57 protein-coding genes and 1 pseudogene (2 of these 58 cut by a window edge) are annotated in these 55,211 nt (G+C 64.9%); 30 read left to right on the plus strand and 28 right to left on the minus strand.

Translation table 11 applies throughout. From position 1 onward, the window contains the following. Together EO99_RS0101685 and EO99_RS0101690 are read left to right on the plus strand one after the other, a co-directional pair. Positions 1 to 839, plus strand: the 3' portion of a protein-coding gene (locus tag EO99_RS0101685) for an ROK family transcriptional regulator (RefSeq protein ID WP_029616914.1). 379 nt of this gene lie to the left of the window's left edge; the window shows 839 of its 1,218 coding nt (coding positions 380–1,218); the start codon falls outside the window, past its left edge; its stop codon occupies positions 837 to 839. A gap of 4 nt (positions 840 to 843) precedes the next feature. Further along, a complete protein-coding gene (locus EO99_RS0101690; RefSeq protein ID WP_029616915.1) occupies positions 844 to 1,077 on the plus strand; it encodes a hypothetical protein in 234 nt (77 codons plus the stop codon). Here the strand turns inward: EO99_RS0101690 and EO99_RS0101695 are convergent. Beyond that, entirely contained in the window at positions 1,059 to 1,547 is a 489-nt protein-coding gene (locus EO99_RS0101695) for a hypothetical protein (RefSeq protein ID WP_029616916.1), read from the minus strand. The genes EO99_RS0101690 and EO99_RS0101695 overlap by 19 nt on opposite strands. A 182-nt stretch (positions 1,548 to 1,729) precedes the next feature. Here EO99_RS0101695 and EO99_RS0101700 point away from each other — a divergent pair, with 182 nt between their 5' ends. Further along, a complete protein-coding gene (locus tag EO99_RS0101700; RefSeq protein ID WP_051679648.1) occupies positions 1,730 to 2,056 on the plus strand; it encodes a hypothetical protein in 327 nt (108 codons plus the stop codon). A 37-nt stretch (positions 2,057 to 2,093) separates the two neighbouring features. Here EO99_RS0101700 and EO99_RS0101705 read toward each other — a convergent pair whose 3' ends face one another. From EO99_RS0101705 to EO99_RS0101715, 3 genes are read right to left on the minus strand one after another with little or no spacing between them, the layout of a single operon-like run. After that, positions 2,094 to 2,915 carry a transglutaminase family protein gene (locus EO99_RS0101705; RefSeq protein ID WP_029616918.1) on the minus strand — a complete coding sequence of 274 codons (822 nt, stop codon included), beginning with the start codon at positions 2,913 to 2,915 and terminating at the stop codon, positions 2,094 to 2,096. Between the two features lie 11 nt (positions 2,916 to 2,926). Beyond that, positions 2,927 to 3,871: an alpha-E domain-containing protein gene (locus EO99_RS0101710; RefSeq protein ID WP_029616919.1), complete on the minus strand. Its 945-nt coding sequence runs from the start codon at positions 3,869 to 3,871 to the stop codon at positions 2,927 to 2,929. A gap of 4 nt (positions 3,872 to 3,875) precedes the next feature. Next, on the minus strand, positions 3,876 to 5,345 hold the full coding sequence (locus tag EO99_RS0101715) for a circularly permuted type 2 ATP-grasp protein (protein WP_102248562.1): 1,470 nt from the start codon (positions 5,343 to 5,345) through the stop codon (positions 3,876 to 3,878). 260 nt (positions 5,346 to 5,605) lie between these two features. On the opposite strand from EO99_RS0101715, the gene EO99_RS0101720 reads away from it, so the two are divergent. The 4 genes from EO99_RS0101720 (at position 5,606) to EO99_RS0101735 (ending at position 10,437) form a co-directional block, all read left to right on the plus strand. Continuing rightward, complete coding sequence (locus tag EO99_RS0101720) at positions 5,606 to 6,511, plus strand: DMT family transporter (RefSeq protein ID WP_029616921.1); 906 nt, start codon at positions 5,606 to 5,608, stop codon at positions 6,509 to 6,511. A 188-nt stretch (positions 6,512 to 6,699) separates the two neighbouring features. Beyond that, positions 6,700 to 7,452, plus strand: coding sequence for a gluconate 2-dehydrogenase subunit 3 family protein (locus EO99_RS0101725; RefSeq protein ID WP_029616922.1), 753 nt, complete (start codon positions 6,700 to 6,702; stop codon positions 7,450 to 7,452). Positions 7,453 to 7,462: 10 nt separating this feature from the next. After that, positions 7,463 to 9,229 (plus strand): GMC family oxidoreductase, encoded by a 1,767-nt coding sequence (locus EO99_RS0101730; RefSeq protein ID WP_029616923.1) that lies wholly within the window; start codon positions 7,463 to 7,465, stop codon positions 9,227 to 9,229. After that, entirely contained in the window at positions 9,226 to 10,437 is a 1,212-nt protein-coding gene (locus EO99_RS0101735) for a cytochrome c (protein ID WP_029616924.1), read from the plus strand. Before EO99_RS0101730 ends, EO99_RS0101735 begins: the two co-directional genes overlap by 4 nt. A 78-nt stretch (positions 10,438 to 10,515) precedes the next feature. On the opposite strand, the gene EO99_RS0101740 is transcribed toward EO99_RS0101735, so the two are convergent. Both EO99_RS0101740 and EO99_RS0101745 read right to left on the minus strand, forming a co-directional pair. After that, positions 10,516 to 12,156, minus strand: a complete 1,641-nt coding sequence (locus tag EO99_RS0101740) for a DEAD/DEAH box helicase (protein ID WP_029616925.1) — start codon at positions 12,154 to 12,156, stop codon at positions 10,516 to 10,518. Between the two features lie 344 nt (positions 12,157 to 12,500). After that, the gene (locus EO99_RS0101745; protein ID WP_029616926.1) at positions 12,501 to 12,815 is read right to left on the minus strand and encodes a hypothetical protein; all 315 of its coding nucleotides are present in this window, start codon (positions 12,813 to 12,815) and stop codon (positions 12,501 to 12,503) included. A gap of 381 nt (positions 12,816 to 13,196) precedes the next feature. Between EO99_RS0101745 and EO99_RS0101755 the strand changes: the two genes are divergently transcribed. Together EO99_RS0101755 and EO99_RS0101760 are read left to right on the plus strand one after the other, a co-directional pair. Beyond that, positions 13,197 to 16,856 (plus strand): PAS-domain containing protein, encoded by a 3,660-nt coding sequence (locus EO99_RS0101755; protein ID WP_029616927.1) that lies wholly within the window; start codon positions 13,197 to 13,199, stop codon positions 16,854 to 16,856. A 12-nt stretch (positions 16,857 to 16,868) separates the two neighbouring features. Next, positions 16,869 to 17,099, plus strand: a complete 231-nt coding sequence (locus tag EO99_RS0101760; protein WP_029616928.1) for a hypothetical protein — start codon at positions 16,869 to 16,871, stop codon at positions 17,097 to 17,099. Between the two features lie 123 nt (positions 17,100 to 17,222). Here EO99_RS0101760 and mnmD read toward each other — a convergent pair whose 3' ends face one another. Further along, entirely contained in the window at positions 17,223 to 17,927 is a 705-nt protein-coding gene (mnmD, locus tag EO99_RS0101770) for a tRNA (5-methylaminomethyl-2-thiouridine)(34)-methyltransferase MnmD (protein ID WP_051679650.1), read from the minus strand. Here mnmD and EO99_RS0101775 point away from each other — a divergent pair. The 14 genes from EO99_RS0101775 to arcC all read left to right on the plus strand — a co-directional run bounded on the left by EO99_RS0101775 (position 17,926) and on the right by arcC (position 29,281). Beyond that, positions 17,926 to 19,113, plus strand: a complete 1,188-nt coding sequence (locus tag EO99_RS0101775) for an NAD(P)/FAD-dependent oxidoreductase (protein ID WP_029616930.1) — start codon at positions 17,926 to 17,928, stop codon at positions 19,111 to 19,113. The genes mnmD and EO99_RS0101775 overlap by 2 nt on opposite strands. An 81-nt stretch (positions 19,114 to 19,194) precedes the next feature. After that, complete coding sequence (gene puuE / locus EO99_RS0101780; RefSeq protein ID WP_029616931.1) at positions 19,195 to 20,121, plus strand: allantoinase PuuE; 927 nt, start codon at positions 19,195 to 19,197, stop codon at positions 20,119 to 20,121. After that, positions 20,118 to 20,615, plus strand: coding sequence for a 2-oxo-4-hydroxy-4-carboxy-5-ureidoimidazoline decarboxylase (uraD, locus tag EO99_RS0101785; protein ID WP_029616932.1), 498 nt, complete (start codon positions 20,118 to 20,120; stop codon positions 20,613 to 20,615). Before puuE ends, uraD begins: the two co-directional genes overlap by 4 nt. A 64-nt stretch (positions 20,616 to 20,679) precedes the next feature. Then, on the plus strand, positions 20,680 to 20,973 hold the full coding sequence (locus EO99_RS0101790) for a nucleotidyltransferase family protein (RefSeq protein WP_029616933.1): 294 nt from the start codon (positions 20,680 to 20,682) through the stop codon (positions 20,971 to 20,973). Further along, positions 20,970 to 21,329: a HepT-like ribonuclease domain-containing protein gene (locus EO99_RS0101795; RefSeq protein WP_029616934.1), complete on the plus strand. Its 360-nt coding sequence runs from the start codon at positions 20,970 to 20,972 to the stop codon at positions 21,327 to 21,329. The genes EO99_RS0101790 and EO99_RS0101795 overlap by 4 nt, the downstream gene beginning before the upstream one ends. A 2-nt stretch (positions 21,330 to 21,331) precedes the next feature. Beyond that, complete coding sequence (locus EO99_RS0101800; RefSeq protein WP_029616935.1) at positions 21,332 to 21,826, plus strand: ureidoglycolate lyase; 495 nt, start codon at positions 21,332 to 21,334, stop codon at positions 21,824 to 21,826. Continuing rightward, entirely contained in the window at positions 21,823 to 22,179 is a 357-nt protein-coding gene (gene uraH / locus EO99_RS0101805) for a hydroxyisourate hydrolase (protein ID WP_029616936.1), read from the plus strand. The genes EO99_RS0101800 and uraH overlap by 4 nt, the downstream gene beginning before the upstream one ends. Before the next feature lie 78 nt (positions 22,180 to 22,257). Then, positions 22,258 to 23,040: a hypothetical protein gene (locus EO99_RS26190; RefSeq protein WP_051679651.1), complete on the plus strand. Its 783-nt coding sequence runs from the start codon at positions 22,258 to 22,260 to the stop codon at positions 23,038 to 23,040. A gap of 90 nt (positions 23,041 to 23,130) precedes the next feature. Continuing rightward, on the plus strand, positions 23,131 to 23,508 hold the full coding sequence (locus EO99_RS0101815; protein WP_029616938.1) for a DUF1622 domain-containing protein: 378 nt from the start codon (positions 23,131 to 23,133) through the stop codon (positions 23,506 to 23,508). Between the two features lie 157 nt (positions 23,509 to 23,665). Continuing rightward, a complete protein-coding gene (locus EO99_RS0101820; RefSeq protein ID WP_029616939.1) occupies positions 23,666 to 24,211 on the plus strand; it encodes an iron transporter in 546 nt (181 codons plus the stop codon). A 407-nt stretch (positions 24,212 to 24,618) separates the two neighbouring features. Continuing rightward, entirely contained in the window at positions 24,619 to 26,088 is a 1,470-nt protein-coding gene (arcD, locus tag EO99_RS0101825) for an arginine-ornithine antiporter (RefSeq protein WP_051679652.1), read from the plus strand. Between the two features lie 33 nt (positions 26,089 to 26,121). Beyond that, complete coding sequence (locus tag EO99_RS0101830; protein WP_029616941.1) at positions 26,122 to 27,345, plus strand: arginine deiminase; 1,224 nt, start codon at positions 26,122 to 26,124, stop codon at positions 27,343 to 27,345. 17 nt (positions 27,346 to 27,362) lie between these two features. After that, positions 27,363 to 28,364: an ornithine carbamoyltransferase gene (locus tag EO99_RS0101835; RefSeq protein ID WP_029616942.1), complete on the plus strand. Its 1,002-nt coding sequence runs from the start codon at positions 27,363 to 27,365 to the stop codon at positions 28,362 to 28,364. Between the two features lie 2 nt (positions 28,365 to 28,366). Next, on the plus strand, positions 28,367 to 29,281 hold the full coding sequence (gene arcC, locus EO99_RS0101840) for a carbamate kinase (protein ID WP_029616943.1): 915 nt from the start codon (positions 28,367 to 28,369) through the stop codon (positions 29,279 to 29,281). 215 nt (positions 29,282 to 29,496) lie between these two features. Here arcC and EO99_RS0101845 read toward each other — a convergent pair whose 3' ends face one another. Beyond that, on the minus strand, positions 29,497 to 30,642 hold the full coding sequence (locus tag EO99_RS0101845; protein ID WP_029616944.1) for an alpha-hydroxy acid oxidase: 1,146 nt from the start codon (positions 30,640 to 30,642) through the stop codon (positions 29,497 to 29,499). 176 nt (positions 30,643 to 30,818) lie between these two features. Here EO99_RS0101845 and EO99_RS0101850 point away from each other — a divergent pair, with 176 nt between their 5' ends. Then, a complete protein-coding gene (locus tag EO99_RS0101850; RefSeq protein WP_029616945.1) occupies positions 30,819 to 31,064 on the plus strand; it encodes a type II toxin-antitoxin system Phd/YefM family antitoxin in 246 nt (81 codons plus the stop codon). After that, entirely contained in the window at positions 31,054 to 31,335 is a 282-nt protein-coding gene (locus EO99_RS0101855) for a type II toxin-antitoxin system RelE family toxin (RefSeq protein WP_029616946.1), read from the plus strand. Before EO99_RS0101850 ends, EO99_RS0101855 begins: the two co-directional genes overlap by 11 nt. A 41-nt stretch (positions 31,336 to 31,376) precedes the next feature. Here the strand turns inward: EO99_RS0101855 and guaD are convergent, their stop codons facing one another. Both guaD and puuD read right to left on the minus strand, forming a co-directional pair. Next, a complete protein-coding gene (gene guaD / locus EO99_RS0101860) occupies positions 31,377 to 32,684 on the minus strand; it encodes a guanine deaminase (RefSeq protein WP_029616947.1) in 1,308 nt (435 codons plus the stop codon). Continuing rightward, positions 32,681 to 33,910, minus strand: coding sequence for a urate hydroxylase PuuD (puuD, locus tag EO99_RS0101865; protein WP_029616948.1), 1,230 nt, complete (start codon positions 33,908 to 33,910; stop codon positions 32,681 to 32,683). The genes guaD and puuD overlap by 4 nt, the downstream gene beginning before the upstream one ends. A gap of 285 nt (positions 33,911 to 34,195) precedes the next feature. Between puuD and EO99_RS0101870 the strand changes: the two genes are divergently transcribed. Then, positions 34,196 to 34,543: a hypothetical protein gene (locus tag EO99_RS0101870; RefSeq protein WP_029616949.1), complete on the plus strand. Its 348-nt coding sequence runs from the start codon at positions 34,196 to 34,198 to the stop codon at positions 34,541 to 34,543. A gap of 35 nt (positions 34,544 to 34,578) precedes the next feature. Here the strand turns inward: EO99_RS0101870 and EO99_RS0101875 are convergent, their stop codons facing one another. Together EO99_RS0101875 and xdhC are read right to left on the minus strand one after the other, a co-directional pair. After that, positions 34,579 to 35,475, minus strand: a complete 897-nt coding sequence (locus EO99_RS0101875; protein ID WP_235776732.1) for a LysR substrate-binding domain-containing protein — start codon at positions 35,473 to 35,475, stop codon at positions 34,579 to 34,581. Between the two features lie 322 nt (positions 35,476 to 35,797). Continuing rightward, positions 35,798 to 36,619 (minus strand): xanthine dehydrogenase accessory protein XdhC, encoded by an 822-nt coding sequence (xdhC, locus tag EO99_RS0101885; protein ID WP_029616952.1) that lies wholly within the window; start codon positions 36,617 to 36,619, stop codon positions 35,798 to 35,800. Positions 36,620 to 36,743: 124 nt separating this feature from the next. On the opposite strand from xdhC, the gene EO99_RS0101890 reads away from it, so the two are divergent. Beyond that, positions 36,744 to 37,670, plus strand: coding sequence for a hypothetical protein (locus EO99_RS0101890; RefSeq protein ID WP_029616953.1), 927 nt, complete (start codon positions 36,744 to 36,746; stop codon positions 37,668 to 37,670). A gap of 108 nt (positions 37,671 to 37,778) precedes the next feature. Then, positions 37,779 to 38,978 (plus strand): GAF domain-containing sensor histidine kinase, encoded by a 1,200-nt coding sequence (locus tag EO99_RS0101895; RefSeq protein ID WP_029616954.1) that lies wholly within the window; start codon positions 37,779 to 37,781, stop codon positions 38,976 to 38,978. Position 38,979: 1 nt separating this feature from the next. On the opposite strand, the gene xdhB is transcribed toward EO99_RS0101895, so the two are convergent. The 5 genes from xdhB to EO99_RS0101925 all read right to left on the minus strand — a co-directional run bounded on the left by xdhB (position 38,980) and on the right by EO99_RS0101925 (position 44,965). Beyond that, positions 38,980 to 41,316, minus strand: coding sequence for a xanthine dehydrogenase molybdopterin binding subunit (gene xdhB / locus EO99_RS0101900; RefSeq protein ID WP_029616955.1), 2,337 nt, complete (start codon positions 41,314 to 41,316; stop codon positions 38,980 to 38,982). Positions 41,317 to 41,578: 262 nt separating this feature from the next. Continuing rightward, the gene (xdhA, locus tag EO99_RS0101910; RefSeq protein ID WP_029616957.1) at positions 41,579 to 43,051 is read right to left on the minus strand and encodes a xanthine dehydrogenase small subunit; all 1,473 of its coding nucleotides are present in this window, start codon (positions 43,049 to 43,051) and stop codon (positions 41,579 to 41,581) included. A gap of 32 nt (positions 43,052 to 43,083) precedes the next feature. Then, a complete protein-coding gene (locus tag EO99_RS0101915; protein WP_029616958.1) occupies positions 43,084 to 43,860 on the minus strand; it encodes a 3-hydroxybutyrate dehydrogenase in 777 nt (258 codons plus the stop codon). A gap of 108 nt (positions 43,861 to 43,968) precedes the next feature. After that, a complete protein-coding gene (locus EO99_RS26535; RefSeq protein ID WP_077067023.1) occupies positions 43,969 to 44,454 on the minus strand; it encodes an NUDIX domain-containing protein in 486 nt (161 codons plus the stop codon). A 112-nt stretch (positions 44,455 to 44,566) separates the two neighbouring features. Further along, positions 44,567 to 44,965, minus strand: a complete 399-nt coding sequence (locus tag EO99_RS0101925; protein WP_029616960.1) for a RidA family protein — start codon at positions 44,963 to 44,965, stop codon at positions 44,567 to 44,569. A 153-nt stretch (positions 44,966 to 45,118) separates the two neighbouring features. Here EO99_RS0101925 and EO99_RS0101930 point away from each other — a divergent pair, with 153 nt between their 5' ends. Next, complete coding sequence (locus EO99_RS0101930; RefSeq protein ID WP_029616961.1) at positions 45,119 to 45,712, plus strand: TetR/AcrR family transcriptional regulator; 594 nt, start codon at positions 45,119 to 45,121, stop codon at positions 45,710 to 45,712. 10 nt (positions 45,713 to 45,722) lie between these two features. On the opposite strand, the gene EO99_RS0101935 is transcribed toward EO99_RS0101930, so the two are convergent. The 6 genes and pseudogenes from EO99_RS0101935 to EO99_RS0101955 form a co-directional block, all read right to left on the minus strand. Continuing rightward, entirely contained in the window at positions 45,723 to 46,547 is an 825-nt protein-coding gene (locus tag EO99_RS0101935) for a metallophosphoesterase family protein (protein WP_029616962.1), read from the minus strand. A gap of 13 nt (positions 46,548 to 46,560) precedes the next feature. After that, positions 46,561 to 47,160, minus strand: a complete 600-nt coding sequence (locus EO99_RS28165) for a diacylglycerol/lipid kinase family protein (RefSeq protein ID WP_051679654.1) — start codon at positions 47,158 to 47,160, stop codon at positions 46,561 to 46,563. 27 nt (positions 47,161 to 47,187) lie between these two features. Next, positions 47,188 to 47,535 (minus strand): annotated as a pseudogene (locus EO99_RS28620) (diacylglycerol/lipid kinase family protein); the annotation flags it as partial. 84 nt (positions 47,536 to 47,619) lie between these two features. Beyond that, on the minus strand, positions 47,620 to 48,630 hold the full coding sequence (locus EO99_RS0101945; RefSeq protein WP_029616964.1) for a 2-hydroxyacid dehydrogenase: 1,011 nt from the start codon (positions 48,628 to 48,630) through the stop codon (positions 47,620 to 47,622). Between the two features lie 107 nt (positions 48,631 to 48,737). Then, positions 48,738 to 50,396 (minus strand): PQQ-dependent sugar dehydrogenase, encoded by a 1,659-nt coding sequence (locus EO99_RS0101950; RefSeq protein ID WP_029616965.1) that lies wholly within the window; start codon positions 50,394 to 50,396, stop codon positions 48,738 to 48,740. Next, complete coding sequence (locus EO99_RS0101955; protein ID WP_029616966.1) at positions 50,393 to 50,839, minus strand: DUF2231 domain-containing protein; 447 nt, start codon at positions 50,837 to 50,839, stop codon at positions 50,393 to 50,395. Before EO99_RS0101955 ends, EO99_RS0101950 begins: the two co-directional genes overlap by 4 nt. A gap of 160 nt (positions 50,840 to 50,999) precedes the next feature. Between EO99_RS0101955 and glpK the strand changes: the two genes are divergently transcribed. Next, positions 51,000 to 52,493, plus strand: coding sequence for a glycerol kinase GlpK (glpK, locus tag EO99_RS0101960; RefSeq protein ID WP_029616967.1), 1,494 nt, complete (start codon positions 51,000 to 51,002; stop codon positions 52,491 to 52,493). Positions 52,494 to 52,518: 25 nt separating this feature from the next. On the opposite strand, the gene EO99_RS0101965 is transcribed toward glpK, so the two are convergent. The 5 genes from EO99_RS0101965 to EO99_RS0101985 all read right to left on the minus strand — a co-directional run. Continuing rightward, positions 52,519 to 53,130: an SH3 domain-containing protein gene (locus tag EO99_RS0101965; RefSeq protein WP_235776733.1), complete on the minus strand. Its 612-nt coding sequence runs from the start codon at positions 53,128 to 53,130 to the stop codon at positions 52,519 to 52,521. Between the two features lies 1 nt (position 53,131). Continuing rightward, entirely contained in the window at positions 53,132 to 53,626 is a 495-nt protein-coding gene (locus EO99_RS0101970; RefSeq protein WP_029616969.1) for an invasion associated locus B family protein, read from the minus strand. A gap of 421 nt (positions 53,627 to 54,047) precedes the next feature. Then, positions 54,048 to 54,371 carry a type II toxin-antitoxin system RelE/ParE family toxin gene (locus tag EO99_RS0101975; protein WP_081851955.1) on the minus strand — a complete coding sequence of 108 codons (324 nt, stop codon included), beginning with the start codon at positions 54,369 to 54,371 and terminating at the stop codon, positions 54,048 to 54,050. Next, on the minus strand, positions 54,368 to 54,625 hold the full coding sequence (locus EO99_RS0101980) for a type II toxin-antitoxin system ParD family antitoxin (RefSeq protein ID WP_029616971.1): 258 nt from the start codon (positions 54,623 to 54,625) through the stop codon (positions 54,368 to 54,370). The genes EO99_RS0101975 and EO99_RS0101980 overlap by 4 nt, the downstream gene beginning before the upstream one ends. A 76-nt stretch (positions 54,626 to 54,701) precedes the next feature. After that, positions 54,702 to 55,211: the 3' portion of a glutathione S-transferase N-terminal domain-containing protein gene (locus EO99_RS0101985; protein WP_029616972.1), read on the minus strand. It continues 195 nt past the right edge of the window; the window shows 510 of its 705 coding nt (coding positions 196–705); its start codon lies off the right edge, out of view; its stop codon occupies positions 54,702 to 54,704.

Genomic DNA, 55,211 nt, shown 5'->3' on the forward strand with positions numbered 1-55,211 from the left:
CCGGGCTCGAGCGGGTGGTCGCGCGGTCCGGCATCGGCAAGGATCAGGTGCTGCTCGTCTCCTTCAGCAGCAAGGGGCTGGTCAGCCCGACCGAGCCGAAGCTCGTCTGGTCGCCGATGCTGGGCACGGAGCCCGTCGATGTCCGGACCGTTCTGGGGGAGGGGTGGCGCGCCAGGGCGATCCTCAACAACGAGACGCTGCTGGTCGCGCAGGCCTTGCAGCAGCGGCAGCCGCAGGCGGTGCCGGCGCTTGCGGCCGTATCGCTCGGCCACAGCATCGGGCTCGGCATCGCCAAGGCAAGGCCGGGCAGCGAGCCGGAGATCTCGGCGCCAAACTTCGGGCACATGCTGCATATTCCGGGCGGTGCGCTCTGTCGCTGCGGCGCGCGCGGCTGCATCGAGGCCTATGCCGGCTTCTATGCGGTGCTGCGGACGGCCTTCGAGGTGCCGCTCGATACGATTCCCGCCAAGATCGTGCCGCTGCCGGAGGTGGACAAGATCGCCGCCCAGGCCCGCCAGGGTCAGCGCATGGCGGGCTTTGCGTTCCGACAGGCGGGCGTCGCGCTCGGCAACGGTCTGTCGCGGCTGCTCAGCCTGCATGGTCACATGCCCGTCTTCATCACGGGACCGGGCATGCGCTACTACGACCTGCTCGCCCGAGGGGTGGAGGAGGGGCTGGCGCAAACGCATGTGGTGCGGCTGTCGGGCATGCCGCGGCTCGAGGTCGTGGCGGACGAGCCCACGCTCGTCTTCGAAGGCCATCTCGGGCTTGCATTTTCGATCGTCGACCAGGATATCATCGCCCAGCGTGCGCCAGTCCAGGCGGCGGCGGGAGAATAGCAGCATGATCGACATCGACCACCCCATGTACAAGCCGCTCTGGGCGCGACTGCTGATCGTCGGCGTCTGCTTCGCCTGGGCCGGCTTCGAGTTCTACAATGGCGCGGCCTTCTGGGGCATGCTGGTCGGGGCGATGGGGGTCTATGCCGGCTACAAGCTGTTCTACGAATTCGGCCGCAAGCGTCCGGCTCCCCCTGCGGCTCCGGTGGAACCGGACGGTCAGGACGATCGCCAGTAGAGATCCTTGATCGCCCGGTCGATAAGGAGGTTTGCCGTCATCATCCGCAGCGTGGCATTGTCGCGGAAGGCGGCGGCGATTGTATCGGGATGGTTGTCCTTGGCAAACCGGCGCCGCTTTTCCGCCAGCGTCTCGGCGCTGTCTTCCGGACCGATCGCCAGGTCCTCGGCGATCTCCGCCTCGGTGAGCCGCAGGAGGTGCGCGGGAATGACCGGTTCTTCCGGAGGTTCGGGCACGGGTGCCGGCGCGTCTGCCACCTCCGTCGCCGCGGGCTCCGAAGGGGCGCTGTCGGCCTGGACGTCGAAATAGGCGCCTGCCGCGCTCGCCGGACTGCCGGTGGCCGTCTCCACCACGAAACTCGTGTTGAGGCCGGACACGCGAAAGGCCTGCGGATCGGCCTCCGCCTTTGCCGCGTCCTCTTGGTTCAGCCGGGTCAGAACCGACTGGAATACCGATTGCCCGAACAGCATCACTCTACCTCTCGGGTGCAGATGATCACCTCAAGGTGGCGCCGGGCTTGCGGTGCACGCGCAATGCACTTCCGCCAGTCAAGCTTTTCACTCACGAGTTCTCGCAGGCGTGGTTTTTACTTTTCGCAAAGGATCGCCGCTAGGGTCACGATCCCCGCCAACGACATGGAATCCGTGCTGCCATGAGTGAACTCCAGAACCGCGCCGTCGAACTGTTGAACCAGCAGTCCGGTTCTCCTCCAATGACGGATGCGGCCCTGCGCCATCACTTGCTGACCGTCTCGCTGGGGCTCTATCGGGCCATGGGCGGTTCCGAGCCGCATGCCCGGGATCTCCTCCAGCAGAGCTTTGCCATGCCGCCCGCCGATGTGCCGACGTCCGTGGGCGATCTGATGATGGCTGTGGCCGGGCTCAGCCACCTGCAGGACATCGACATGGTGCAGGCAGCCTACAATACGCTCGACCGCGGCTATCTGCACCAGCCTGCGACCGCCAGCGCGGCGGAATAGGATCAAGCTTCTCCGCTGACGCCGGTCCGGCCCGCCGTCAGCTCTGGCTCTGCTGCTGGCTGCCCGATTCCGCGACCGTCAGCGCGACGTTCAGGTTCTCGCCGGCGGGGCCGATGCGCATGCCCGACACGGGCGCGCCCTCGCGGTAGCTGAGGCCGGTGGCGAGCCGCACGTAGCGCTCGTCGGGGCAGACGTCGTTGGCGGCGTCGAAGCCGACCCAGCCGAGACCGGCCAGATGTACTTCTGCCCAGGCATGGGTCGCCACCTGCTCGGTGATACCCTCCATCAGCAGATAGCCCGACACGTAGCGGGCCGGAATGTTCAGGAGCCGCGCCGCGCTGATGAAGATATGCGTGTGGTCCTGGCAGACGCCGCGTCCGGCTGCGAGCGCCTGCTCCGCCGTCGTCTGGTTGTCGGTGGAACCGGGCAGATAGGCAACGGCCCGGTGGATCTCGCCCATCAGCGCGTGCATGCGTGACAGTTCGCTGCCCGCAGGAAGGTTCTTGATGAGCTCGCGGACCAGTTTGCCGGGCTTGGTCAGCGGCGTCTCGCGCAGGAAAAGCCACAGCGGCGCAAAACCATGGTGCGGGCCCACGACGCCCGCCTTGTCGATAGTCTCCACCTCGCCATGGGCGACGATGCGGATCCGGTGCTCGCTGCCTTCCACCGAGACCAGTTCGACCCGGTTGCCGTGGTGGTCGGCATAGCCGGTCTCGACGGTGGCGCCGTCGACCTCGATCGTCCAGTTGAGCACCTTCTGCGTCGGGCCATCGACGGGCGTCAGCCGCAGCCGCTGCAGGATGTAGGAGACCGGCTGATCGTAGAGATACTCGGTCGTGTGAGTTATGGTCAGCCTCATGGGCATTCGTCCTACTCGTTGAAGCGATAGCCCTGGGAGATTTCCATGCTGAGACGGTTGTTGCGGCTGATGAACTCCTCCAGGAACTCATGCAATCCGGTATCCATGATGTCGCCGATCGAGCCGTTCGTCAGCATCGCGTTGATTCTCTCGGCGGTATCGATTGCCGCCGGGCGCATTTCGTATTCCCGCTCGAGGTAGTGGAGGTTGCTGACGATCTTGCCGTAGCTGTAGGCGAGCGACCGCGGCATGCGACCGTTGAGGATGAGGAAGTCGGCGATGTTGGAGGGGCGGTATTCGCCGTCGTAGACCCAGCTGTAGGAACGGTGGGCTGAGACGGAGCGCAGGATCGATTCCCACTGCATGTTGTCCAGCGACGAGCCCACCTGGCTGACGGCGGGCAGCAGGACGTAATATTTCACGTCCAGGATGCGGCTGGTGTTGTCGGCGCGCTCGATGAAGGTGCCGATGCGGGAGAAGTTGTAGATGTCGTTGCGCAGCATCGAGCCGTGGAAGGCGCCGCGAATGAGGCCGCAGCGGTGCTTGACCACGTCGATCAGTTCCGGAAGATCGGCGGGCTTCACCTTCTTGGTCAGTCGGGTCGTCAGGTCGATCCAGCATTCGTTGGTCGCTTCCCAGGTTTCGCGGGTCAGCGCCGTGCGCACCATGCGGGCATTGTTGCGTCCCGACTCGAAGCAGGACATCACGCTTGAGGGGTTGTGCTGGTCGCGCAGCAGGTAGTCGATGGCATCGGCGGATGTCACCTTGTCATGCACTTGCGCATAACCCTTGCGGGCGCCGGCACTCAGCAGCACGCCTTCCCAGTCGTCATCGCCGCTGTCGGGGCGGGTGAGGGAGACGCGCATGCCGGCGTCCACCAGGCGGGCGATGTTTTCGGCGCGCTCGATGTAACGGAACATCCAGTAGAGGCCGTTGGCGGTTCTTCCAAGGAGCATCGGTTTAGTCCTCCAGAACCCAGGTGTCCTTGGTGCCGCCGCCCTGGCTGGAATTGACCACCAGCGAGCCCTGCTTCAGCGCCACGCGTGTCAATCCGCCGGGAATGATCTTCACCTTGTCGGACACCAGCACATAGGGACGCAGATCGACATGGCGAGGGGCGATGCCCTTGTTGACGAAGATCGGCACCGTGGAGAGCGACAGCGTCGGCTGGGCGATGTAGTTCGACGGCCGCGCCTTCAGCTTCTCGGCAAACAGCGTGCGTTCCTTCTTGGTGGCGGCCGGGCCGACAAGCATGCCGTAGCCGCCGGAGCCGTGGACTTCCTTGACGACCAGTTCGTGCAGGTGCTCCAGCACATAGGCAAGGCTCGTCGGCTCGGAGCAGCGCCAGGTCGGGACGTTCTCCAGCATGGCCTTGCGGCCGGTGTAGAACTCGATGATTTCCGGCATGTAGGAGTAGATCGCCTTGTCGTCGGCGATGCCGGTTCCGGGCGCATTGGCAATGGTGATCTTGCCGGCGCGGTAGACGTCCATGATGCCCGGAACACCGAGCGTGGAGTCCGCCCTGAAGGTCATCGGGTCCAGGTAATCGTCATCGACGCGGCGGTAGAGCACGTCGATCGCCTCGTAGCCGCGGGTGGTGCGCATCTTCACCCGGCCGTCGATGACGCGGAGGTCTGATCCTTCGACCAGTTCGACACCCATGGTGTCGGCCAGGAAGGCGTGCTCGAAGTAGGCGGAGTTGTAGATCCCCGGCGTCAGGACCGCGACGCGCGGCTTGCCCTGGCAGCCGGGAGGCGCCATAGCGGCCAGCGACTGGCGCAGCAGGTAGGGGTAATCCTCGACGCGGCGAACCTTGTTCTGCGTGAACAGCTCCGGGAACATCTGCATCATCGTCTCGCGGTTCTCCAGCATGTAGCTGACCCCGGACGGCGTGCGGGCATTGTCTTCCAGCACGTAGAACTCGTTTTCGCCGGTCCTGACGATGTCGGTGCCGACGATATGGGTGTAGACGCCGCCGGGCGGGCGGAAGCCGATCATCTCGGGAAGAAAGGCGTCGTTTCTTTCGATCAGCTCGCGCGGGATGCGGCCGGCCTTGATGATCTCCTGCTTGTGGTAGATGTCCTCGAGAAAGGCGTTGAGCGCCAGCACCCGCTGTTCGATCCCGGCCGCAAGCCGGCGCCACTCGGATGCGGAGATGATGCGCGGGATGATGTCGAAGGGGATCAGTTTTTCCGAGGAATCCGCATGGCCGTAAACGGCGAAGGTGATGCCCGTCCTGCGGAAGATCGTCTCCGCGTCCCGGGTTTTCTGGATGAGGTGAGCCGGATCCTGGCTCGCGTGCCATGCGTGGTAATTCTGGTAGGGCGGTCGCGGACGGTTGTCCGCAGTCAACATTTCATCGAATGCCAATGGCGCGTTCCCCTTTTTGCAGCCATTTGAATACAGACCCTGTGGTAATGCAAGAAGCATGCTAGATGCCGATGGCTGGCCGAGGAGATCGGGGCTGCGTGACGTGCAGTCAGATCATCCCCGCGGGTGCCGTCGAAACTGCCCCTTTTTGAAACAGAAGGCCTATGCGCTGGGCGTTTCAGCACCGTTTCCGGTGCGGGAGGCGACGGCGGTTCGGCGAGCGTCAGCCGTGCTGATGCAACCTGTAAGTTTTTCTGCTTTGACCGATGGGGGATGGCTGTCTAGGAAGCAGATGCCTCTTTCCTGCTCGCCGGAACCCCCTGATGCTGTATCGACTGGCTCCGGCCGTATTCGTCCTTCTCTGGTCCACCGGCTGGCTCGTGGCAAAATTCGCGGTGGCGCACGCCGATCCGCTGACCTTCATGGCCGCGCGGCATGCGCTGGCGGCCATTGCCTTCACGGCGCTCTGCCTCGCCGCGGGTGCGACCTGGCCGCGGTCGAAGCGGGCGATCGGCCACGCTCTGGTCTCGGGCATCTTCCTGCACGGGCTCTATCTTGCCGGCGTCTGGTGGGCGATCGGGCAGGGTGTGCCGGCGGGGCTGTCGGGCATCATCGCAGGGCTGCAGCCGCTTCTGACGGCGCTGGCCGCTCCCTTCTTGATCGGCGAGCGCCTGCGTCCGCTGCAGAAGGTCGGCATCGTGATCGGCTTTGCCGGCATCCTGATCGCCATCTCGCCGCAGCTTCTCGACACGCTGGAGCAGGGGCTCGTGGGACTCGGCTTGCCGATCATGGTCAATCTGGTGGCGATGTTTTCCGTCACCTACGGCACGCTCTACCAGAAGCGCCACCTGCAGCAGGGCGATCTGCTCTCGATCGCGGTGCTGCAGTTCGTCGGCGCCTTCATCGTTACCGTGCCGCTGGCGCTGATCTTCGAGGACCTGCGCTTCGACTGGACGGGCGAGGCGGTCTTCGCCATGGCATGGTCGGTGTTCGGGATCTCGATGGGCGCCGTCGGCCTGCTGCTCTACCTGATCCGGCGCGGCCAGGTCTCGCGGGCCGCCTCGCTCATCTACCTGATGCCGCCGGTGGTCGCCATCGAGGCGTTCTTCCTGTTCGGCGAGCCGCTGACCCTGCCGATGATCGTCGGCACGGCCATCGTCGTCGCCGGGGTCTATATGGTGAACCGGACCGGCACGTCCCGGCCTCCTGGCCCTTTGGCGACATGATCAATGAGAAGAATTCTGTTTAGAATCATTCGGATAGGCTTTGAAATAAAAAGTTCCCGGCTGTCGGCGCCTGCAGGCTTGTAACCATCCGTCATTGAGTTAGGGTTTGGCGAACCGTTCGGTTCGATCAACTCGGCGCACGTCTTCTGACGCGTCACCGACCTTTTCTCGATGGGGGAGGTCTTTCTATGGAAAGCCACTGTCTGAAGCGCCCGACCCGGCGCCAATTCCTTTCTTCAGTTGCATTTGCAGCCCTGGCCGGCAGCGCCGGAGGTGCCGTCGCCCGCAGCATCTCGGGCGAACTGCCCTGGCAGTCCGGGGCAGCCGATCCGCCCATTCAGGTGCGACCCGGGGGGTGGATGTTCTTCACCGCAGACGAGGTTTCGACCATGGAGGCCGTGGTGGACCGACTGATCCCGGCCGACGAGCTCTCGATCGGCGGCAGGGAGGCCGGTTGTGTCCTCTATCTCGACCGCCAGTTGGCCGGCTCCTACGGGGCGTCCGCCCGCCTCTATACCGCCGGGCCTTTCCTGCCCGGTCTGCCGACCCAGGGCTACCAGAAATCCGAACGGCCCGACCAGCGCTACCGCCTGGGGATCGCGTCCCTCAATGCCTGGACCCGCGACAACAGGGGCGGCCAGCGCTTTGCCGATCTGCCCGGCGATGACCAGGATGCCGTTCTGAAGGATCTGGAGGCCGGCAAGATCGAGCTCCCCAACAAGGTGGATGGCAAGGCCTTTTTCAATCTCATGCTGAGCGGCGCCATGGAGGGCTTCTTCGCCGATCCGATCTATGGCGGCAACAAGGACATGGCCTCGTGGAGGATGCTGGGCTTTCCCGGCGCCCGTTACGACTACCGCGACCATGTCTCCAAACACAATCAACCCTATCCTCTGCCGCCGGTCTCCATCGCCGGTTCGACGGAATGGATGAGCAGGTAGGATTTCAGCCATGACAACAATTCTGCCCCGCAAGGACGTCGTCATCGTCGGCCTCGGCTGGACCGGTTCCATTCTGGCTCACGAACTGACCGATGAAGGCCTGGACGTGGTGGCCATCGAGCGCGGACCCTGGCGCGATACGGCCACCGACTTCAACATCGGCTATGTGCAGGACGAACTCCGCTACGCGATCCGCAAGGACCTGTTCCTGCAGCCGGTCACGGAAGCGATGACGATGCGCAACAACACGTCGCAGACGGCGCTGCCGATGCGCGACTACGGCTCGTTTCTGCTGGGCAATGGCGTCGGCGGCGCCGGCGTGCACTGGAACGGGCATACCTGGCGCTTCTGGGACACCGATTTCCAGATCGCCGATCACCTGACCCGGCGCTACGGCGCCGAAAAGTTCGCCGAACTGCAGTTGCAGAACTGGGGTGTCACCGGCGCCGAACTCGAGAACGCCTACGATCGCTTCGAATACCTCTGCGGCATCTCGGGCAAGGCGGGCAACGTCAACGGCGAGATCCGCGAGGGCGGCAATCCTTTCGAGGATCCTCGCGCGCGCGACTATCCTCTGCCGCCGATGCAGATGACCTATGCGCCCACGCTGTTTGCCGAAGCGGCCCGCGCTCTCGGCTATCACCCGTTTCCGACGCCGGCGGCCAACATGTCGGAGGATTACATCAACCCGCTGGGGATCGCCATGGGCCAATGCACCATGTGCGGCTTCTGCGAACGCTTCGGCTGCGCCAACTATTCGAAGTCGAGCGCCCAGACGACCGTGCTCCCGGTGCTGATGAAGAAGAAGAACTTCGAGCTGCGCACCCATTCGGAGGTTCTTCATGTCGATCTCGATGCGTCCAGGACCCACGCCCGCGGCGTCACCTATGTCGACACCTCAGGCGAGGAATTCTTCCAGCCCGCCGACATGGTGCTGTTGTGCGCCTACGGCCTGCACAATGTCCGGCTGATGATGCTGTCGGGAATCGGTGAAGCCTATGACCCGAACACCGGGGAGGGGACCGTCGGCCGGAACTACTGCTACCAGACCAATTCCGGGGCGCAGGTGTTCTTCGACGACAAGAACTTCAATCCCTTCGTCGCAGCCGGCGCGCTCGGCCAGACGATGGACGATTTCAACGGCGACGCCTTCGACCACGGCGGCCTCGACTTCGTCGGCGGCGCGGGAATCAACTGCATCCCCACCAACGGCCGTCCGATCCAGACGCGGCCGACGCCTCCGGGGACGCCGCGCTGGGGCAAGGACTGGAAGCAGGCGACGGTGGATTCCTACAAGAGCACGCTCTCGTTCTCCGCCCAGGGCTCCAGTTACCCGACCCGCGGCAATTATCTCGACCTCGACCCCACCTACAAGGACCGCTTCGGCCGGCCGCTGCTGCGGGTGACCTTCGACTTTCCCGACAATGACATCCGCATGGCAAGCTGGGTCGCGGGCAAGATGGAGGGGATCGCCAAGGAGCTCGGGGGGCGCCAGTACACGGTCTCACCCCGCAAGAAGGGCTGGGACTCGGTGCCTTACCAGAGCACCCACAACACGGGCGGCGCGACCATGGGAACGGATCCGCGCACCAGCGCCGTCAACAAGTACCTGCAGAGCTGGGACGTCCCGAACGTCTTCGTCGTCGGTGCCTCGGCCTTCGCCCACAATGCCGGCAAGAACCCGACCGGCACGGTCGGCGCGCTTGCCTATCATGCGGCCGATGCCATCCGTCAGCAGTATCTCCGCAACCCCGGTCAATCCCTGGTGTCGGCATGAGGACGATCGCTCTTTCCCTGTCCGTCGCCGCTTCGGCATTTGTCGTGTCCGCTGTGCTGGCGCAGGCACCTGACGATGATTCCAAGATCATCCGCGGACGCTATCAAGCGGTCCTTGCGGACTGTGCCGCCTGTCACACCAAGCCGGGCGGTGCATCACTGGCGGGTGGCGCGCCTCTCCAGACGCCCTTTGGCGAACTCATCCCACCCAACATCACCCCCGACGAGGAGACCGGCATCGGTGACTGGACCGCGGCCGATTTCCGCCGGGCGATGAAGGAGGGCATCGGCCACGATGGCAAGCGCCTCTATCCGGCCATGCCCTATCCCGCCTACACGAAGATGAGCGATCAGGACATCGATGCCCTGTGGTCCTACATCCGGACGGTGGAGCCCGTCCACAACCCGGTCGAGGCCAACCAGTTGCCGTTCCCGTTCAACATCCGTCTCGTGATGCTGGGCTGGAACTTGGTGAACTTCGAAGCGGGAGACTTCCGGCCGGATCCGAACCGGTCGGAGGAGTGGAACCGCGGCGCCTATATCGTCCAGGCGGCGGGGCACTGCGGAACCTGCCATTCGCCCAAGTCCCTGCTCGGCGCCGACAAGGGGGACGAGGCCCTGCAGGGAGCATCGCTGCAGGGTTGGTATGCCCCCAACATCACCGGCAACAGCTATCTTGGTATAGGCAACTGGAGCGAGGATGAAATCGTCGCGTATCTGAAGACCGGGCAGAACGCCCATTCCATCGCTTCGGGCCCGATGCGGGAAGCCGTGCAGGAATCGACCTCGCGGATGAACGACGCCGACCTCAAGGCGATCGCGGTCTATCTGAAGAGCACCGAGGGCGGCGAGACGCAGAAGCCGCAGCCGATTGCCGCCGAGGATCCGCACATGCGGGCAGGCGCTATGATCTACCACGACACCTGCTCGGCCTGCCATCGCGCCGACGGCACGGGGGGCAGGCAGCTCTTCCCGGCACTGGCTGGAAGCCCGCTCGTGCAGCAGCCGAGTGCCGAGACGCTGACGCATGTCGTCCTCAACGGCTCGCAGGGTGCAGCCACGCCGGAGGCAAGGACGACGCCGGCCATGCCGTCGTTTGCCTGGCGTCTCAACGACCAGCAGGTCGCGGACGTCCTGACTTATATCCGCAACAGCTGGGGCAACGCGGCCCCGCCGGTGACGGCGGATGACGTCAAGGCGCAGCGATAGGCGTCAACGCCGTCTCGAAATGAAGAAAGCCGCCCCGTTTCCGGGGCGGCTTTCCTGTTTTTCGAACCGATGGACCGCTTACGCGGGGCGGCGCGTGCGGCCCTGGCCGCCGCCGGTGTTCTCGCCGCCGAACTTGACGGGACCGCCGTTGGCGCTGCCCTTGGAGGCAGGACGGCCGTGGCCGCTGCGGGTGCGCTGGTTGGCGGCTTCATGGGCACCATGGGCTGCCGGAGCGGCACCCTTGCGGTGTTCCTTGCGGGCCGGACGACCTTCGGCACCGTTCGGGCCGCCGAAGGCCTTCTTGGCAGGACGGAAGTCGGAGGTCGAGGTCAGGTCGTTGTCGGCCTGGGGCGCGCCTTCGCCGCGACGCTGGCCGCGGAAGTCGTCGTTGCGACGGTTGTCGCGCTGCGGACGCGCACCGCGCTCCTCGGAGCCTTCAGCCTGCGAGAAGGGCTTGCGGGCCGGGCGTTCGCGACGTTCCGGACGGCCTTCGCCGCCGGGACGACCGCCGCCGTTGCCACGGGCCTGGCGTGGAGCCGAAGCACCGCGCTTGTTGCCGCCGCCGCGCGCCGGGCGAGCCATGCCCACCGGGCGTTCGCCCGATGCGGTGGTGATCTCGATGTTCATCAGGCGCTCGATGTCACGCAGCAGACCGGCTTCGTCGGGTGCGCAGAAGGCGATGGCGATGCCGTCCTTACCTGCACGCGCCGTGCGTCCGATGCGGTGGACATAGGCATCCGGCACTTCCGGAAGGTCGTAGTTGAAGACGTGGGTGACGCCCGGAATGTCGATGCCGCGGGCCGCGACGTCGGTGGCCACCAGCACGCGGATTTCGCCGTCGCGGAAGGCCTTCAGAGCCCGTTCGCGCTGGCCCTGGCTCTTGTTGCCGTGGATGGAGGCAACCTTGAACTCGACCTGCTCGAGGTGCTTGGAGAGCTTTTCGGCGCTGTGCTTGGTGCGCAGGAAGACCATGGCGCGGCCGTCCGGGTTTTCCGTCAGGGACTTCTTCAGGAGATCCGTCTTGTCGTTCTTGCCGTTCACGAAGTGGACGAACTGCTCGACCTTGTCGGCAGCCTTGCCCGGAGGCGTCACGGACACCTGGACCGGATCCTTCAGGAAGTCGGAGGCCAGATCGGCAATTGCCTTCGGCATGGTGGCCGAGAACAGCAGCGTCTGGCGCTTGGCCGGAACCATCTTGGAGATCTTGCGCAGGTCGTGGATGAAGCCCAGGTCGAGCATCTGGTCGGCTTCGTCGAGCACCAGGTAGCGCACCGTCGTCAGGCCGATGGCGCGGCGCGAGATCAGGTCGAGCAGGCGGCCGGGCGTTGCGACGAGAATGTCGGTGCCCTTTTCAAGCTGCTGCTGCTGCTTGTTGATCGAGGCGCCGCCGACGACCGCGTTGATCTTCAGGGGCGTATTGCGGATGTAGCTCTTCAGGCTGACGGCGATCTGGTTGACCAGCTCGCGGGTCGGCGCCAGGATCAGCGCACGGGTGGTGCGGTTGTCAGGACGCTTCTGGTCCTTGGAAAGCATTTCGATCAGCGGCAGGCCGAAGGCGGCTGTCTTGCCGGTGCCGGTCTGTGCCAGGCCGACCATGTCGCGGCCCTGGAGAAGCTGGGGAATGGACTTTTCCTGGATCGGGGTCGGGGTGTCGTAGCCGAGGGCGGAAAGCGCGTCTACGAGCTGCTTGGACAGGCCAAGCTCTTGGAAATTCGTCAAGTCGAATACCTTTTCGGGGCGCCAAAAGCGCGCAACCGGCTACAGCACCATGCTGTCCGGCTTGCCCTTGGCGTCAAGAACCCCGCGTGAAGTGGGAACTTGTGTGTTGGAAATTGCTCTCCAGCGCGTAAACCCTCGGGAAATGAGGGCGATCTATCTGTGCGCCTTGTTCCTTCTTCGCGACTATCGTGTCACAGGGCCAACTCACGCGGCGGCCGGAAGGTGAAAGCTGTGCTTCATTTGGTGGAAGGACAGCTCAAAGTCAAGTGACGTTTTTGCGGCTGTAATGCGAAAGCCCGCCTCCAGGCGTGGAGGCGGGCTTCGATTTGTCCAATGGATTCCGCTTAGTAGCAGACACGGGCGCGATAGGCTTCGCCCCACTCGTTCTCAACCCATTCGAAATGGCACCGCGGCGCGGGCCGGTAATAGGTGCGGCGATAGACCGGCGGCGGCGGCGCATAGTCGTATTCGGGCTCCACATAGACCCGGCGCGGCTGCGAGGCGATGGCTCCGCCGATGATGCCGCCGGCAAGCCCTGCCGCAACGCCGGCCCAGACGTCGTCGTGACGATCGCGAGCCTGCGCGTTCGGAACCGCAAGAGCCCCCATCGCCGTCAACGCCATCATGCCCGCAGTCACAGTCTTCTTAAGTGTTCGCATGATCCTCATCCTTTCCCTCTCCAGGGTATGGGGAAGAGTGTCGCCATCAATCCCGGCGGATTGAAGGACGTGCAGAAGCTCCAGTCTGAACGGCTGTTCAGCCAGATGCGGCCTGCGGTTGAAGAAGCGCTCGATCACCATTCGAAAAGCGCGAATTGCGGCACGATTGTGGCCTGAACTTGGCGAATCCCGGGCGGCATCGAAAGTGCAGAAGTTGGGGTCAGGCGGGGTAGAAAACTGACAAATGTAAGCTTTCGGGACGGCTGAACGCGCTTTGCAAGGAATCGTTAACGCTCGCTATGGTGTTATCTCCGAATCGGAGCACAACAGAAACGCTGTGGGACGCCGCTGTCCAAGCGGCTGGAGCGGAAGACGGTGGGTATGCAGGGCCAACTCCTGACAACGGCTTGCGCGCGGATCGGGGATCTGCGCGAACCTGCGTTCATCAAGGACAGCACCCTCAACTACGTTGCTGTCAACGGCGCCTATGCGGCGCTGTTTGGCGGTGTGCCGGCGGATTTCGTCGGCCAGTCCACCCGCGATCTTCTTCAGACAGAGCATGACGGTGACCGCCGGGAGAAGGAGTGCCGCGCGCTGATCTTCGGCAGTGAGGAAACGGCACGCGTTCTCGACGAGTCCGGCACGCCGGCCTTTGAGATCGCCATCGAGCGCTTCGTCACGGAAGACGACCGGACATTTCTGTTCGGGCGCTTCGTGCCGGTGGAGGAGGCCCGCGAGGTGCCGCGGCATGTTGTAACGGACGGGGGAGGGAAGACCATGCGCGACGACGCCGACGGCAGCTACCAGGACCTGCAGCTCGAGAATGCTCTCGACCTCCTCGACGTCGGCATCGGCATCTACGATGAGGACAATAGGCTCATCTACTACAATGCTCAGCTGGATGAATTCTACGATACCTTCGGCGTTTCGCTTCGGCACGGCATCCGCTACGAGCAACTCGTTCAGGAGATCTACGAAAGGCGCGTCAAGAACAATCCCAGCCTGCAGGGGCGGGAGCCGCCGGAACGGGTGGCCTGGATTCAGGAACGCTTAAAGTCCTTCGGGCTTGCCTATTCGGAAACGGTCGAGCAGCTGAAGGACGGGCGCTGGCTGAAGAGCGTCAACAAGCGGCTGGACAATGGTCTCGTCATCGCGTTGCGCTCCGACGTCACCGACTTCAAGGAGCAGGAGCATGACCTGCGCAAGAACATCGGCGAGGCCGAGCTCCTGCGGGCGGTGCTGGAGGACCTGCCGGTCGCCGTCTTCATGCGTGACAGCGAGCAAAGGCTCGAATTCGTCAACGCCGCCTACGAGGAGATGTTCGGCGACAAGCGCGCCAACATCCTCGGCAAGACCGATGCGGAAATGTTCCCCTGGAAGGCGGAGCGCAGCCAGAGCGAAAACGACCGGATCCTCGATGATGGCGAGGCGATCGAGAAGGCCGAGGACAAGACCTTTCCGGACGGCCGCACCATTCCTGTCCTCACCCGGCAGATGCGCGTCCTCGATGCCGAGGGCGAGCCGCATCTCGTCGGCTCGATCACCGACATCACGCCCTACAAGCAGGCCATGGAGCATGCCGAAAAGCTGCGACAGGACATGCAGACCATCCTCGGCGGCGTTCCGGTGGGCATCGGCATTCTCGACCGCGACTTCACCTTCGAATATGCCAACCCGGCCTTCTACGGCTTCTGGGATGCCGGCGAGCAGTTCGAGCTGATCGGTCGACCCTACCGCGATTTCCTGAAGGTCAATTTCGACAACGGCATCTACAGCGATACCGGCAAGAGCTTCGAGGAGATCTACAGCAAGCGGATCGCCGACCTGACCCAGGAGGGCGATCAGCCGCCGATCGAGGTCCGCAGCGCGCAGGGGCGGGTGATCCTGATCTCCGGCACCCGCCTGACGGGCGAAAAGCTGCTGCTGAGCTACACCGACATCACCGCAATCCGTAAACGCGACGAGGAGGTGCGGGCCGCCCAGCAGGCGCTCGACCGACAGGGCGCGCTGATGCGCGACGCCACCAGTGCCATGTCGCAAGGTTTGCTCATCCTGCACGACGGGATGATCGTCTTTTCCAACAACGCCCTGCCGGCGATGCTGGAGATCCCGGAGGCGCTCGGAAGCCCCGGCGCCCTGTGGCGCGAGGTCTTCCGCTTCTGCGTCAGGCGCGGCGATCTGGGGCCTGCGGACGACGCGATGGAAACGCTCCGCGCCTGGGAGGAAAACGTCAGCCAGGGCGACTCCGTCGAGGTGACCTTCAAGGTCGACGGTCGCAAATGGATCCACGTCGAGGCCAATCTCAGCGGCAATGATCACTGGCTTGCCGTCTTCACCGACGTCACCGATATCAAGGAGCGCGAGGCGGAGCTGACGCGCCTGGTGCAGCGCGCCGAGGCGGCGGACAAGGCGAAGTCGGAATTCCTCGCCAACATGAGCCACGAGATCCGCACGCCCATGAACGGCGTGCTCGGCATGGCGGAACTGCTGGCCAAGTCCAGCCTCGATACCCGCCAGAAGACCTTCATCGACATCATCGTCAAGTCGGGCAATGCGCTGCTGACGATCATCAACGACATCCTCGACTTCTCCAAGATCGACGCCGGCCAGATGAAGCTCAGGAAGGCGCCCTTCGATCCCGTCGAGGCGATCGAGGACGTGGCGACGCTGCTGTCGTCTTCGGCCGCGGAGAAGGACATCGAGCTGATTGTCCGCGGCGATGCCTCGGTCAAGGAAACGGTGCTCGGCGACGCCGGGCGCTTCCGCCAGATCATCACCAATCTCGTCGGCAATGCGGTCAAGTTCACCGAGAAGGGCCATGTCTTCATCGACTTGCATTCGGAGGCAATCGCCCAGGGGGAAATGATGCTTTCTGTGCGGATCGAGGACACGGGCCTCGGCATTCCGGACGAGAAGCTGAAGTCGGTCTTCGAGAAATTCTCCCAGGTCGATACCTCCTCGACGCGGCGCCACGAGGGCACCGGTCTTGGCCTCGCCATCACTGCCGGCCTCGTCGACCTCTTCGGCGGCTACATCGAGGTCGAGAGCGAGGTCGGCAAGGGGTCGGTCTTCACCGTCAGGCTGCCCTTCCATGTGGTCAGTGAACGCACCACCAACACTGCGTTGCCGGTCAATACGGCCGGTGCGCGGGTTCTCGTCATCGACGACAATGCCGTCAACCGACGCATCCTCACCGAACAGCTGAGCATGTGGGGCTTCGACACGGTCGCCGCCGACGGAGGAGCCGAGGGGCTTGCGGTCATGGCAGAGGTCTTCCGGCTCGGCATGACCATCGACGCCCTCGTGCTCGACTATCACATGCCCGAGATGAACGGGCTCGACGTTGCCGCGCGCATTCGCAGCGACGGCCGCTTCGATGATGTCGGTATCGTCTTTCTAACGTCGATGGACATGGCGGGCGACGACAGCGCATTTGCCAAGCTCAATATCCAGGCGCATCTGATGAAGCCGGCACGCGCCAACCTTCTGCGCGCGACCGTCGTCGAGGTGGTGCGGTCGGTTCGTCTGAACCGCCGTACGGAAGTGCCGACACAGACACTTCCTGCTGCACAGATGCTTTCCCCGCGACCGGTGGCGCAGTGGACGGATGGCAGGGGGGCGACGCCGGCGGCGCGATCCGCACCGGTGATCGACGTACTGGTTGCGGAAGACAATGAGGTCAACCAGATCGTCTTCACGCAGATCCTGCAGGGCACCCCCTGGCGCTTCGAGATCGTCGAGAACGGCGCAAAGGCGGTCGACGCCTGGCAGGCCATGGCTCCTTCGCTGATCCTGATGGACGTGTCGATGCCGGTGATGAACGGGCATCAGGCGACGCAGAAGATCCGGGAGCTGGAGAGACAGACGGGCGGCCATGTGCCGATCATCGGCGTCACGGCGCACGCGCTGGAAAGCGACAAGGAACTCTGCCTTGCCGCGGGCATGGACGACTACATGTCGAAGCCGATCAGCCCGGAGCTTCTGGAGCAGAAGATCCGGCAGTGGCTCGGGGCGGCATCAGCCTCGCTCAGGTTGAACTGACGAGCGAGCGCCATGAGCGCGATCCACAACGAGCGCACGAAGCTGACTGCCAACTGGCTGAACGCCATGGCGTCAGGCGTCATTATCACCGGGGTGGTGGCCCCCTCGATCGCAGTGCTTTTTCAGTTCAGCATCGGGATAGGCTTTAGTCCGCTGCTGCTGACTGCTGCCAGCTGTGTTTGGCTTTCCTGCGGAATTGCACTACATTTGCTGGCAAGAAAAGTTCTTGGGAGGCTGCTGTGAGCTGGTTCACGATCTATGCCCTCTTCGGCATGCCACTTGTCGCCTTGGCGATCGGCGCGGGCGTCTACTATTTTACCGCGCCCGGTCGTCGCCATCCCATGCACCCGGGCGAATAGCGGCCTTCTACTTTCTGCCGCACAACATTTCGCGCTTGCCGGCAAAGCCCGGCCGGCGTTCCACGGCAAATCCTGCCGCCTGCAGGTTGCGCCGCACGAAGCCAGCTGCCGCATAGGTGGCGAAGCTGCCGCCGGGAAGGGTACTGTCGAAGATCGCCTGCATCAGGTCCGGCGACCACATGTCGGGGTTGCGCGAGGGGGCGAAACCGTCGAGGAACCAGGCGTCGAAACCGGCGGGCTCTGCCGTCACGCCGTCCAGCGCCGGACCGACGACGACGGTGAGCCGCGTCTGCGCGTCCGCCACGATCTCCACGCGACCCTGCGGATGCGCGGGCCAGGCAGCGACGAGCGCCGTCCGTTCCTCGGTAATCTCCGGCCATTGCGACAGGGCGCGGCCGATCTCCTCGGCGGCCATCGGATAGAGCTCGAAGGAGGTGAAATGCAGCTGCGCGCCCGGTTGCCGCACGAGCTTCCACTGCCGCCAGGTCTCGCAGAAGTTCAGCCCGGTGCCGAAGCCCAGTTCGCCGATCCGGAATTGCGACGTATCATGCCACCGCTCCGGCAGGCCGTTGCCGGCCAGGAAGACATGGCCGCACTCGAGCCGACCGTCGTTGCGGCAATAAAAATGGTCGCCAAACTGGGGCGAGTAGGGCATATCGCCCTCGTGCCACTCGAGGCTCCCGCCATCACTCTCGGAAATATCGTTGTTCATGACCACAGCCGATAGTCCCGCCGGCCGGGCCGGTCAATCGCTTCCGTCGTCACCGGATCTCGTCATCCTCGGTGGCGGCATCATGGGGCTGTGGGCAGCGCTCAAGGCGGACCGGCTCGGCATCCCGACGCTGCTGCTGGACGCCGGGACGCTGGCAAGCGGCGCCTCCGGCGGCCTCCTCGGCGCGCTGATGGCGCATGTGCCGGATCGCTGGTCGGAGAAGAAGCAGTTCCAGTTTACCGCGCTCGTTTCGCTCGAAACCGAGATCGCCCGCCTGGAATCCGAAACAGGCCTCTCCAGCGGCTATCGCCGCTCCGGCCGGCTGATCCCGCTGCCGAAGCCGCATTTGCGCGACATCGCGCTGCGCCATCAGCAGGATGCCAGGGAGAACTGGGCGTCCGCCGGACATGATTTCGCCTGGGACGTGCTCGAGCCTGACGCCGTTCCGGCGCTCGATCCCGCCTTCACCGGTGCCGGGGTGATCCACGAGACGCTCGCCGGGCGGGTGTCGCCGCGCGCCCTGATGGCGGTGCTGGCCGCACGGCTGCGAGCATCGCCCACCGTCCGGATCGTCGAGGGCGTGCCGGCACGGCGCATCGACGCGGCAGAGAACCGCGTGGTGCTCGCGGACGGCACAACGATCGCCTTCGGCCACTGCATCGTCGCGGCGGGGCCGTCGTCCTTTCCGCTTCTGGATGAGCTCGGCGGTGGCGCTCCCCGGTCGCTCGGGCGCCCGGTGAAGGGACAGGCGGCGCTTTTGAAGGCGGACATCGATCCGGCGCATCCGATCGTCTTCCTCAACGGCCTCTATGTCGTGCCCCATGACGACGGGCTGGTGGCGATCGGCAGCACCAGCGAGGAGGAGTTCGACGCGCCGTTCGCGACCGACGCCAAGCTCGACGACCTTCTGGAGCGGGCGCGGCAGCTGGTCCCGGCGTTGCGGCAGGCGGAGGTGGTCGAGCGCTGGGCAGGCTTGCGCCCCAAGGCGATCGGCCGCGATCCGATGGTCGGGCCGCATCTCGGCCATCCGTCGATCATTGCGCTCACCGGCGGCTTCAAGGTGAGCTTCGGCATCGCCCACCGGCTGGCCGATGCGGCCCTTTGCGCCATGGCAGGTCAGGCGATGGAGGTGCCGGAGGCCTTCACCTTCGAAAGCCATCTGCGGCTTGCCGCACAGCCCGACTGATCACCGCAGGTATCGATGTTTCCGTCTCGACAGCGGCGGGAGGGCTGGCTACCGTCGCGGCATGTTTGGCAAGGTGATTTGATGTCCCAAAACGATTACCCCCGCAATCTCGTCGGCTACGGCCGCACGCCTCCCGATCCGAAATGGCCGGGCGGCGCCCATGTCGCCGTACAGTTCGTGATCAACTATGAGGAGGGTGGCGAGAGTTGCATTCTCGACGGCGACGCGGCTTCGGAGAACCTGCTGTCGGAGATCGTCGGCGCGGCGGCCTGGCCGGGTCAGCGCAACCTCAACATGGAATCGATCTACGAATATGGCTCGCGCGCCGGCTTCTGGCGGCTGTGGCGGCTGTTCACCGATCTGAAGGTGCAGACGACCGTCTATGGCGTGACGCGCGCCATGGCCCGCAACCCGGACGCCGTCGCGGCGATGAAGGAAGCCGGCTGGGAGATCGCCAGCCACGGCTATCGCTGGCTGGAATACAAGGACTTTTCGCTCGAGAAGGAGCGCGAGCACATCCGCGAAGCCGTCCGGCTGCACACGGAGCTGACCGGCGAGCGCCCCTACGGCATGTACCAGGGCAAGCCGTCGGACAATACGCTGCGCCTCGTGATGGAGGAGGGCGGCTTCCTCTATTCCTCCGACAGCTATGCCGACGATCTGCCCTATTGGGTGCCTGGGCTCGACGGCAAGCCGTTCCTGATCATCCCCTATACGCTGGAGACGAACGACATGCGGTTCGCCACGCCGCAGGGCTTCAACTCCGGCGACCAGTTCTTCACCTACCTCAAGGATGCCTTCGATGTCCTCTACCAGGAGGGCCAGGAGGGAGCGCCGAAGATGATGTCGGTGGGGCTGCACTGCCGCCTCGTCGGCCGTCCCGGCCGCGCCGCCGCCCTTCGCCGCTTCGTCGAATATGTGCTCTCCCACGACAAGGTGTGGATCCCGCAGCGGATCGAGATCGCCCGCCACTGGCACGAACACCATACGCCGGGAGACGCCGCATGACCGCCCGCGAGGACTTTGTAGCCCGCTTCGGCGGCGTCTTCGAGCATTCGCCCTTCATCGCCGAACGGGCCTATGACGCGGGCCTGCTCTTCGTGCCGCTGACGGCGAACGGCGTGCACCAGGCGCTGGTCTCGATCTTCCGCAAGGCCTCGCCGGACGAGCGGCTCGGCGTGTTGCGCGCCCATCCGGATCTCGCCGGCCGACTGGCGATCGCCGGTGGGCTGACGGAGGACAGCCGCAACGAGCAGGCAGGTGCCGGGCTCGACCGGCTGACGGCGGCAGAGCACGCCCGGTTCACCGCGCTCAATGACGCCTATACCGACAAATTCGGCTTCCCCTTCATCATCGCCGTCCGGGGCCTCGACAAGACCGACATCCTCGCGGCCTTCGAGGAGCGCATCCACAACAGCCCCGCGGCGGAGTTCGAGACGGCGACGGCGCAGGTGGAGCGCATCGCCGCGCTGCGGCTTGCGACGCTGCTGCCGGAGGGATGAGTCAGCATGTTCTTTCCAGCCTGTCTCCGATCGCCTATATTCCGGCATCAGGAGTGATTTCGCCATGAGACCGTCCGAAATTTTGGAGCAGAACAGGCAGGCGATCCGTGAAGCGACTGAGCGCTTCAATGCGGCCAACCCGCGCGTCTTCGGGTCCGTTGCACGCGGGGAGGACACGGATGGCAGCGATCTAGATATTCTTGTCGATGCATTGCCCGGCTCCACCCTCTTTTCGCTCGGCGGACTACATTCGGAGCTCTCGACGATCATGAAGGATGTGAGGGTTGATCTCCTGACTCCGGGCGAATTGCCCGAGAGCATCCGTAGTCGCGTCCTTGCTGAATCGAAGGCCATATGAGCGATCGGCTTCAGCTTTATCTTGAACAGATGGAGCACGCCGCGCAGAAGGCATGTCGGTTCACGGCCGGAATGGACTATGAAACCTTTCTCGAGGACTCTCGCACTCAGCATGCGGTGGGGATGACGCTGATCATCCTCGGGGAGGCGGTGATGCGCCTTGATCGCGACTATCCGGCGATGCTTCTCGATCACCCGGAGATCGAATGGCAGCACATCATCGGCATGCGTAACCGCACGGCTCACGGATACCTCGCCCTCGACATGAAGATCATCTGGGAAACGACGCAAACCTCGCTCCCGCAGTTTCTGGATCGTCTTCACGCGCTCACCCATTGGCGCCCGCAAGGCGAATGATCATGCCGCAGCCTCTCGTCGTCCATCCCCTCAGCCGGGAAGCCTTCGCATCCTTCGGTGACGTCATCGAAGCCGATCCGGCGACCATGCGGCTGATCAACGGCGGCACCACCGAGCGCTTCCACCGGCTGTCGGTTGCCGAGGCCGACGGCGAGGGCGTCATCATCAGCCTGTTTCGCGGCCAGCCGCGGCGCTTTCCCTACGAGATCGGCATGATGGAGCGGCATCCGTTCGGCAGCCAGAGCTTTTCGCCGCTCTCCGGGCGGCCGTTCCTCGTCGCCGTCTCGGAGGATGCCGGCGGCCGTCCCGGCGAACCCCGGGTGTTCCTCGCCAGCGGAAGCCAGGGGGTGAACTACCGCCGCAACGTCTGGCATCATCCCCTGATGGTGCTCGATACCGTCAGCGATTTCCTCGTCGTCGACCGCGACCGGCCGGAGACCAATCTGGAGGAATTCGTCTTCGACCAGCCCTATCTCATTTCGGAGCCCCACCCATGACCGGCCTCACCACCCATGTCCTCGACACCGCTCGCGGCCTTCCCGCCGAAGGACTGGCGATCGATCTCTACCGGCTCTCCGGCGAGAGCCGCGAGAAGCTGAAGACGGTGACGACGAATTCGGATGGCCGCGTCGACGGCGGGCCGATGCTCGCCGGTGAGACGTTCCAAGCCGGCGACTACGAACTCGTCTTCCACGCGGGCGACTACCTGCGCCGGACCGGGCAGACGCTGCCCGAGCCCGCCTTCCTCGACATCATCCCGATCCGCTTCGGCATCGCCGACACGACGGCGCACTACCATGTGCCGCTCCTGCTTTCCCCCTTCGGCTATTCGACCTACAGGGGAAGCTGAGGCCGCAGAGACGTATCCGGAAACCTTTCGGAAACCATCATCACCCCATACTTCGCCGCGAGTCGACAAGAGGGTGAAATGGCCGGTCCCAGACGAAAGACAGCCCGCAAGGGAAGCGGACGCAAGAAGCGCGCCTCCGCCAATGGTCGCGGCTCGACCTGGTTCTGGAGCGCGGCGCTCGTTGTCCTCGTCGGCACCATTGCCGCCTATGACAATTCGGCGGCGGTCCGCCGGTTCGCGGGCGATTTCCTGAAGCAGGCACCCGAGACGCATGCGGCCAAACCGGCCTCGACGAAGGCGCCGCAGCAGAAGACTGTCGCATCGCGTCCCGTCCCTGTTCCGCCAAAAGCAGTCCCCGAGACGAGGCAGAGGCCTGTCACCAAGCCGCGCGACGAGATGCAGACAGCAGCCATTACCCCACCTGCGCCGATCGGCAAGCCGGATGCGGCAAGACCCGCGGGCGTCGTTCCGGCAGCCGTCCGGCCCGATGCGCCGGTGGCGCCAGATGGCCGTTATCAGGCGAAGTTCTATCTCTGCGGCACCGCCAAGCAGGATGACTGCGTCATCGCCGCCGACAGCTTCATGTTCCACGGCCAGAAGATCCGGCTCGCCGGCATCGAGGTGCCGGACATGGACAAGCCGCGCTGCGAAGCCGAGCGCATCAAGGGCAGCGACGCCGAACTGCGCGTGCGCGCCTTCCTAGATTCAGGCCCCTTCGACCTGGTGGCCGCCGGTGCCGACGACGCCGACAGCCGCGGCCAGAAGATCCGCGCCGTCATGCGCAACGGCATTTCCCTCTCCGACATCCTGGTGCGCGAGGGACTGGCGAGGAAGCCGGGGGCCAAAGGCGGCTGGTGCTAGCGGCCACGCGTCCATGGCTCCATGGCCCGCTGCAGGAATGCAACTTCATGCGTCCAGGCGCAGTTTCACCTGCTTGAAAGGGGATGTCGAATGGACGCCATGTTTGCCCAGCTTCTGCATGTCACCACCCGCGCCATCGAAGTGGCGGGCGTGGCGGTCATCGTCGTCGGTATCTTCTTTGCCGCTTTCAACTTCGTGAAACACAGAGCGCGCAAGGGCGCCTACCACGAACTGCGGGCCACCCTCGGTCGGGCCATCCTGCTGGGGCTGGAACTCTTGGTGGCGGCCGATATCATCAATACGGTGGCGATCGAGCCGACGCTGGACAGCCTCGCCGTCCTGGCCGGGATCGTGCTGGTCCGAACCTTCCTCAGCCTCTCGCTCGAGGTGGAAATCACCGGTCGGTGGCCGTGGCAGTCATCCAACCGGTCGGCGGGGCACGCGGTCGATCAGCCGCACCATGATTGATGTCGGACCCCTGATCGACACGGGCAAGGATCGCGATCGGGACCTGTGGCGTGTGCCGTTTCGGATGCCGACGAGCGGCAGGAGGAAACTTTTCGGGCTCTCCGCTCTTAAGGAGGTGAGGAGCAAAGCTGCACCCTGTGGCTCGAAAGGAACCGAAATGCGCAAACCACCCGAAAAAGTAAGCGATGAAGCCGACCGCCATCAGATCGACATGGCGAAGAAGGAGGGGGCTGCCTACCACGCCTCCCTGAAATACATGGCCGAGGACGTGGCCGACAGCGGCGGGATGACCCGCGCCGGCGACTATATCGTGGCCTATGCGCAGGAGCGCGCGGAAGGCATGTATTCCCTGAAGGGGGAAGGGGAGCTTGTCTGGGATGAGCCGACCGACGAAAACTGCCATCTGGAAATCTCGGTGAGCGACGCCGGCGACCAGCGCTTCATCCCCTATCTGGACATCACCGCAACCCTGACGCCGAAGGACGGCAAGGCCGTCGGCCCCTTCGAGGTGCCGTTCGTCTGGCACCCCGGCCTTTATCATTACGGCACGAACATCAAGGTGCCCGGGGACGGCATCTACCGGCTCGACGTCACGATCAAGCCGCCGACGTTCATGCGCCACGACGAGGTCAACGGCAAGCGCTACGCCGAGACGGTCGACGTCACCTTCGACGCCGTGGAGATCAAGACTGGCCGGGAGTGAGGATGAGGGGCTGTGAAATGAGACGATTGCTTCCGGGGCGCAGGATTCTGTGCCTGCAATCGTCGGTGGTTCCGCGCCCATGCTCTTGATGAGAGCAAGGCTCAGGGAATGATGAAGCATCACGAACGGTAAGCCGGCCTTCAGATTCCTCCGAGAGTAAGGTCGCAAAACGGCAAACAGATCCGGCCGTCTCGCTCCTGGATCAATGGATTGCGGGACGCCAGGTCCTGTACCCGTGCGTTGACACCAGATCGCTTGCGATTTTTGATGTGCATCAACGTCCGCTCTTGGCAGGACGACTACGATTACCTTCTTCGCATTGACGGGGGCAGCGCATCGAGCGCTGGGCCTCCATGCGCTTGATGCGCCCGGTCATGCCGGGGTTCTTCAACTGAAGGAATGCCAAGATGGTTACCGCAAGCGTTGCAGCTCCCACCACTGCTGTCGAAAAGGCAACCGGCAAGCTTGGCCTTGTGCCGCTTGTGGCTCTTGTCGTTGGCTCGATGATCGGCGGTGGCGTGTTCAGCCTGCCGCAGAACATGGCCAAGGGGGCTTCTCCGGGGGCTGTCATCATCGGCTGGCTGATCACCGGCATCGGCATGCTCGCGCTGGCCTTCGTCTACCAGGGATTGTCCACCCGCAAACCGGCGCTCGATGCCGGCCCCTATGCCTATGCCCGCGCCGGCTTCGGCGATTTCGTCGGCTTCAACAGCGCCTGGGGATACTGGCTGAGCGCCTGGCTTGGAAACGTCTCCTATGTGGTCTTGATCTTCGGTGCCCTGAGCTATTTCTATCCCGGCTTCGGGGCCGAGGGAAACACGACGCAGGCGATCATCGGTGCCTCGGTCGTGCTCTGGGCGACCCATGCGCTGATCCTGATGGGCATCCGCCAGGCTGCGATCTTCAACGTCGTGACGACGATTGCCAAGCTGGCGCCCATCGGGCTCTTCATCATCATTGTCCTGCTCGCCTTCAATCTCCCCAAGTTCAATTTCGACCTGTGGGGCTTTGGGACTCCCGATCTCGGCAGCGTCATGGCGCAGGTCAAGAGCACGATGCTGGTAACCCTTTGGGTCTTCATCGGCATCGAGGGTGCGAGCGTCGTCTCCGGTCGCGCCGCCAAGCGATCCGACATCGGCCGTGCGACGATCATCGGCTTCGTCGTGGCGCTCACCGCCTATCTGCTCGTATCGCTTCTGTCCTTCGGCGTCATGACGCAGTCGGAGCTTGCCGCTCTGCCGGCGGCGGCCTCGATGGCGAATGTTCTTGAACAGGTGGTTGGGCCCTGGGGCTCGGTGGTGGTGCGGATCGGACTTGTCGTCTCCGTCGCTGGCGCCTTCTTGAGCTGGACGCTGTTTGCCGCCGAAATCCCGTACCGCGCGGCGCGCGAAGGCATTCTTCCGGATGTATTCGCGATCGAAAACAAGAATGGCGCCCCGGCCGGAGCGCTGTGGATCACCAATATCCTGGTCCAGATCTTCCTGATCGTCACCTTCTACGCGAACTCGACCTATCTCGCGCTTTTCTATATCGCCTCGACGGCCATCCTCGTGCCCTATGTCCTGTCCGGCGCCTATGCGCTGAAACTCGCCGTCACCGGCGAGGGCTATGGGGCCGGCGAGGGACGGGGGCGCGACATCTTCACCGGGGCGCTCGCCACGGTCTACGGCGTCTGGCTCATCTATGCGGCCGGTCCGAACTACCTGTTCATGTGCGCGCTTTTGTACGTCGTCGGGGTTCCCGTCTACTGGTGGGCCCGGCATGCGCGCGGCGAAAAGGCCTTCTCCGGCATCGAGGCGCTCATCGGAGCGGGCATCGTGATCGCGGCCGTCTTGGCCGGCTATCTGATGTGGACCGGCGCGATCAGCGCCCTCTAACAGCACCGAATAGGAACCATCACGATGAATCCAATGCCCGAACTTGGCGTCCATTCCGAAACCGGAAAGCTGCGGCAGGTGATCGTCTGCCGCCCCGGGCTCGCTCATCGCCGCCTCACGCCATCCAATCGCGAGGAACTGCTGTTCGACGACGTCTTCTGGGTCAAGCAGGCGCAGAAGGACCATGATGTCTTTTCAGCGCTGATGCGCGACGAGGGCGTCGAGGTGCTGGATGTCAACGTGTTGCTCGCCGAGACCCTGGATCGAAAGGACGGTCGCGCCTGGGTGCTGGATCATCGCATCAACGCCAATCAGGTCGGCGTCGGCATGATGGAGGAGCTGCGGGCCTGGATGGACGAACTGCCCGGTGCGCAGCTGGCCGAATATCTGCTCGGCGGGCTTGCGGCGGATGATCTGCCCTTCAAGCCGGCCGGCCTGTTCGGCAGCTATCTTGGCCATCACGGGCTGATCCTGCCGCCATTGCCCAACGCGCTCTTCACCCGCGACAACTCGGCCTGGATCTATGGCGGGGTGACGGTCAACCCGATGTATTGGCCTGCCCGCCGCCCGGAAACCCTGCTCAACACCGCCATCTACAAGTTCCATCCAAAGTTTGCCGGCAAGGTCGACATCCACTGGGGCGACCCGACCCAGGAGCATGGGCTTGCAACGCTGGAGGGTGGCGACGTGATGCCGGTGGGCAATCGCACGGTGCTGGTCGGCATGGGGGAGCGATCGTCGCCGCAAGGGATCGGACAGCTGGCGGCGTCACTCTTTGCCAAGGGCGTCGTCGATCGCGTCCTTGCATTCCGCATTCCGAAGTCGCGTGCCGCCATGCATCTGGACACGGTGTTCACCCTGTGCGGCGACGATGTGGTGACGACCTTCAAAGAGGTCGCCGATGAACTCGTCTGCTATGACATACGGCCGGGCGACGGCAAGGCTCCGCTGTCATTCCGCCATGATCCGCGCCCGATCTTCGACATCGTGGCGGAGGTTCTCGGCTACAAGAAACTTCAGATCGTGCCCACGGGCGGCAATACCGACGAAGAGCGTGCCCGCGAGCAGTGGAACGACGGCAACAACGTGCTGGCGTTACGTCCCGGCGTGGTGGTCGGATACGACCGCAACGACGATACCAATGCCGCATTGAAGGCCATCGGTGTTGAGGTCCTGGCTATTCCAGGCGCCGAACTCGGCCGCGGTCGCGGCGGCGGACATTGCATGAGCTGCCCGACCATCCGCGACGCCATCTGACCTCAAGGACATTCAAAATGGCTTTCAACCTGAAAAACCGCAGCTTCCTCACGCTTCGCGACTACACGCCGCGGGAAATCGGCTTCCTGCTGAAGCTTGCCGCCGATCTCAAAACCGCCAAATATGCGGGAACCGAGGTCGCCAGACTTCAGGGCAAGGATATCGCCCTGATCTTCGAGAAGGATTCGACGCGCACCCGCGTCGGCTTCGAGGTGGCAGCCTATGACCAGGGTGCGCGGGTCACCTATCTGGGACCAAGCGGCAGCCATATCGGCCACAAGGAATCGGTGAAGGATACCGCCCGGGTTCTGGGGCGGATCTACGATGCGATCGAATATCGCGGCTTCGGACAGGCGATCGTCGAGGAACTGGCAAAATACTCCGGCGTGCCGGTCTATAACGGCCTGACGGACGAGTTTCACCCGACACAGATTCTTGCCGATTTTCTGACGATGCAGGAGCATGTCGAAAAGCCATTGCACCAGGTCTCCTATGTCTTCATCGGCGACGCCGGGAACAACATGGGCGACAGCCTGCTGATCGGCGGCGCCAAGATGGGCATGGATGTGCGGCTTTGCGCGCCAGAAGCGTGCTGGCCTTCGCGCGAGATCCAGGAAGAAGCCCGGGCGGTCGCCACCGAGACCGGCGCCCGGATCATGATCACCGAGGACATCGATACCGCGGTCAAAGACGTCGATTTCGTCTATACCGACGTCTGGGTCTCGATGGGGGAGCCGAAGGAGAAATGGGCCGAACGGATCAAGCTGCTCACGCCCTACCAGGTCAACGCCGCGCTGATGGCCAAGACGGGCAATCCGCGCGTGCGCTTCATGCATTGCCTTCCGGCCTTCCACAATACGCAGACGAGCGTCGGCGCGGATATCGAGGCCGAGTTCGGCCTGGATGCAATGGAAGTGACGGAGGAGGTCTTCGAGAGCCCTGCATCCATCGTGTTCGATCAGGCCGAGAACCGGATGCACACGATCAAGGCGGTGCTCGTCGCGACCCTGGGAGCTTGAGAATGCTGGTGGTCGCGGCGCTGGGTGGGAACGCCCTGTTGAGACGGGGCGAGCCGCTGACGGCCGGGGCACAGCGTGAAAACGTGCGCGTGGCAGCCAGGTCGCTGGCTGCCATAGTCCGCGCGGGTCACCGTCTGGTCGTCACCCATGGGAACGGCCCGCAGGTCGGCCTTCTTGCCTTGCAGGGAGCCGCCTACAAACCGGACGAGGCCTATCCGCTCGACGTGCTCGGCGCGGAAACCGAGGGCATGATCGGCTACATGATCGAGCAGGAGCTCGAAAATGCGCTGGACCATGCGCATCCTGTCGCAACGCTGCTGACCCAGGTTGTGGTGGACCGGCGTGACCCGGCCTTCGAAAAGCCGAGCAAGTTCGTCGGACCGGTCTATGAACGCTCCGAAGCGGAGACGCGGGCAAAAGCCGCGGGGTGGAGCATTGCCGCCGATGGCGACAAGTGGCGCCGGGTCGTGGCGTCGCCCAAGCCCGTGGAGATCCCGGACTTCAAGACAATCAAGCTCCTGTTGGATCACGGTGTCATCGTCGTCTGCACCGGCGGCGGGGGTATTCCAGTGGTGCGCTGCGACGACGGCAGCCTGACCGGGATTGAAGCCGTGATCGACAAGGATGCCGCCAGCGCCCTGCTGGCACGCCAGCTGGGCGCCGACGCACTCTTGTTGCTGACCGATATCGATGCGGTCTATCGCGATTTTGGCAGGGAAGGGGCAACATCAGTCCCGCTCCTGACGACGAAAGAAGCGCGCACTTTCGCTGCGCCCGCGGGGTCGATGGGGCCGAAGGTTGTTGCCGGTGCTGATTTTGCCGACGCCGGCGGCTTCACCGGGATAGGCCGACTTGAGGATGCAATCGCCATTCTGGACGGAAGTGCCGGGACACGGATCTCCAGATCCCTGGAGTGAGGCGAATTGGCGTCACCGGCGGGATGGATCCTCGCGCCATTATGCGACCGGGCTGGCCGGGGCACTCGAGGCGGTCATTGATGACGCCAATGCGGTCGCTTCACGGTTGACCCCGCGTCTTCTTTTCAGCGGCCGCGGGGTGAAGGCCGCACCTGCTCACCCCGTGGTCCTTAAGACCTGTTCCGTGACTTTGCCGAGCAGCATCTTTTCAGCAATCAGAACCGCACGTCCGCCAGCACGCTGCGGTCGACCGCCTGGATGTCGCGCTTGCCGCAGAGCGCCATGGTGATGTCCAGCTCCCTTCGGATGATCTCCAGAGCAGCCGTCACCCCAGGCTTGCCCATGGCGCCGAGGCCGTAGAGGTAGGGGCGGCCGATGTAGGTGCCGCGGGCGCCGAGCGCCACGGCCTTCAGCACGTCCTGGCCAGAGCGGATGCCGCCGTCGAAGTGGACTTCGATGCGGTCGCCGACGGCGTCGACGATCTTCGACAGCATGCTGATCGACGACATGGCGCCGTCGAGCTGGCGGCCGCCGTGGTTGGAGACGATGATGGCGTCGGCGCCGGTCTCGGCGGCGGAGCGGGCGTCTTCCTCGTCGAGGATGCCCTTCAGGATCAGCTTGCCGCCCCAGCGTTCCTTGATCCAGGCGACGTCCTTCCAGGACAGCTGCGGATCGAACTGCTCCGCCGTCCAGGAGGAGAGCGAGGAGAGGTCGGAGACATTCTTGGCGTGGCCGACGATATTGCCGAAGCCGCGACGCTTGGTGCGCAGCATGTCCATGCACCAGAAGGGCTTGGTCGCCAGCTGGATGCCGTGGTGGATCGTCCACTTCGGCGGGGCCGAGAGCCCGTTGCGCAGGTCCTTGTGGCGCTGGCCGAGGATCTGCAGGTCGAGCGTCAGCACCAGCGCCGAGCATTTGGCCGCCTTGGCGCGGTCGATCAGGTTCGCGACGAACTCGCGGTCCTTCATCACGTAGAGCTGGAACCAGAAGGGCTTCGAGGTCACCGAGGCGACGTCCTCGATCGAGCAGATCGACATCGTCGACAGCGTGAAGGGGACGCCGAATTCTTCCGCCGCCTTGGCCGCCAGCATCTCGCCGTCGGGATGCTGCATGCCGCAGAGCCCGGTCGGCGCCAGTGCCACCGGCATCGAGGCCTCCTGGCCGACCATGGTCGTCGCCAGCGAGCGGTTCGTCATGTCCACCAGCACCCGCTGGCGCAGCTTGACCTTGGCGAAGTCCTCCTCGTTGGCGCGGTAGGTGCCCTCCGTCCAGGCGCCGCTGTCGGCATAGTCGAAGAACATCTTCGGCACCCGGCGGCGGGCGCGCGTCTTCAGGTCGGCAATGGTCAGCGGCTTGGACATGGTGTGATCTTCCTCCCGTATGTTGTCAGACAACTAGCAACAATGGCGGCGCGGGTGAATATCTTTCCGCGCTTGCCCGACGGTTTTTCGACGCTATCGGTTCCTTGGCTGCTGTGTTATCAGTACCTAAATCGATGCCAAATTCAGATCTGTTTCATTTGATGAGGGAACCCGAGATGCAGCGCGTGGAAGCCGATGTCGCCGTTAGCGTTTCGGATCTGAAGAAAAATCCCACCGCGATCGTGGATCGCGCCGGCGGGGGAACGGTTGCGGTTCTCAACCACAATCGCGTCATGGCCTATATGGTGCCTGCCGCCACCTACGAAGCGCTGATCGATGCTCTGGACGATCAGGCGCTGGTGGAGGTAGCCAAGGCGCGGGCGGAGGAGAAGGGCGTCCCGGTTTCTCTCGATGACCTATAGCCTCGAGTTTCTGCCCTCTGCGCAAAAGGAGTGGGAGAAGCTCGGGGCCACGCTCCGCAGTCAGTTCAAGAAGAAGCTTGGGGAGCGCCTTTCCCATCCGCGTGTCGCCGCCGATGCCCTGGGTGGCATGCCGGACCACTACAAGATCAAGCTGCGCTCCGCCGGCTACCGGCTGGTCTATCGGGTCGAGGACGAACGGATCACCGTCGTCGTCGTGGCGGTCGGACGGCGGGAGGGATCGGACGTCTACAAGGCCGCCCAGAAGCGCTGATCAGCGCCGCTGGGTGCAGAACGCCAGTAGGGAGCGGCCTGTTACAGCCCACCCTTCACCGCCTTGCCCCCCACATAGGTCTCCGCCACCGCCCGATCATCGCCCATGGTCTGCAGCAGGAACAGCTCCTCCGGCAGCGTCGTGACGGTTTCCATGCGCAGCGCCATGGCCGGGGTCGCCGCGGCGTTCAGCACCACCAGGTCGGCGTCCGTGCCGACCTCCAGCGTGCCGATCCTGTCGACGAGCGACAGCGCCTCGGCATTGCCGCGGGTCATCAGGTGGAAGCTGTCGAGCGGGTTCAGCCTTTCGCCCAGGATCTGCTGGATCTTGTAGGCCTCGTCCATGGTGCGCAGCATGGAATAGCTCGAGCCGCCGCCGATGTCGGTGGCGACACCCACGCGGACGGGCTTTTCCCGGCGGCGGATGGCGTTCAGCGGAAACAGGCCGGAGCCGATGAAGAGGTTGGAGGTCGGGCAGTGGACCGCCACCGAGCCCGTCTCGCTGAGCACGTCCGCCTCGCGGTCGGAGAGGTGGATGGCATGGCCGAGCAGCGTCTTTTTGCCCAGCAGCCCGTAATGGGCATAGATGTCGGTATAGTCCTTCGCCTTCGGATAGAGCTCGCAGGTGAAGGCGATCTCGTCGAGGTTCTCCGACAGATGCGTCTGGATGTGGAGGTCGGGAAATTCCGTCGCCAGCGCCTGCGCCGCCTGCATCTGCTCCGGCGTCGAGGTGATGGCGAAGCGCGGCGTGATGGCGACGTGGCAGCGGCCCTTGCCGTGCCAGTCGGCGATCACCGCGCGGGTTTCGTCATAGGCCATCTGCGGTGTGTCGAGCAGCCCCTGCGGGGCATTGCGGTCCATCATCACCTTGCCGCCGACCATGCACATGCCGCGCGTCATGGCTTCGGTGAAATAGGCGTCCGCGGAGGTCTTGTGGACGGAGCAATAGGCCGCCGCCGTGGTCGTCCCGTGGCGCAGCAGCTCGTCATAGAACCGGCCGGCGATCCGTGTCGCATGATCGCTATCGACGAAGCGCAGTTCCTCGTGGAAGGTATAGGTGTTCAGCCACTCCAGGAGGCTGCCGGCATAGGATGCGATCACCTGCATCTGCGGGAAATGCAGATGCGTGTCGATCAGGCCGGGCAGGATCAGATGCGGCCGGTGGTCGATCTCGGCCACATCGTCCGGCGCCTGCGCCTTGACCTCGGCGTAGTCGCCGACGGCGGCAATGATGCCGTCCTCCACCAGCAGGCCACCGTCATGTTCGTAGCGGTAGCTTGCGGTGTCGGTCAGCGACAGCGGCGCCCGCTTGAAGGTCAGCAGGCGGCCGCGGATCAGGGTCTTCGTCATTCGGATAATGCACTTTCATACCAGGCGGTCAGGAGCTCCCGCTCCTCTACCGAAATTTCGGTGATGTTGCCCGGCGGCATGGCGTGGCTGCGGCCGGCCTGGATGTAGATCTCGCGGGCGTGGACGGCAATCTCGCGATCGGTCTCGAGCTTCACCGCCTTCGGCGGGAAGGGCACGCCCTCCCAGACGGGCTCGGCCGCATGGCACATGGAACAGCGCGACAGGACGACGTCGCGGGCGGCCTCGAAATGGACGTTCTCGGCAAATTTCTGCTGCACGGAAGAGAGTGCAGCATCCTCGGGCTCACCGGTCAGGACCTTCGGCACCGTCGACAGCCACATGATGGCGATGAAGATCAGCACGGTCGCAAGCCAGGTCCAGGTGGGGCGACCCTTGCGGGCGTGGGTGGTGTTGAACCAGTGCCGGATCGTCACCCCCATCAGGAAGACGAGCGCGGCGATCACCCAGTTGAAATGGGTAGCAAACGCCAGCGGATAGTGGTTCGACAGCATGAAGAAGATGACGGGCAGGGTCAGGTAGTTGTTGTGCAGCGAGCGCTGCTTGGCGATGACGCCGTATTTCGGGTCGGGCGTGCGTCCGGCTATCAGGTCGGCGACGACGATCTTCTGGTTCGGGATGATGATGAAAAAGACGTTGGCGGACATGATCGTCGCGGTAAAGGCGCCGAGATGCAGGAAGGCGGCGCGGCCGGTGAAGACCTGCGTATAGCCCCAGCCCATGACGACCAGAACGACGTAGAGGACCGCCATCAGGCCCCAGGTGTTTTTGCCGACCGGCGACTTGCAGAGCTGGTCGTAGATCACCCAGCCGACCGCCAGCGAGGCGACCGAGATGGCGATCGCCTGCCACTGGCTGAGCGCCATGACGTGGGTGTCGATCAGGAAGAGGTCCGCGCCGCCGTAGTAGACGATCGCCAGCATCAGGAAGCCGGAGAGCCAGGTGGCATAGCTTTCCCATTTGAACCAGGTCAGGTGCTCGGGCATCTGCGCCGGCGCCACCAGGTACTTCTGGATATGGTAGAAGCCGCCGCCGTGCACCTGCCACTCCTCGCCATAGGCACCGGCGGGCAGATGCGGCCGCTTCACCAGCCCGAGATCGAGCGCGATGAAGTAGAAGGACGAGCCGATCCAGGCGATCGCGGTGATCACATGCAGCCAGCGTGCCGCAAACGACAGCCATTCCCATGCGACGGCATATTCATACATTTCAGAACCCCTCTGGAGACCTTCCCTCCGACTCGGCACATTGCGAAAAAATGACGGGTGAGGGAAGGGGTGGCAGAGCTGCAGATAAATGTTCCCGCGCGGGAACTTCCAGGCCTGCTGTCTGGTTGACGGCACGGCGCCGCAGGGAACCCGTTTCAGCTGCCGACGCAACGACCGGAAAGAGCGCGTGCGCCTTTCCGATGACAGTGCATGTCGACCGGTGGTGGAGGTTGGCGGGGCTTGCCGGTTGGTGATCGTTCATCATCATCAACGGAGAATGAGCAGATGCGCAGCATGCCGATAACTGCATTGATTGCCTACGCCATGACAGTGCCGGCGCTGCCGGCGGCAGCCCATGATACGGAGACAGGCTGGCAGTACGACCAGTTCTGCTGCAATGGCGATCGCCACAGCGGCGATTGCCAGATGATCTCGACGAAGAATGTCAGGATCACCAAGGGCGGCTACGAGATCCTGTTGGGGCCTGGAGATCACCGGATGGTGACACGTCCGCACCGGTTCAGCCTGCCGCAAGGCGAGGCCCGCCGGTCCCGGGATGCGGAATACCACCTCTGCCTCTATCCGACGGAAGATACGCTGCGCTGCTTCTATGCGCCCGACATGGCGTTCTAGGCGCAAGTCCAGCAGGTGGCCGGAGTCTCGCCGGACTACTCAGGGATCGGCGGCAGCATTTTGTGCATGAAGTCTCTGAACGCCCTGATCTTGCGGGAGTTGCGCCGCGCTTCCGGGTAGACGAGATAGTAGTCGGTGCCGTCGTTGGCCGTCAGGTCGAAGGGTTGCACCAGCCGGCCGAGCGCGACGTCGTCGGCGTAGAATTCCGGCATCAGGATCGCGACCCCGTTGCCGGCAATCGCGGCGGCGGCCTCGAAGGCCTGCACGCCGAAGCGGCTGGCAGGCCGCCCAGCAAGATCGGCGTCCGGCAGGCCGGCGGCCTCGAACCACATCCGCCACCAGGGATCGTTCGGGTCGATGATGCGAAGCCTGAGGAGATCGGCGGGTGTCTCGATCCCGCCGATCGTTTCGGCCAACTGCGGGCTCAGCATCGGCGTGAAGTGGCTCCTCATGAGAAGGTGGGCCTTCAGACCCGGCCAGACGCCCTTGCCGGAGCGGATCGCCAGGTCCGCCTCGGTCTTGGTGAAGTCGATCACCTCCTGCGAGGTCTCCAGGCGCACGGCAATGCCGGGGTTCTCGAGCTGGAACGTGCCGAGGTGGCGCGCCAGCCAGCGGGAGGCGAAGGTCGCCGTCGAGTGGATGGTCAGCGTCCCCTCCGATGTGTCCTTCAGCCCGGTCACGGCGTTCTGCAGGATCGAAAAGGCCTCCGTGACCTTTGGCGCCAGCCGCAGGCCGGCATCGGTGAGGCTGACCTGTCGGGGCTGGCGCAGGAAGAGCTGTTCGCCCAGCGTGTCCTCCAGCAGCTTGATCTGGTAGCTGACCGCCGTCTGCGTCAGGCCCAGCTCCGTGCCGGCCCTCGTGAAGCTCATGTGGCGGGCGGCGGCCTCGAACACGCGCATTGCGTTGAGCGGAAAGTGCCGGGACATCTTCATGCATGAGCTCTCTTGATCCATGCAGGCGATCATTCGATTGGATGCCGCCTGCAGCGGGGCGCATCTTAAACCCACGATCATCAAATGGAAGTGGGTCAGATCATGTCGGTATCGTTTGTATCACTGGCGCAAAGGCGGAGATCAGCGTTTTCTCCGTCCTTGCTGCAGAAGCTTGTTGGTGTCTTTGGCGCCGGGCGGCGACGCAACAACAGGATTGATCCCGATCACATGCCGGATGAGCTGCAAAGGGACATCGGCCTGCTCGACGGTCGCGGACAAAACGGGGACACATCGCGCGACAGCGCCTGGCGCGCTGCCATGCTCACCTATCCGCCGCGGGCTCTCTGAGTTTGCTCCCCAGCACCGTCAGCAGTTCGGCCGCCACCAGGGCGGCGATCACCGCCGGGCGCTTGTCGCGGACCGCCGTGCCGCCGATCGGCAGCACGAGCCGGTCGATGAGGCCGCCGTCGTCGCCCTCGCGCTTCAGCCAACTCGCGAAGGTCGCCCGTTTCGTCGCCGAGCCGATCATGCCGACATAGGGGAGATCGGGTCGGACCAGTGCCTCGCGGGCGATCAGAAAGTCGAGCGCGTGGTCGTGGGTGAGGATGACCACCGCACCGCCTGCCGGAATGTCCGCCACCATGGCTTCCGGCATGGCCACCTGCCGCGCCGCCACGCCGTCCGGCACGTCCAGAAGCGCCTCGGCCCGTGTTTCGACCACCGTCACTGCCAGGGGCAGGGGCGCGAGCGCCCGGGCCAGCGCCAGACCCACGTGGCCGGCGCCGAAGAGGAATACGGATGGGTTCTGTTCGGCCTCCTGGCTCAGTCGCTCGCCAAGACTGCGGGCGATCTCAGGAGTCACGAGGGAGAAGGAGAGCCGCGTGCGCCCGCCGCAGCACTGGCCGATCTCCGGACCGAGCGGGATGTCCATCTCGGTCTCTCCGCCGCCCGCCAGCAAGGCGCGGGCATTGTCGATCGCCATGAACTCGAACTGGCCGCCGCCGATCGTGCCCCAGATGGCCTTGTCCGCCACCAGCATCACCGTGCCCCGGTCGCGGGGCGTTGAGCCGCGCGCCTCGTCGATCGCGACGAGAATCGCTTGCGGGTGGGCGGCAAGGAAGGCGGGGAGGGTAAGGTCTGGCATGGTGATGGCACTCTAGCATCTTCCGCAACCCGCTGCACCGGGTCAGCAGCCATCGGCAACAGGCTTTGCGCCACGCTCTGCCGGTTATGCTAAGGTCGCCCGACTACGCACAGGGAATGTCTGGATGAACAGGTTTACACGCTCGATCGCCTGGATCGTGGTCGCGGTCCTTGCCGCGGCGATCTTTGTCGTCAACCCGCTCTCGGAGACCGCCACCCGCTTCGCCCGCGAGGTGACGATCGGCACCGGCGCCCTCTACGGCACGCTGCGGGTCGCCAATTCGGTGATGAGCGTCGCCAAGGACGCCGATGTCTCGGGCGGTGTGGGGCTCGCCTCGGTCACGGCAAGCCCGGGGCAGCTGCTGCAGCCGGTCACCAATACCATCGACCGCATGGCCGACCTCCTCTTCTACCTGGCGATCGCCTCCGGCATCCTGTCGGTCGTGCTCGCGCCCGTCGCCAAGGTGACCGCCGCCTGCCTTGCGGTGCTTGCCATCCTGCAGGCGCTCTTCGTGCTGGCGGCAAGACGGCCGCCGCCGTTCGCCGAACGGCTCAGCCAGTCGGCGCTGGTGGTCTGCCTGATCGGAACGGTCGTGCTGCCGGCCTCTTATGCCGCCGCCTTCCATGCGGGCGAGGCGATCACCGACGAGGCCTGGCAAAGTGCGACCGCCGTCTTCCAGCGGATGGATTCCGATTACGAGACCACAGCGGTCCGCGAGCAGGTCGAGGCCCTGCACGAATTGCCGCCGGCAGACGGAGAGGCCGCGCCCATGCCGCCTGCGGAGGAGGGACTTCTCGATCGGCTCGGCTCCGCCGTCGATGCGTCACGCTCGGCGCTGGCCGGGACGCTGGATGCGGCGTCAGGGCTCGCGGGGACGGTGACGGGCGGATTGTCGGCCAATGCCCGCATCATCACCGATGGGGTCGCCATTTCCGCCGATCTCTTCACCGCCTCGATCGGCATCGCGGTTGCCTATCTGGTGAAGCTTCTCGTCCTGCCGCTGATGATCTTTGCCGCCGGGCTCTACCTGCTGCGGGCGGCCGTTCGCTAGTGCAGCACCCGATCTTGGAATTCGGGACAACTGCGCTAATTGCTGCTGCGACAAGCGGCGGCCGTCGGCGCCGCGGAAAATGACGTACCAATGTTCGATTTCCCATAGATGGCTCACGACGTGCAGGACGAAGTACAAGCGATGCAGGGCGTTCCTGCAATCCCGACGATACTGGAGGTCGTCTGCCAGACGGCCGGAATGGGATTCGCCGCGGTGGCCCGGGTCACCGAAGACAGGTGGATCGCCTGCCAGGTCCGCGACAACATCGGTTTCGGCCTTGGGCCCGGCAGCGAGCTCGAGGTCGAAACGACACTCTGCAATGAGGTGCGTAAATACCGCGATGTGATCGTCATCGACAATGTTGCCGAAGATCCCGTCTATAGCAGTCACCACACGCCGAAACTCTATGGCCTGCAGAGCTATATCTCGGTGCCCATCCTCCTCCCGGACGGCCGGTTCTTCGGAACGCTCTGCGCCATCGGTTCCAAACCCGCCAACTCCAGCAATCCGCAGACGCTCGCGACGATCAAGCTGTTTGCCGACCTGATCGGCTTCCAGTTCGACGCCGCGGAAAAACTCAACTCGGCGCGCGCCAGCCTGCTGGGTGAGCAGGCGGCCTCGGAACTGCGCGAGCAGTTCATCGCCGTGCTCGGGCACGACCTGCGCAACCCGGTGGCGTCGCTCGGCGGCGGTATCAGCGTCCTGCAGCGCGAGCCCCAGAGCGAGAAGTCGATGCGGGTTCTGCACATGATGCGCGGCAGCGTGTTGCGCATGTCGGTCCTGATCGACAACGTCATGGATTTTGCCCGCGGCCGGCTCGGTGGCGGCATCGCGCTCCAGAAGGACTACGAGGCGCCGCTTGGCCCCACCCTCGACCAGGTGATTTCAGAGATCCAGTCCGGGCACCCGGAGCGGCGCATCGAGGCGGACTACCGGCTCTCGGACGCGGTCGGCGTCGACCACCAGCGGATCGCGCAGATGTTTTCCAACTTGCTCGGCAATGCCATCACCCATGGGTCGGTCGAGCATCCGATCCACGTCCATGCCTCCGTCACGGATGGCGAGCTGCATCTGTCGGTGGCCAATGCAGGCGCGCCAATCCCGAAGGAAGCGCTGCAGAAGCTGTTCCAGCCGTTCAAGCGCGGCGACGGCGGGTCGAGCATGCAGGGGCTGGGCCTCGGCCTCTATATCGCCTCGCAGATCGCCGAGGCACATGGCGGCAGCCTCGCCGTCAATTCCGACGAGAGCGAAACCCGCTTCACCTTCCGGATGCCGGTCGCCGCCGGTGACGAACCGGTTGTCCGGTAGCCTATAGATCCTTCATCCGCTCCACCGCCATCAGCACCCGCTCGGGCGTGGCCGGCGCGTCGAGGCGCGGGCAGACGCGGTAGTCGGCGACACTCGCCACCGCCATCGAGATCGCCTCGAGCACCGAGATCGCCAGCATGAAGGGCGGCTCGCCGACCGCCTTGGAGCGGCCGATGGTGGGTTCGGCATTCTGCGACCATTCCGCCAGCTTCACGTTGAAGATCTTCGGCCGGTCGGAGGCGAGCGGGATCTTGTAGGTAGAAGGGGCGTGGGTTCTGAGCCGGCCCTTGTCGTCCCACCACAGTTCCTCGGTGGTCAGCCAGCCCATGCCCTGCACGAAGCCGCCCTCGATCTGGCCGATGTCGATCGCCGGGTTCAAGGACTTGCCGACGTCGTGGAGGATATCGGTGCGGTCCACCAGATATTCTCCTGTCAGCGTGTCGATCGAGACCTCCGACACGGCCGCACCATAGGCGTAGTAGTAGAAGGGCCGGCCGCGGCCTGCCTCGCGGTCCCAGTGGATGTCGGGGGTCTTGTAGAAGCCGGCCGCCGAGAGCTGCACGCGGTCGTAGTAGGCCGCCCGCACCAGCGTGTCGAACGGTACGATGTCTTTTCCGACCCGTACCTGGTTCGGCAGGAATTCCACCTCGTCGCGGGCCACCTCGAACTGGCGCATCGCGAAATCGATGAGCCGCTCCTTGATCTGGCGGGCGGCATCATAGGCCGCCATGCCGTTCAGGTCGGAGCCGGAGGAGGCGGCGGTCGCCGAGGTGTTGGGCACCTTCTCGGTCGTCGTGGCGGTGATCTTCACCCGCTCGATGTCGACGTTGAAGGCATCGGCCACCACCTGCGCCACCTTGACGTAGAGCCCCTGGCCCATCTCGGTGCCACCGTGGTTGAGGTGGATCGAGCCGTCCTGGTAGATGTGGACCAGCGCGCCGGCCTGGTTGTAGGCGGTCATGGTGAAGGAGATGCCGAATTTCACCGGCGTCAGGGCGATGCCCTTGCGGATCACCGGGCTCTCCTCGTTGAACGCCAGGATCGCCTGGCGCCGCGCCTGATAGTCGCTCGACGCCTCCAGTTCCTCGACGATGCGGGCGATGACGTTGTCCTCGACCTCCTGGTGATAGGGGGTGAGCGTGCGGCCAGACCCCTGGTGTCCGTAGAAGTTCAGCTTGCGGATCTCGAGCGGATCCTTGCCCACCGCATAGGCGATCTCCTCGATGATCCGCTCGGCGCCGAGCATGCCCTGCGGGCCGCCGAAACCGCGGAAGGCGGTGTTGGAGACGGTGTGCGTCTTCAGCGGCTGCGATGTCAGATGGACGTGCGGATAGAAGTAGCTGGAATCCGCATGAAAGAGGGCGCGGTCGGTGACCGGGCCGGAGAGATCGGCGCAGTAGCCGCAGCGCGCCGCATAGGTGCTGTCGACCGCATGGATGCGGCCATCCTCGTCGAAGGCGACGTCGTAGTCGACGCGGAAATCATGTCGCTTGCCGGTGACACTCATGTCCTCGTCGCGGTCGGGCCGGAACTTGACGGCGCGGCCGAGCTTCTTGGCCGCCACGGCGGCGAGCGCCGCGAACTGATTGCCCTGCGTTTCCTTGCCGCCGAAGCCGCCGCCCATGCGGCGGATGTTGACGGTGACGGCATTGTTGGCGACGCCCAGCACATGCGCCACCATGTGCTGCACCTCGCTCGGATGCTGGGTCGAGGACCAGACGGTGACATCATCGTCCTCGCCGGGAATCGCGAGGGCGATATGGCTTTCGAGGTAGAAATGCTCCTGACCGCCGATCACCATGCGGCCCTGCAGCCGGTGCGGCGCCTTGTCGATCTCCGTGTCCGGCGCGCCCCGCGTCAGCGTCATCGGCTGCACCACGAGCGGCGCGCCGTTTTCGATCGCGCCGTCGATGTCGGTCCAATGCGGCAGGTCGCGGTATTCGACCCGGGCAAGGCGCGCGGCACGGCGGGCCTGGTCGCGGGTTTCGGCAATTACCGCAAAGATCGGCTGGCCGTGGAACTGGACCTCCTTCTCCGCCAGCAACGGCTCGTCGTGGCGGCCGGTAGAGGCGACGTCGTTGAAGCCGGGAATATCCTCTGCGGTGATCACCCAGGCGACCCCGGCGGCGGCCCGCACGGCGTCGAGGTCGAGCGACAGGATCTGCGCATGCGCCCGGTCGGCCATGCCAAGTGCTGCGTGCAGCGTATCTGCCGGCTCGCGGATGTCGTCGATGTATTCGGCGGTGCCGGTGACGTGCTTGTGGGCGGAGTCATGGCGCAGCGAGACATGCATCGCGCCGGTGATGGTCGGTTTCTGTTCGAAGGTGGAGTTGTCCATCAGCGGGTTCCTCCGGGCGTGGCGGCATGTCGATCTCCCCCCTTGTGGGGGAGATGCCCGGCAGGGCAGAGGGGGGTGAAGCTCTCGGCATTTTCTTTTGTCACGGTATTCGCCGCACCGTCGCCACCCCCCTCTGTCACCTTCGGTGACATCTCCCCCTCAAGGGGGGAGATCCAGAAGGCGTAGCCACGAGTCCTCTCCCCCCTTGTGGGGGAGATGGCTGGCAGGCCAGAGGTGGTCTTTTCCACCTGAGTCACCATCATCACACCTCCTCCAGCTCGAAGCGCCGCAGTTCCACCGGCGCGCCCGCCGTTTCCAGAAACACGCGGGTCAGCAGGTTCTTCGCCGTCAGCATCCGGTATTCGGCCGTCGCCCGCCAGTCGGTGAGCGGCTGGTAGTCGTCCTCGAAGAGGTCGCGGACGGCGGCGACGAGGCCCCAGCTCCAGACCTGGCCGGCCAGCGCGTCTTCCACGTGGCGGGCGCGCTTGGGCGTTGCCGCCATGCCGCCGAAGGCGATGCGGGCGTCCTCGACGCGGCCCTCGGCATCGAGCACCAGATGAAAGGCGCCGCAGAGCGCCGAAATATCCTCGTCGCGCCGCTTGGAGATCTTGTGGACGGCGAAATAGGCGTCGTCGCGCAGCCGCGGCACGAAGATCTTCTCGACGAATTCGCCGGCCATCCGGTCCTGCTTGCCGTAGGCGCGGAAATAGTCCTCGAGCGGCATCGTGCGCGTGCCGCTGTGGGAGCGCAGCGTCAGCGTGGCGCCGAGCGCAATCAGCGGCGGCGGCATGTCGCCGATCGGCGAACCGTTGGCGATATTGCCGCCGATGGTGCCCATGTTGCGCACCTGGCCGCCGCCCAGACGGTCGAGGAGCTTTGCCATGGGCGGCAGTTCTTCCGAGAGCGTCTCGAGCGCCTGGGTGTAGGTGACGCCGGCGCCGATGGTGATGCCCCGGTCGTCGACCGTCACCGACTGCAGCTCCGTCAGGTGGCCGATGAAGACGATGGGGTCGAGGAGGCGCATCTGCTTCGTAACCCAGAGGCCGACGTCGGTGGAGCCGGCCACGATGGTCGCCTTCGGCTCGTCCGCGATGATGTCGGCGAAGGCGGCCATCGAGGCGGGCACGATCGAGCGGGCGCCGTCCTTGGTGACGACAATGGTGTCCGGATGGGCGCGGATGTCCCACAGCCTTGCGGCGATCTCGGTGCGGTCGCGCTCGAGCGGGTCGAAGAGCGAACTCGGGCGTTCCGCGCCCACCTGTTCGGCGGCCTTGATGATCGGCTCGTAGCCGGTGCAGCGACAGAGGTTGCCCTGCAGCGCGCTTTCGATCTCGGCGCGCGACGGCGCATCGTTGGAGAGCCACAGGCCGTAGAGCGACATCACGAAGCCCGGCGTGCAGAAGCCGCATTGCGATCCGTGCTGGTCGACCATGGCCTGCTGTACCGGATGCAGCGTGCCGTCCCTGGCGGCCAGATGCTCCACCGTCACCACATGGGTGCCGTGCAGCGAGCCGAGGAAGCGGATGCAGGCGTTCACCGTCTCGTAGCGCAGCAGGCCCTCGACCAGACGGCCGACGAGCACGGTGCAGGCGCCGCAGTCACCCTCGGCGCAGCCTTCCTTGGTGCCGGTCAGCCGGCGCTTCAGGCGCAGGTAATCGAGGAGCGTCTCGGTCGGGCCGAAGCCGCCGAGCGAGATCTCCTCGCCGTTGAGGATGAAGCGGATTGCGTCTGTCATGCTGTCAATTCTCTTTCGGGCCGTCTGTTCTCTTATTGAGCGGTCCAGCCGCCATCGATCGAAATATGCGTGCCGGTGATCTGCCGCGCCGCGTCGCTGGCGAGAAACACGGCCGTTGCCGCGACTTCCTCGATGGAGACGAATTCCTTCGTCGCCTGCAGCCGCAGCATCACCTCGGTCTTCACTTCGTCCTCGCTGATGCCGCGTTCCCGGGCCGTATCCGGGATCTGGCGTTCGACGAGCGGCGTCAGCACATAGCCGGGGCAGATCGCGTTGACGGTAATCCCGAATTCGGCAAGTTCCAAGGCTGCTGTCTTCGTAAAGCCTAAAATACCATGCTTGGCAGCCACATAGGCGGATTTGTAGGGGGAGGCCACCAGCGCATGCGCCGAGGCCACGTTGATGATGCGGCCCTTGCCCTTCGCCTTCATCAGCGGGATCGCCGTGCGGGTGGTGTGGAAGGCGCTCGTCAGGTTGATGGCGATGATGCGGTCCCACTGCGCGGTGGGAAAATCCTCGATCCTGGCGACATGCTGGATGCCGGCGTTGTTGACGAGGACATCGACCGAGCCGAAGGTTTTTGCCGCCGTGCCGATCAGGTCTTCGATCTCCTCCGGCTTCGTCATGTCGGCGGGGTGATAGATCACCCGCCCGCCGCCCAGCACCTCCAGCTCGCGCCGCACCGCCTCGATCGCGTCGGGCTCGCCGAAGCCGTTGATCACCACATGGCAACCCTCGGCCGCAAACGCCTTTGCAATGCCGAGCCCGATCCCGCTGGTGGAGCCGGTGACGACGACGGTTCTGGACATGCCTGACCTCCCAAATCGCGGTGTTCTTGTTGCACCGCAGTGATTTGCCGAAGTTATGCGCAAATGGGAGGCGCTGGCAATCGGGCGTGGGTATTGGAGCGGTCGCGGTCAGATCATCTGGAACGTGCCGGTCCGCTCAAAGGCCTGGAAGGCGTCGAGGCTCCGACGCATGCTGGGAAGCGTGTCTGGCAGGGCGTCCAGGGGGAACCAGTCCACCGCCTTGGATTCCGCGTCGGTGACGGTCGCCACGCCATCGAAATCCTCGGTGTAGAACATCATCGCGAAGAACTGGCAGACATCACCGTTGGGGAAGGTGATGGTTTCGAACTCTGGATTGCTGGCAAACCCGAAGGGCCGAAGGTTCCAGATGCGCAGGCCGGTTTCCTCCATCGTCTCCCGGACGGCGACCGACATCAGGTCCTCTCCTTCTTCCGCGTTACCACCCGGAATACCCCAGCGATCGAAGTCGCTCCGATGTTGCATGAGCACGCAACCGTCCTTTCGCCTCACCACCACGCGAACGCCCGGGACCAGGACTAAGGCGGAGCCGATCCTGGCGCGCAATTTTCCGAGATAGCTTTCCGCAAAGCTCAATATCGTACCCTCCGGTCATCGACGCCAAACGCGCCGAAGAGCACCGATACAGGAAACCTGGCGGCTTTTCGATCCGCCAGGACAGGCAATTGTTGCCTTGTATCGCAGCCCGCTAGCTGCCTTGCGGAATGCGGGCGATGACCTTGATCTCGAAATCGAAGCCGGCCAGCCAGTTGACGCCGACGGCCGTCCAGTTGGGGTAGGGCGGCGCCGGGAAGACCTGGTTCTTGACGGCCATGATCGTCTCGAACTGATTTTCGGGGTCCGTGTGGAAGCTCGTGACATCGACGATATCGTCGAGGGTGCAGCCTGCCGCCTCCAGGACGGCCGCCAGGTTGTCGAAGGCACGTTCCACCTGTGTCCGGAAATCCGGTTCCGGCGTCCCGTCCTCGCGGCTGCCGACCTGGCCGGAGACAAACAGGAGGTCGCCGGAGCGGATGGCAGCGGAATAGCCGTGCGCTTCGTAGAGTGCATGCCGTTTGGCGGGGAAAATGGCCTGGCGCTGGGTCATGTCTGGCTCCATTCGTGGGGGTTGCCGGAAAACCGCCGAAGCGCCGGCCTTCACACCGGTCGCTCAAGTTGATATACGGTTCGTATGTAAGGTAGAAACATACGCGACGTATGTCAATTCATATACGCGGCGTATGTTGATTTTGGAAGAGCCATGGCCACGAAGCGCGCGCAGATGATGGAGGAGAACCGGGCAAGGCTGATCACTGCTGCCCGCAAGGCCTTTGCCGAACAGGGCTATGCGTCCGCCTCGATGGACGAGTTGACCGCAAACGCTGGCCTGACGCGCGGCGCCCTCTACCATAATTTTGGCGACAAGCGCGGACTGCTGGCCGCCGTGGTCAACCAGATCGACGCGGAAATGGCGACGCGCGCCCAGGAGATCGGAGCGCAGGCCGGCGATGGCTGGCAGGCCCTGCTGGCGGAAGGGGCCGCCTACATCGAGATGGCGCTCGAGCCGGAGGTGCAGCGCATCGTGCTGCTCGACGGGCCTGCCGTGCTTGGCGATCCGTCGCGCTGGGCCAGCCAGAACAGCTGCCTGGAGGTGACGCAGCAGACGCTCGAGCGGCTGATGGCAGAAGGGGTGGTAAAGCCCGTGGATCCGGAAGCGGCGGCCCGGCTGATCAACGGCGCGGCGCTCAACGCGGCGCTCTGGGTCGCGGCGTCCGATGAACCCCGCAATGTGCTGGCAAAGGCCACCGATGCCTTCCGGGCCCTGGCAACCGGCCTTCTCGCAAAGCCGGTCTGATACGGCCAGCTCACCGGCCGGGGATAGGCCCAGCCGCATGGGTTCGGCTCGTCCAGTCCTTGCCCTGCCATTCGCGCACCGTCACCGAGATCAGGCCCTCGGCGATATCTACGAGGTTATAGGCATTGGCGTGGTCGCGCAGGCGGGTGGAGATGGCGGAGGCGGCCTGCAGGACCATGATCGGGGCGGCGGCCGCCTGCAGCGGCCCCTCCGTCTCGCCGGTCACGACGTGATGCTCGCGCATGTAGGACATGTGAAAGTGGCCGGAGAGGACGAGGCGGACGCCGAGCCTAGCGAAACAGGCCAGCGCCTCGTCGGCGCGCCTGACCAGCCGCATCGGACGGGCCATGGCGATATCCGGCTGCAGCAGGGGATGGTGCGCGACGACGATCCGCAGGCTCTCCGGCGCGCTGCCGGCAAACCGGGTCTCCAGGGTCTCCAGCTGATTGGTGCTGATCGAGCCATGCGCCCAGTTGAGGCCCAGCCGAAACCGGCGCGACGTCTTCAGTCCGGCGATGGCGATGCCCCGGGTGTCCAGGAAGGGCTCCAGGTCCTGCGCTATGTGACGGCGGTAGTGCCGATAGGGATCGGCAAAGCGCAGGGCGAGGTTGCGGGCCGGAACGTCGTGGTTGCCGGGCACCGCAAAGACCGGGGCCGGAAGCGCCTCCAGAAAGGCCTGGGCAACTTCAAACTCGGCGCGCGATCCGACCTGGGTGAAGTCGCCGCTGACGACGATCAGGTCCGGCGCATTCCTCTGGATGTCGGCGAGAAGGCTGTCGGCGAGGTCGGCGTCATGATGGCCGAAATGCAGGTCGGAGAGATGGATCAGCCGCATTGGTCCGGCGCCCTCATGCGTGTTCCGAGGCGTGGTCGACCGCCGGCGCCAGGACGCAGAGCGCCCGGGGGCGGATCGAGAAGGCGAGCGGCATGGCCATCCGCTCCACCTCGCCGTCGATCATCACCTCCACCTCGCGGCGCTTCGTGCGGATCACCGCCTCGGTGACGTCCTCGATCACCAGGGCCTCATCCTGCCGCCAGCGTCCGAGCAGCATCTCGAGGGCGAGCCAGACGAGACCGCCAAGGCTGAGGCGCTTCAGGAGGTAGAGCGTCAGCGTGCCTCGGTCGAGCCTGCCCCGCGAGAAGAAGCGGCCGACGCCCTCGTCATAGGCATTGTTGGCGATGGCCACCGAGTGGACGCGCTCGATGCGCTTGCCCGCCCGGGTCTCCGCCCGGGTGTCGGAATGGGGCAGGTCGATCTCGACGGCGATCCGCCTTGCCCGGCCGATGCGGCGGATCGACCGGCGGGCGAAATGCAGCTTGCCGACGAGCGACCGGTCGCCGCGCATCTCCTCGCGGACGGCCGCGATGCCGGGAAAGGTGCCGATCACCGCCTTGTGCAGGAAGACCCGGCCGTTCACCTCGCCGACATCGATGCGATGGGGCTGCATCTCGGAGAGGGCGCCGATCGCCGCATCGACGTCGAGGGGAATGCGCAGGTCGCGCGCCAGCAGGTTGGCGGTGCCGAAGGGAAGGAGCGCGAGGCTTTTGTCTTTGTCGATCAGCGCGCTGGCAATGGCGGTGGCGGTGCCGTCTCCGCCGGCCGCGACGATGACGCCGGCGGTGCTCTCCAGAGCCTTTGCGATCCGCTCCTCCAGGGGCCGCTCGTCATCGGCGTCGAGGGTGAAGTCGAGGCCCGCTGTGCGAAATTTCTCCGCCAGGACATCGGTTGTGATGCCGAGCGTCGCGGCGGTGCCGGCGCGGGCGTTGAAGATGATGTGGAACCTCAGGAGCGCATTCCATCTCTGCGAGAACCCGCGGAAAATCCGGCGGGGAGTTGGCTCCTTCTATGCGCCGGGTGTGAAACGCCTGCGACAGGATCGCCTTGGCTCGAGAAGAATCAGGGCCTGTCAGCCCTTGCCGGCGAGAAAATCGACGGTCACCGCGTGCAATGGCCGGCCCGTTTCGCGAAAGGCCGCAATGTTGCCGATCGTCGTGTCGGCGATCGCTTCCAGCGCCTCGTGGGTGAAGAAGGCCTGGTGGCCGGTGATCAGCACGTTGGGGAAGGTCAGCAGCCGGGCAAAGACGTCGTCGCGCAGCATCTCGTTGGAGAGGTCCTCGAAGAAGAGGTCGGCCTCTTCCTCGTAGACGTCGAGGCCGAGGCTGCCGATCGTGCCGTCCTTCAGGCCCGCGATCGCCGCATGGGCATCGATGACGGCGCCGCGGCTGGTGTTGATCAGCATGACGCCGGGTTTCAGGAGCGGCAGGGTGTCGCTGCGGATCATGTGGTAGGTGTCGGGCGTCAGCGGGCAGTTGAGGCTGAGGATGTCGGACTCCCGGAAGATCTCCTCGCGCTCGACATAAGTCATGCCGAGCGCCAGGCAATCCGGGTTCTGCTGCAGGTCGTGGCCGAGCAGCCGGCAGCCGAAACCGGTGACGATGCGGGCAAGCACGGCGCCGATCTTGCCGGTGCCGACGATGCCGAAGGTCTTGCCTTGAAGGTCGAAGCCGAGCAGCCCGTCGAGCGCGAAATTGCCCTCGCGGACGCGGTTGTAGGCGCGGTGGATCTTGCGGTTGAGCGCCAGGATGATCGCCATCGTGTGTTCGGCGACGGCGTGCGGCGAATAGGCCGGCACGCGGGCAACCGTCAGGCCAAGCTCTTCGGCCGCGACCAGATCGACATTGTTGAAGCCGGCGCTGCGCAGGGCGATCAGCTGCACGCCGTAGTCGGCCAGGCGTTCCAGGACGGGGCGGGAGAGGTTGTCATTGACGAAGGCGCAGATCGCCGCGGAGCCTTCGGCAAGCGCCACCGTTTCCAGCGACAGCCGCGCCTCGCAGTACTGGAGGTCGAGACCGGCCTGCCAGCCGCGATCGAGGAAGTGGCGGTCATAGGGCTTGGTGCTGAAGATGGTAACCCGCATGGCTGTCTCTCCGCGTGCGCCGCTTGTCGAGTTTCGGGGACGATGCCATGGGAGCCGCCAGGCGTCCAGATTGCCGGCGCCTGCAAGGGGCGCCGGCTCTCGTCTGGTCAGTCGGTATCCTCGACCGCGGCCGGCGGCTGGACGGCCGGGGCAATCTGCGGCTGCGCCGGCTGCGTCACCGTCTCGCCGTCTGTGGTGCCGGGGCCAGGAGCGGCCGGCGCCGGCGTGACAACGCCGGGAGGCGTGTCACCGGACGGTGCGGCACCCGTCGGGGCCGGTGAAACCCGGCCGGTCGTGCCGCCAGCTGCGCCCGGGGCCGCATCGGGGGCGGGCTGGACGGCCGGAGGTGTCGCGGCCGTGCCTGCCGCGGGTGCGGTGGCTGCTGCCGCGGTCGGGGACGCGTCGGTGGCGATCGGCTCGGGGATCACCGTGCCGTCGGCCGGCGCCACGCGCCAGACCGCGTTGCCGGCATCATCGGCCACCAGCAGCGCGCCGGTGCCGTCGATGCCGACGCCGACCGGGCGGCCGCGGGCGCTGTCGCCGTCGAGAAAGCCGGTGACCACATCGACCGGCTGGCCGGACGGCATGCCGTTCTCGAAGGGAATGTAGATCACCTTGTAGCCGTTGAAGGCGCTGCGGTTCCAGCTGCCGTGCTCGCCGACGAAGGCGCCATTGGTAAAGGGTTCCGGCATGGCCGATCCCATGGCGAAGGTCATGCCGAGCGCTGCGACGTGGCTGGAAAGCGCGTAGTCCGGCGCGATCGCCTGTTCCACCATCTCCGGCCGCGGCGGATGAACGCGGGCATCCACATGCTGGCCGTAATAGCTGTACGGCCAGCCGTAGAAGGCGTTCTCCTGCACCGAGGTCATGTAGTCCGGTACGAGGTTGGGGCCGAGTTCGTCACGCTCGTTGACGACCGTCCACAGCGTTCCCGTTTCCGGGTGGATGGTCAGGCCGTTCGGATTGCGCAGGCCCGAGGCGAAGATGCGCGCCGCACCCGTTTCGCGGTCCACCTGCCAGATCGCGGCGCGACCCTTTTCGGCCTCCATGCCGCGTTCAGCGGCATTGGAGTTGGAGCCGACGGAGGCGTAGAGGAACTGGCCATCGGGGCTGAGCGCCAGGTCCTTCGTCCAGTGGTGGTTGATCGGCCCGCCGGGCAGCGGCGTCAGCACGCGCGGCTCTTCGGTGATCGAGTCCTGGCCGAGTTCATAGGGGTAGGCGAGGATGGCATCGGCCGCCGCCACATAGAGCGTGTTGTCGGCAAAGGCGACGCCGAAGGGGGAATTGAGGCCGGTCAGGAGGTCGTGGCGCTCGTCGACGGTGCCGTCGCGATCGGCATCGCGCAGAAGCGTGATCAGATTGCTTTCCTTCTGCGGGCCACCACCGCCGCCGTGGGCGATCGACATGATCCAGCCGCGGATCAGATCCTTCGGCCGCTCGGTCGGCTTGCCGCCAGGCGCCCGACCCTGGACGACGAGCACGTCGCCGTTGGGCAGCGTGTGGACGGTGCGCGGGTTGGCAAGGTCCGTCGCATAGGCCGTGACGGTCAGACCCTCCGGCACGGTCGGCGTCTCGCCGTCCTGCCAGCCGACCACTTCGGCGACCTTCAGGTCGGGAAGCAGCTGGCTCTGCGGTTCGGGCAGCACGGGATCCGGGCCGAGCTGCTGGGAGATGTCGAAGTCGGAGCCTTCGTCGCTGCAGCCGGAAAGCGCCAGCACGGCGGCGGCAGTCGAGGCGAGGGCGAGGGTACGGAAATGGCGGTTCATCGTTCAACACTCCAGATTACGCGGGACCGTTTCCGGGCGGCGAGCAGCACCGTCACCAGGATCATGGCAACCGTCAGGGCCGATACGATGAGGCCGTTCGGGACGACCGCCGGCCAGCCGTCGTTGGCGTGGATCAGGCTGTTGAGGAAGGCGAGCGCCAGCACGACAATGTAGGCGATTGCGGCGGCCCAGCCGGGGCCGACCATCCGCGTCGAGCGGCGCGCCATGTCGATGGCGCCGGCGAGGAGGCCGAAGCCGCCGCCGACGAGGCCTGCCAGCAGCAGCCAGGACGAGAAGTTCTGCCACATCAGGAAGGACGTCTGCCAATAGATGATATCGGTGAAGAGCGTCAGCGTGAAGCACACGAAGGGGAAGGGAACGAAGAGCGAGCTGACCGCAAATCCGGTCCTCCCGGTCGTCGTCGTGGAATAGCTTGTTGTCATGGCGGCGCCTCAGGTTGCAGAGGATGGGATGATGCCACTACGGCTGACGGCGCTATTTGTTCCCGCCGAAGTGGCCGGACCGTTCGGCAGCCGTTGACACGTCTTTGTCGCATCTGCTCAAACCTTTGGCAGGAATGGCATGAGGAGGGGGAGGACCGGAATGGCTGGTTATGTGTTGGCGATCGACCAGGGGACGACGTCGAGCCGGGCGATCGTCTTTGACGAGAGCATGAAGATCGCGGGCGTCGGGCAGAAGGAGTTCACCCAGATCTTCCCGAAGTCGGGATGGGTGGAACACGATCCGGAGGAGATCTGGGGCTCGGTGGTGCTGACGATCCGCCAGGCGATCCGCAAGGCGGGTATCCGCGCCGCCGATATCGCGGCAATCGGCATCACCAACCAGCGCGAGACGGTGGTGGTCTGGGAGCGCGAAACGGGTCAGGCGATCCACAATGCCATCGTCTGGCAGGACCGGCGCACCGCAAGTCTCTGCGAGGAGATGAAGGCCGACGGGCTGGAGGAGGTCTTCACGGCGAAGACCGGGCTGCTGCTCGATCCCTATTTTTCCGGCACCAAGCTGTCCTGGCTGCTCTCCAACGTCGAGGGTGCACGAGCACGCGCCGCCAACGGCGAACTCTGCTTCGGCACGATCGACACCTATCTGATCTGGCGGCTGACAGGCGGCAAGAGCTTCGTCACCGACGCCACCAATGCCTCGCGCACGCTCCTCTACAACATCGCCGAGAATGCCTGGGACGAGGAGCTGCTGAGGATCCTCGACATTCCGCCGGCGATGCTGCCGGAGGTGAAGGACTGCGCCGACGACTTCGGCGTCACCGAGGCGCGCCTGTTCGGCGCCGCCATCCCGATCCTCGGCGTCGCGGGCGACCAGCAGGCGGCGACGATCGGGCAGGCCTGCTTCACGCCCGGCATGATCAAGTCCACCTATGGCACCGGCTGTTTTGCCGTCCTCAACACCGGACCTGAGATCGTGCCGTCGCAGAACCGGCTCTTGACGACGATCGCCTACCGGCTGAACGGCAGGACCACCTATGCGCTGGAAGGCTCGATCTTCATTGCCGGTGCCGCCGTGCAATGGCTGCGCGACGGGCTCGGGATCATCCGGAGGGCAGAGCAGACCGGCACGCTCGCCGAGAGTGCCGACCCGGAGCAGAACGTCTATCTGGTGCCGGCCTTCACCGGGCTCGGCGCGCCGCACTGGGACGCGGAGGCGCGCGGCGCGATCTTCGGGCTGACCCGCAACACCGGACCGGCGGAGCTTTCGCGCGCCGCCCTGGAGGCGGTCTGCTACCAGACCCGCGACCTGCTCGACGCCATGCACAAGGACTGGAAGAAGGCCGGTAGCGAGACGGTGCTGCGCGTCGACGGCGGCATGGTCGCCTCCGACTGGACGATGCAGCGGCTTGCCGACATTCTCGACGCCCCCGTCGACCGGCCGACGATCCTGGAGACCACGGCGCTGGGAGCCGCCTGGCTTGCCGGATCGAAGGCCGGCGTCTGGCCGGACCAGGCGGAGTTCGCGCGCCGCTGGGCCTGCGAGCGGCGGTTCAAGCCGCAGATGGAGGAGAGCGTACGGGCTGCGAAGATCGAGGGCTGGAACAATGCGGTGCGGCGGACGCTGGGCGGCCTCTGAGCCGCCCGGATCCGTTCCCCCCAATCTATTCGAAGCGTTCGCCGGGATAGACGCCCCAGAGCGAGGACTGATCGACGTAGCCTTCCACGCCGGCCTTCCGGAGCGCGACCGCGCACCAGGCGCCGTCGCAGGATCGCACGGCCATCATCACCTTTGGCTCCAGCTGTGCGGTGACGCTCGCGCTGTCGGAGGGACGTCCGCGCAACGCGACCGGCTCCTTCAGCCAGGGGCCGACCAGTGCCGATCGTTCTCCCGACAGCAGCGAGCCCGACATCCAGCCGCTGACGCCGTCATGGTCGCGCACGCGCCGCCAGTTGCCGTATTCCTCGGTGATCTCCAGCGGCATGCCGGGGTGGGTATAGAGCCACGCCGTCGGGTAGTCCGTCGAAGGCCCGACGCGCATGCGCGCCTGCCGCGCCTTCAGGGACACGTAGCGTGGCACAGGGAAGCCGGTCTCGCGACCCTTCTTGAAACCTGCCACCGATGACGGCTGGGCCTGTGCGGTCGTCGCTGACGGCAGGTGCAGGACGAGCGCAAGGGAGAAAGCGGCCGCACCCAGCACGGTAAGCCGCCAGGCCCGCAGGCCGAACCTCATCCAGACCGGCCGATGGCCAGGCTGCTGCTGACTGACGTGCATGTCAGTTGCACTTCTGCACTTCCTGGAGCGCCGCGGTCACGCCGTTCAGGGAGAAGGTATAGCTGGTATCGGTGCCGCGCTGCGAGGTCGCCTGCAGCACCAGCTGGCGTCCGGCCCGCATGGCGTTGACCATCTCCGGCTCGGCGGCCTGGTTTTTCACCCAGGCGGCGTTTTCCTTCGGGCGCATGCTGAAGGACTTTTCGTCGACGTTGACGCGGATGTCGGCGTCGGGCTTCAGGCTGTAGCCCATGATTGCCTGCGGCGCGTAGCTGGAATTGCTGGCCGGTGCGATCAGCAGGAAGTTGTCGCCATGGTTGACGTTGGAGGGCTGTGCCGTGACCGGCACGGACAGCGCGTAGCAGTTCTTCTGGCCGCCGGCGGTGTAGGAATAGACGCCCCAGGCATCAAACTGCTTGATGCGGGTGGGCTGAGCGCTGGCGACCGCGGCCGAGCCGAGAATGAGCGAAAGAGCAAAGCAGCTTGTCCGAGCGAACATTATGCCTCCATCTGTGTCTGTGCGGTGGGTTTTGGCCCTCATCTGTTGCGGGGGACCGTCTCAAACGAGGTTCTAATACAGCTCGTGGCGGTTACCGGGAAGTTAACTTTCAGGCCGAAATCATGTCCCGGGCGTCACAAAGAGGTGAGCGCTGCTCAACTTTGACACGGGTTTGTCGGATATGAGCCGCTGCCGGGGCGCTTTTGAAACCCTGATTTTACGGGTCGTTCATCGTCCGGACGGCATCGAAGGGAGTGCTGCTGCTGACCGTAGCGTCTTTTTTTCTGGGGCAACCCCACAGGGGAGGGGCTTAAGGCGAGGCGCCGCCGCAGGTCCTCTCCCCTTGTGGGGAGATGCCCGGCAGGGCAGAGGGGGCCTTGCGTCCCGGCACCCCATAGATCAGACCAGCTTAGGCAGCAACTCATGGGAAGTCTGTCGTCCATTCGATGATGTCTTGATCGAGAGCGCCATCAACAACGCGGACAATCCGGATGTCGGCGTCCGAGGCTGCGTAAAGAACCAGCCACCGCTGAACCACCAGCATACGAGCGTCCGCCGCTATCTCCGGCTTTGCAGGGCCGAGATATGGGTAGTCTTTCAGTCTGAAGATGCCTCGCTCGATAGCGCTGAGGACAAGCGATGCTCTCGCATCACCGCTCGTTGTCGCCACCCATTCCCAGATGTTCATCAGATCGTGACGCGCCAGCCGGGAAAACAGAATCGGCCGCGGCACCATCCGGTTCATGCCTTGCGAGCCATACGAGATCGGCCTTCGGCGATCACGCTGTCAATGTCGAGCGGCGCGTAATCACCACTCTCTTCACCCTTGCGCCACGCATCACGAAGTTGATCAAGATCCTGATGCTGAGTGACGTTGACGGCTTCCATGAGGCGCAAGGCTTCCTCGACAACCTCTGTCGAGGAGCCGAACCGGCCGGACCTGACCTGGGCGTCGACAAATTCGGCGAGGCGGTCGTTCAGGGAGATGTTGAGCTTCACTCTGAGTTCCCTCCGGTTGTCCGACAATCATAGGCGCGCCGGCCGAATTGCGCAAACCGTCCGACCGGGCTCTGACCTACGCCCGTGCCGGAATGTTGAGCCCACGCTCCACCGCCGGCCGCGCCAGGCCGCGCTCCAGCCAGTTAGGGACGGTCTTCAGTTCGTCGTAGCGCACGAGGTCGCTGGCGCCGTAGAAGCCGATGAGGTTGCGGGCCCAGCCGAGCATGGAGATGTCGGCGATCGTGTAGTCCTCGCCCATGATCCAGTCGCGACCTTCGAGGCGCGTCTCGAGGACGCGGATGATGCGGGCGGATTCCTTGACGTAGCGCTCCAGCGGGCGCTTGTCCTCGATCTCCCTGCCGGCAAACTTGTGGAAGAAGCCGAGCTGGCCGAACATCGGGCCCAGCCCACCCATCTGGAACATCAGCCACTGGATCGTCTCGTAGCGACGGGCCGGATCGGCGGGCAGCAGCTTGCCGGTCTTTTCGGCCAGATAGATCAGGATCGCACCGCTTTCGAAGAGCGCCAGCGGCTGACCGCCGGGGCCGTCGGGATCGAGGATCGCCGGGATCTTGCCGTTCGGGTT

This window comes from Pseudorhizobium marinum (assembly GCF_000705355.1).
In the GTDB taxonomy this organism is placed as follows: domain Bacteria; phylum Pseudomonadota; class Alphaproteobacteria; order Rhizobiales; family Rhizobiaceae; genus Neorhizobium; species Neorhizobium pelagicum.

Coding starts and splice junctions, on each gene's coding strand:
- guaD (WP_029616947.1), bottom strand. CDS start 32,684: ATGACGAAGACCCTGATCCGCGGCCGCCTGCTGACCTTCAAGCGGGCG.
- mnmD (WP_051679650.1), bottom strand. CDS start 17,927: ATGAACAACGATATTTCCGAGAGTGATGGCGGGAGCCTCGAGTGGCAC.
- EO99_RS0101915 (WP_029616958.1), bottom strand. CDS start 43,860: ATGTCCAGAACCGTCGTCGTCACCGGCTCCACCAGCGGGATCGGGCTC.
- EO99_RS28165 (WP_051679654.1), bottom strand. CDS start 47,160: ATGCAGCCCCATCGCATCGATGTCGGCGAGGTGAACGGCCGGGTCTTC.
- EO99_RS0101890 (WP_029616953.1), top strand. CDS start 36,744: ATGAACAGGTTTACACGCTCGATCGCCTGGATCGTGGTCGCGGTCCTT.
- EO99_RS0101815 (WP_029616938.1), top strand. CDS start 23,131: ATGGACGCCATGTTTGCCCAGCTTCTGCATGTCACCACCCGCGCCATC.
- EO99_RS0101695 (WP_029616916.1), bottom strand. CDS start 1,547: ATGCTGTTCGGGCAATCGGTATTCCAGTCGGTTCTGACCCGGCTGAAC.
- uraH (WP_029616936.1), top strand. CDS start 21,823: ATGACCGGCCTCACCACCCATGTCCTCGACACCGCTCGCGGCCTTCCC.
- EO99_RS0101735 (WP_029616924.1), top strand. CDS start 9,226: ATGAGGACGATCGCTCTTTCCCTGTCCGTCGCCGCTTCGGCATTTGTC.
- EO99_RS0101830 (WP_029616941.1), top strand. CDS start 26,122: ATGCCCGAACTTGGCGTCCATTCCGAAACCGGAAAGCTGCGGCAGGTG.
- EO99_RS0101950 (WP_029616965.1), bottom strand. CDS start 50,396: ATGAACCGCCATTTCCGTACCCTCGCCCTCGCCTCGACTGCCGCCGCC.
- EO99_RS26190 (WP_051679651.1), top strand. CDS start 22,258: ATGGCCGGTCCCAGACGAAAGACAGCCCGCAAGGGAAGCGGACGCAAG.
- EO99_RS0101705 (WP_029616918.1), bottom strand. CDS start 2,915: ATGAGGCTGACCATAACTCACACGACCGAGTATCTCTACGATCAGCCG.
- EO99_RS0101745 (WP_029616926.1), bottom strand. CDS start 12,815: ATGCGAACACTTAAGAAGACTGTGACTGCGGGCATGATGGCGTTGACG.
- EO99_RS0101710 (WP_029616919.1), bottom strand. CDS start 3,871: ATGCTCCTTGGAAGAACCGCCAACGGCCTCTACTGGATGTTCCGTTAC.
- EO99_RS0101730 (WP_029616923.1), top strand. CDS start 7,463: ATGACAACAATTCTGCCCCGCAAGGACGTCGTCATCGTCGGCCTCGGC.
- EO99_RS0101870 (WP_029616949.1), top strand. CDS start 34,196: ATGCGCAGCATGCCGATAACTGCATTGATTGCCTACGCCATGACAGTG.
- EO99_RS0101845 (WP_029616944.1), bottom strand. CDS start 30,642: ATGTCCAAGCCGCTGACCATTGCCGACCTGAAGACGCGCGCCCGCCGC.
- EO99_RS0101700 (WP_051679648.1), top strand. CDS start 1,730: ATGAGTGAACTCCAGAACCGCGCCGTCGAACTGTTGAACCAGCAGTCC.
- EO99_RS0101930 (WP_029616961.1), top strand. CDS start 45,119: ATGGCCACGAAGCGCGCGCAGATGATGGAGGAGAACCGGGCAAGGCTG.
- EO99_RS0101965 (WP_235776733.1), bottom strand. CDS start 53,130: ATGCACGTCAGTCAGCAGCAGCCTGGCCATCGGCCGGTCTGGATGAGG.
- EO99_RS0101935 (WP_029616962.1), bottom strand. CDS start 46,547: ATGCGGCTGATCCATCTCTCCGACCTGCATTTCGGCCATCATGACGCC.
- puuD (WP_029616948.1), bottom strand. CDS start 33,910: ATGTATGAATATGCCGTCGCATGGGAATGGCTGTCGTTTGCGGCACGC.
- arcD (WP_051679652.1), top strand. CDS start 24,619: ATGGTTACCGCAAGCGTTGCAGCTCCCACCACTGCTGTCGAAAAGGCA.
- EO99_RS0101945 (WP_029616964.1), bottom strand. CDS start 48,630: ATGCGGGTTACCATCTTCAGCACCAAGCCCTATGACCGCCACTTCCTC.
- puuE (WP_029616931.1), top strand. CDS start 19,195: ATGTCCCAAAACGATTACCCCCGCAATCTCGTCGGCTACGGCCGCACG.
- xdhC (WP_029616952.1), bottom strand. CDS start 36,619: ATGCCAGACCTTACCCTCCCCGCCTTCCTTGCCGCCCACCCGCAAGCG.
- EO99_RS0101975 (WP_081851955.1), bottom strand. CDS start 54,371: ATGAACCGGATGGTGCCGCGGCCGATTCTGTTTTCCCGGCTGGCGCGT.
- EO99_RS0101755 (WP_029616927.1), top strand. CDS start 13,197: ATGCAGGGCCAACTCCTGACAACGGCTTGCGCGCGGATCGGGGATCTG.
- xdhB (WP_029616955.1), bottom strand. CDS start 41,316: ATGGACAACTCCACCTTCGAACAGAAACCGACCATCACCGGCGCGATG.
- EO99_RS0101790 (WP_029616933.1), top strand. CDS start 20,680: ATGAGACCGTCCGAAATTTTGGAGCAGAACAGGCAGGCGATCCGTGAA.
- uraD (WP_029616932.1), top strand. CDS start 20,118: ATGACCGCCCGCGAGGACTTTGTAGCCCGCTTCGGCGGCGTCTTCGAG.
- EO99_RS0101855 (WP_029616946.1), top strand. CDS start 31,054: ATGACCTATAGCCTCGAGTTTCTGCCCTCTGCGCAAAAGGAGTGGGAG.
- glpK (WP_029616967.1), top strand. CDS start 51,000: ATGGCTGGTTATGTGTTGGCGATCGACCAGGGGACGACGTCGAGCCGG.
- xdhA (WP_029616957.1), bottom strand. CDS start 43,051: ATGACAGACGCAATCCGCTTCATCCTCAACGGCGAGGAGATCTCGCTC.
- EO99_RS0101895 (WP_029616954.1), top strand. CDS start 37,779: ATGGCTCACGACGTGCAGGACGAAGTACAAGCGATGCAGGGCGTTCCT.
- EO99_RS0101760 (WP_029616928.1), top strand. CDS start 16,869: ATGAGCGCGATCCACAACGAGCGCACGAAGCTGACTGCCAACTGGCTG.
- EO99_RS0101715 (WP_102248562.1), bottom strand. CDS start 5,345: ATGCTTCTTGCATTACCACAGGGTCTGTATTCAAATGGCTGCAAAAAG.
- EO99_RS0101795 (WP_029616934.1), top strand. CDS start 20,970: ATGAGCGATCGGCTTCAGCTTTATCTTGAACAGATGGAGCACGCCGCG.
- EO99_RS0101725 (WP_029616922.1), top strand. CDS start 6,700: ATGGAAAGCCACTGTCTGAAGCGCCCGACCCGGCGCCAATTCCTTTCT.
- EO99_RS0101690 (WP_029616915.1), top strand. CDS start 844: ATGATCGACATCGACCACCCCATGTACAAGCCGCTCTGGGCGCGACTG.
- EO99_RS0101835 (WP_029616942.1), top strand. CDS start 27,363: ATGGCTTTCAACCTGAAAAACCGCAGCTTCCTCACGCTTCGCGACTAC.
- EO99_RS0101820 (WP_029616939.1), top strand. CDS start 23,666: ATGCGCAAACCACCCGAAAAAGTAAGCGATGAAGCCGACCGCCATCAG.
- EO99_RS0101925 (WP_029616960.1), bottom strand. CDS start 44,965: ATGACCCAGCGCCAGGCCATTTTCCCCGCCAAACGGCATGCACTCTAC.
- arcC (WP_029616943.1), top strand. CDS start 28,367: ATGCTGGTGGTCGCGGCGCTGGGTGGGAACGCCCTGTTGAGACGGGGC.
- EO99_RS0101875 (WP_235776732.1), bottom strand. CDS start 35,475: ATGAAGATGTCCCGGCACTTTCCGCTCAACGCAATGCGCGTGTTCGAG.
- EO99_RS0101800 (WP_029616935.1), top strand. CDS start 21,332: ATGCCGCAGCCTCTCGTCGTCCATCCCCTCAGCCGGGAAGCCTTCGCA.
- EO99_RS0101775 (WP_029616930.1), top strand. CDS start 17,926: ATGACCACAGCCGATAGTCCCGCCGGCCGGGCCGGTCAATCGCTTCCG.
- EO99_RS0101970 (WP_029616969.1), bottom strand. CDS start 53,626: ATGTTCGCTCGGACAAGCTGCTTTGCTCTTTCGCTCATTCTCGGCTCG.
- EO99_RS0101850 (WP_029616945.1), top strand. CDS start 30,819: ATGCAGCGCGTGGAAGCCGATGTCGCCGTTAGCGTTTCGGATCTGAAG.
- EO99_RS0101955 (WP_029616966.1), bottom strand. CDS start 50,839: ATGACAACAAGCTATTCCACGACGACGACCGGGAGGACCGGATTTGCG.